Below are 54214 nucleotides of genomic sequence, written 5' to 3' on the forward strand. Positions count from 1 at the left end.
CAGCCCGAGCCGCTCGACCAGAACATCGCGATAGGCGAGCGTTTCGGGGAAATGCTTGCCGGTCTCGAGGAACAGCACCGGGATGCCGGGGTCGATCTGCGACAGCAGATGGAGCAGAACTGCACTTTCGGCACCGAAGCTGGAGACCGTCGCCAGATCGCCGACAAGATCGTCCGCCATCACCGCGCGCAGCATCTCCAGCGTGTCGCTGCCACGGAACATGCGGTTGAGGCGGATCGCGTCGTGCTCCGAAAAGCGGGGACGGGTGTCCAGTCGGTCGATGGCGCGCAGCTCGTTCATGCGTGCCGCTTGGTCCAGATCGGGGTACGTTCGTCCGCGGCGGACTGGTAGACATCGGGCCAGCGCGCCAGCGCCGCCTCGACATCGCCCGCATCGAGCGGCGCGTCGGGATCGAAGGAATCGAAGCCGCAGCGGCGCATATAGGCGAGCTGGTCGACCAGCACATCGCCCACCGCGCGCAATTCGCCCTCGTAACCCGCCTCGCGCAGGATCCGGGCGGAGGAATAGCCGCGTCCGTCGCCGAAAGCGGGGAAATTGACCTCGACCAGCTTCACCCGGTCCAGATGCGGGATCAGCTCGCGCGCCTCGTCGCCGGGTTCGATCCGGACCGCGAGCGCATCGTCCTGCTCGACGAAGGCATCGACGGTGACCGCTGCATGGTCGGCGATTGCGTCGCTGCGGTAGCGCAGCAGGCCGCTGTTGTGGCCCCGGCCATCAATAAGGGGCCCGTCAGTGTTGGTCACCGGATCAGCCATAGAGCGCCTCCTTGAACGGGGTCATGCCGATGCGGCGGTAGGTGTCGAGGAAGCGCTCGCCCTCGGTGCGTTCGCGCAGATAGACATCGGCGGCGGTCTCGACCGCATCGACGATGCCGTCCTCGTCGAAACCCGGCCCGGTGATCTTGGCGAGCGCGGTGTCTTCCGCCTCGCTCCCGCCGAGCGAGAGCTGGTAGTTCTCGACGCCTTTGCGATCGACCCCGAGGATGCCGATATGGCCCGCGTGGTGATGACCGCAGGCGTTGATGCAGCCCGAGATCTTGAGCTTCAGTTCGCCCAAAGCCTCGCCCTTGCCGCTGGCCTCGAAGCGCTCCGAAATCTTCTGCGCCACCGGGATCGAGCGGGCGTTGGCGAGGCTGCAATAGTCGAGCCCCGGACAGGCGATGATATCGCCGATCTGGTCGAGGTTGGGGGTAGAGAGTCCGGCTCCGTCGAGCGCTCGCCAGACTGCGGGCAGATCGGACTTGTGAACATGCGGCAGGACAATGTTCTGCGTGTGCATCACCCGCAATTCATCGAAGCCGTAACGCTCGGCGAGATCGGCCATCAGCCGCATCTGCTCGGCGGTGGCGTCGCCCGGAATCCCGCCCACCGGCTTGAGGCTGATCACCGCGGAGACGTAGCCGGGGGCCTTGTGCGGGTTGGTGTTGCGCTGCACCCAGCGCCGGAACGCCGGATCGGACGCGGTTTCTGCAGGCTCGCCGGAGGCAGAAGCCTCCTCGGCCGCCCGGAAGGCGGGATCGGCGAAGAAGCTGCGGATCCGCTCCAGCTCGGCGAAGGGCGGCTCGACGCCCTGATCGAGCAGATGTGCGTACTCTGCCTCGACCTGGCGGGTGTATTCCTCCGCACCCAGCTCATGGACGAGGATCTTGATCCGTGCCTTGTACTTGTTGTCGCGGCGACCGTGACGGTTGTAGACCCGCAGGCAGGCCTCGGCATAGGTGATCAGCCGGTCGAGCGGAACGAATTCGTTGATGCAGGGCGCGATCATTGGGGTCCGGCCCATGCCGCCGCCGACGTAGAAGGCGGCGCCTAATTCGGCTCTCCCATCTTCGGTGGCGCGCTCGACGATGCGGATGCCGATGTCGTGCAGCTTCATCGCCGCACGGTCGGTCTTCGAGGCGATCACCGCGATCTTGAACTTGCGCGGGAGGTACGCGAACTCGGGGTGGAAGCTCGACCACTGCCGCAGCAGCTCGGCATAGGGACGCGGATCGGTCGCCTCGTCGGCAGCGGCGCCGGCAAAATGATCGGAGCTGATGTTGCGGATGCAATTGCCGCTGGTCTGGATGGCATGCATCTCGACCTTGGCCAGATCGGCGAGGATATCGCCCGCATCCTCCAGCTTGATCCAATTGTACTGGATATTCTGGCGGGTAGTGAAATGGCCGTAACCGCGGTCGTATTTCTCGGCGATGTCGGCGAGCGCGCGCATCTGGTCGCCGCTGAGCGTGCCATAGGGCACCGCGACGCGCAGCATGTAGGCGTGGAGCTGGAGATAGAGCCCGTTCATCAGCCGCAGCGGCTTGAACTGGTCCTCGGTGAGCTTGCCCTCGAGGCGGCGGCGGCACTGGTCGCGGAATTCCTCGACCCGGGCGTCGACCATCGCCTGGTCGTATGTGTCGTAGCGGTACATCAGATCACCCACTTGCCGATATCGGGATCGGCGGGTTTGAGGGTCAGGTCGGGGCGCACGGTGGGGCCGAGCGCGCGCACCCGGTCCTTGATATGCGCGGGGCGGGGGCTGCCCCCTTCGAGTTCGGCATCGATCACGTAGGGGACGTTGACCCGGCGCGCCGATTCCTCGCGGCGGGCGATTTCGTCTTCCTTGCCGGTGACGTCGACCGCATCCTCGACATGGAGCGACCAGTCGCTCCCGGTCCACCAGGTGACCGCTCCGGTCTTGAGATCATTGCCGGTGAGAATTCTCATCGTGCGGTTTCCTGTGCAAGCTGGGCCAGCGTCGCATCCTCGCGCGCGGTCACTTCGCCGATCACGATCAGCGCCGGGCTGACCACGCGCTCGCGCTCGACCAGGTCGGGCAGCGCGGCGAGCGGGCCTCGGAGCACGCGCATGGCCGAACGGGTGGCGTTCTCGATCACGGCGATCGGCATGTCGGGGGCGAGGCCGTCGGCCATCAGCTTCTCGGCGATCTGCGGCGCGGTCTTGACGCCCATGTAGATGACCAGCGTGCGGCCCTTGCCCGCGAGCCCGGCCCAGTCCTGCTCGGCGAGCCCCTTGCACTGGCCGGCGACGAAGCTGACCGCGCTCGAGGCGTCGCGGTGAGTGAGCGCGATCTGCGCGGCAGCGGCGGCGCCATTGGCGGCGCTGATCCCGGGGACGATCTCGACCGCGACACCGGCGGCTCGTGCGGCCTCGGCTTCCTCGCCGCCGCGCCCGAAGACCAGCGGATCGCCTCCCTTCAGGCGCACCACCATCCGCCCGGCGCGCGCCTCGCGCACCAGCAGGGCGTTGATCTCGTCCTGCGCCATGCTGTGGTGCGAACGGCGCTTGGCGACCGAGATGAGCGTCGCATCCCGGTGGGCGAAATCGAGAATGTCGTCGGAGACCAGTCCGTCGTGAACGATCACGTCGGCGGCCGCGATCAGCCGCGCGGCGCGCAGCGTCAGCAGGTCGGGATCGCCGGGTCCGGCGCCCACGAGATGGATGATGCCTGTGTTTCGCATGAGGGGAAAATGCCCCCGCGCTCGCTTCGGCGCCAATCAGAATGCTTGCGCGCCGGCACAGTTCAGCTTTTGAAATGTGGGCTAGCCGCCCGCGAAGCTAGTCTTTGCCGCCGTCCGCGTCCGCAGCCTGGCGCTGAGCCAGCGCCTCGATCAGCCGTTCGAACTGATCGCTGTCGCGCAGATTGATGTCGCGCTGCGGGAACGGGATCTCGATGTCGTGTTCCTTGAACAGCCACCACAACCGCTTGAGTACGGCAGAGCGGACATTGCCGACGCCTTCCTCGGGGTCCTGGATCCAGGTGTGGATGACGAAATTGACCGAGGAATCTCCATATTCGCTCATCCACACCGTGGGTGGCGGCGTCTTGAGCACGCGGGGCGCGTCCTTCGCCGCCTCGAGCATCAGCTCCTCGGCCTTCTTCATATCCGCGCCGTAGCTGACCCCGACCGGGATCTGCATGCGGACGTTCTTGGAGGAATAGGACCAGTTCTCGACCTGATTGATCATCAGGTTCTCGTTCGGGATCAGGTACTCGCGCTGGTCGCGGGTGGTGACCGAAACCGCGCGGACCCCGATCTTGCGAATCTGGCCGAAGGTCTCCTTGCCGGTGGTGTCGGCGACCGCGATGACGTCGCCGGGCTTGATCGACTTGTCCATCAGCAGGATGATCCCCGCGATCAGATTGCCGAAGGTTTTCTGCAGACCGAACCCGATCGCGAGCCCGAAAGCGCCCGAGAACACCGCCAGCGCGGTGAGATCGACCCCCAGCAGGTCGATCCCGATGAAGAACGCCATCCCCCATACGGCTATGGTGAGAATCTTGCGCCCGAGCAGCTGCTGGGCATCGTCGAAGCGGGTGAATCGGCGCAGCAGCCAGTTGAGCGACTTGGTTGTCAGCCAGGCGAGGGTGAGAACGAAGGCGACGATCGCCCCCACCACCACCACATCCCAAACCGACAGGCGGAAATCGCCGACGCTGAGAGCCAGCGCATCCAGCGTATCGAGGAAGTCGCCCGCCACCTCGCTCTGTGCGGATACCCGCTCGCGGATGTCTTCGGATGCCGCGACGCTTTCGAGTGCGGGCGCAGGCTCGGCAAGGCTCCAGGCTTGTTCGACCGGCGCCCCGTCCACGGCAGGCACCGCTCCGGCCTGGGTGGGCGCATCGGTAGGTGGGGAGGGCATCGGGGCGGTCATTGGTGTTCCATGGCGGCCAAGGCCCGTTCTAGATCGGCGATAAGGTCTTGCTGGTCCTCGAGCCCGACAGATAGGCGGATGGCATAGCGGTCGCCATCCTGCCAGCCCGGCCTCGGCCAGTCCATTCGCGCGCGGATCGGCTCCACGTCGAAGGGCAGGGCAAGGCTTTCGAACCCGCCCCAGCTGTAGCCGATCCCGAACAGTTCGAGCGCATCGATCAGCCGGCAGCGCGCCGCATCGTCGCGGCCCGACAGCACGAAGCTGAACAGCCCGCAGCCGCCGGTGAAATCACGCCGCCACAATTCGTGGCCGGTATCGGAGGGGAGCATCGGGCACAGCACATGGGCGACCTCGGGTCGCGCCGACAGCCATCCGGCCAGAGCGAGCGCGGTGCGGGTGCTGCGCTCCAGCCGCAATTGCATGGTGCGCAAGCCGCGCAGCGCCAGCGCCGCATCGTCGGGCGAGACCACATGGCCCAGTTCCTGCGCGGTCCGGCGCAGCGCGCGATGCCAGCGCTCGCCCGCGCTGGCCGCGCCCATCATCAAATCCGAATGCCCGCCGACATGCTTTGTAAGCGCCTGCACCGTAATATCGCAACCGCGATCGAGCGCGGGGAAGCCGAGCGAAGTGGCCCAGGTGTTGTCGATGAGGCTGACCGCGCCGCGCTCGCGCGCCTCGTCGGCGAGCGCCGGGATGTCGCAGACCTCCATCGTCAGGCTGCCGGGGTTCTCCAGCCACACCGCGCGGGTGCGATCGCAGAATGCTGCGCGATAGGCGGCGATGTCGAGCGGATCGAAGAACCGGGCATCGATGCCGAGCCGCGCGAGCAGTCCCTTGGCCATCGCGCGGCTGGGATCGTAGGCATTGTCCGTCACCAGCAGCACGTCGCCGGGCTTGAGCACCGCCAGCAGCGCGCCCGCAATCGCCGCAACGCCGCTGGGGTAGAGCACCGTGCCCTGCGCGCCGGGCTCGAGAGCGGTCAGCGCCTCGGCGAGCGCCCATTGCGTCGGCGAGCCGCGCCGGCCGTAGAAGAAATTGCCATCGGCATTGCTCTTCGTGCCCGCGCGCAGATCGGCGCAATCGGCGTAAAGATGCGTGCTGGCGCGGTACACCGGCGGATTGACGACGTGCGGATCGGGGCTGCGCCCTCCGGTCACCAGTCTCGTCGCGGGTAACAGTTTGTTTTCCCTTGTCCCGGTCATGCTGCGCGCGCCGCTCCCGTTTCCTTGGGGGTGGCGGGATCGGCCCCCCATTCCGCCCAGCTGCCGTCGTAGAGCGCGGCATCATCGACCCCGGCGAGATGCAGCGCGAAGAGCAGCACCGAGGCGGTCATCCCGCTGCCGCAGCTGGCGGCGATCGGCCGATCGAGATCGATCCCGGCGTCATGGAAGGCGCGGCGCAGTTCCTCGGGCGATTTGTAGGTGCCGTCGGAAGCGAACAGGTTGCGGAAGAAAACATTGCGCGCGCCGGGGATATGTCCGCCCGGAAGTTCGTGGATCGTATCGGCGCTGGTGCCGAGGAAGCGCGCGGCATCGCGGGCGTCGACGACCTGCTCGGTGCGGCTGGCGCAATTGGCGAGCATGTCGGCCTTGCTGCGGACGCGCGCAGCCGGCTCGGTGGCCGCGAACTCCGATGGCGACACTTCGACCGTGCCCTTCTCGATCGCGCGCCCTTCCGCTCGCCACTTCGCCCAGCCGCCATCGAGCAGCGCCACATCCGTCAACCCGTAGAGGCGAAAGATGAACCAGGCGCGCGCCGCACTGGCGATCGCGCTGTCGTCATAGAGCACGATCCGGCTGGTCGGAGCGATCCGCAAGGCGGACATCCGGGCCGAGAATTGCGCAGAAGTCGGCAGCGTGTTGCCCACCTGAGCCTCGGCGTCGTGCAGGCTCGGAAGATCGAGGAAGCGCGCACCGGGAATGTGGGCAGCAAGGAAATCCTCGCGCGGGTCGCGTTCGACGTCGGGCAGGTGCTTGGTGGCATCGAGGATGACGAGATCGGGATCGGCGAGATGTTCGGTCAGCCATTGCGTCGAAACGAGAGTGTCCATGCCCTTCGACTAGCGGTCTGCGGGAGCCTAGTCGAGCGGCCCGATGGGACGAGGCTAGTCGAGCGCGCGCTGCGCCAACGGTTCATAGCCGCGCGGGCCCTCGTCGAGCCGGAACGGCTGGAGACGGCCGCTGCCGCCGGTCCCCTGCTGACCGATCGCCAAAGTCTGCGCCTGCGGCGCGATTCCGTCGGCAATCGTGCGCAGCCGGAGCAGCGGCACCAGCAGCGGGGTGTCGCCCTGGCGCAGGATGCCGGCCTGCGACAGCGGCAGTTGCAGCTTGCCCTCGAAGCGCGCCGACTGACCCGGTGCGAGCCGGGGCATGGTGTGGCGCGGTTCGAGCGCGGTATCGGCCATCGCGACCTGCTGCTCGACCGGGCGGTCGCCGCTGGCGGAGCCCAGATCGGCTTCGATGACGACATTGCTCAGCGCCTCGGTCCCGCGATTGAGGACGGTGAGCCGGTAGCTGAGCGTCGCCGCCATGACGCTGCGGCTGAGGCGGATCGCTTCTGGGCGCAGCGTGAGCGCGGCGCGCGACGCGGCGACGGTCGGGCCGCCGTCCTGGCCGCCGCCCTTGCGCACCACCGGCGGTTCGATCTGTGGCGGCACAGTCTTGGCACGCGAGCGGCGCAGCGCCCAGGCGGCGACGATCGCCAGAAGGGCAAGCAGACCCAACCCGGCGAACCACCACCACGCCGACTTGCTTTCTGTCTCGGTGGAGGCGACGCCAGCGGCGGGCGCGGGAGAAGCGAGGGTCGGTGCGGGCAGGTTGCCGACCGGCGGGCTCGCTTCAACGGCGGACGGGTCTTGCTCCATCTCGCCCCCTGAACCGGGCTCCGCAGTGCTAGTCTGCCCCGTCAGGCGGGGCGGAGCCGCCGGAGCCTCGCGGTTCGCCGTCAGCGTGGCGCCCGGCGTGACTGCTGGACGAGGCTGACCGCGCGGCTCGGGAGTCGGAGTGGCGATGGGGCTGCGCGCAGGAACGGGGATCGGGCTCGCGACTGCGGTCGGCCGCGGGGAGGGTGTAGGGGTGGAGGTGGGCGTAGATAGCGGTCGGGGTGCCGTCGGGATCCCGCTCTCGAGATCGACCGGCCCCTGCACCCTGGGACTCGGCGTCGCGGTGGGCGCGGGGTTCGGGGGGAGCTGAAAATCCTGCGCCGATTGTGCCGAGACCGCAACCGGTGCGATCAGGGGCCAGGTCAAGAAAGCCAGAGCGGGCAACGATAGTCGGGATGTGGGGCGGGTCATTGCCATGCTTGCAGATGGAACGGGCCGAGCGTGTCGGGAAGCCGCGCTGAATAGGCTGTGAAGCCTCGCTCTCCAAGCGATCGCTTGCGCATGCGTGTCGGAACCGGCAGGAGCGCGGCATGGGCACCACACCAAACCCCAAATTTCTCGGGCGAGACAGCTCGCTTCCCGCCTCGCCGGAAGCGGCGGAGCTGGACTATGTTCCCAACCCGCGCAGCGGCGAGCTCTACATGGTCCGCTTCGCCGCGCCCGAATTCACCTCGCTGTGCCCGGTCACCGGCCAGCCCGATTTCGCGCATCTGGTGATCGACTATGCACCGGGCGAAACCATCGTCGAATCCAAGAGCCTCAAGCTCTTCCTCGGCAGCTTCCGCAATCATTGCGGTTTCCATGAGGATGTCACGGTCGGGATCGGCAAGCGGTTGTTCGACGAGATGCAGCCCAAGTGGCTGCGGATCGGCGGCTATTGGTATCCGCGTGGCGGTATACCGATCGATGTGTTCTGGCAGAGCGGCGCTCCGCCACAGGCGCTCTGGCTGCCCGATCAGGGTGTCGCATCCTACAGAGGGAGAGGATGATGAAGGATTTCATGGAAAAGCTGCCCAAATACGCGCTGTGGCTGTCGCTGGCGGTGCTGGTGTGGTTCGTCTTCGCGGTGTTCGCGCCCAAGATCGGGCTGATCGGCTGGCAAACGGGCTTCCTCTTCATGACGGTGCAGGCCGGACCGATCCTGATCGCGATCGCCGCCGCCGTGGCGCTTGTCGCGCTGGCGCTGGCATTTTTCCGCACGCCGCGCGGGGTCTGGTGGAAAGCGGCGCTCGCGCTGGCGATCCCGGTCGTGCTGTTCGCCGGGCTGATGTCGGTCCGCGCGCAGGGGAATGCTGCGCCGCCGATCCACGATGTCGCGACCGATGTCTACGATCCGCCGCAGTTCTCCGCGCAAACCCTGGCGATGCGCGAGGAGTGGGGCGCGAATGAACTCAACGATTATTCCACCCCGCTCGGCCGACTGGAGATGTGGCAGGACAGGGTGGATCCGAGCCTTGCGATCAAGACGCACGCCGATGTCATCGCCGAAAACTACGGCGATCTGCAGCCCATCGCCACCGAGCAGGTGAGCCAGGCCGAGGCGCTGGATGCCGCAGTTGCCGCGATGGCGGATATCGGCTTGCAGGACATCCGCCGCGATCCCGCCGCCGGAACCGTGGAAGGCGTGGCCGAAACCTTCGCTTACGGCTTTCGCGACGATGTGATCGTGCGGGTGCGCGACGGCAGGATCGATTTGCGCTCGGCGAGCCGGGTGGGGCTTTCGGATCTTGGCTACAACGCCGAGCGCCTGCGCGATCTGTCCGACGCGATCGAGGACCGGCTGGGGAACTGATGTCCCGTTGGGTCCGTGCGATGCGGAAGAATGGTGCCGGCTAGAGGATTCGAACCCCTGGCCCCCTGATTACAAATCAGGTGCTCTACCAACTGAGCTAAGCCGGCGTCGTCGCCCTCATGCAGCGAAGCGGTAGGGCGACATCATCCTGCGCCTTTCGATCAAACCGCGCCGAAAGTCCAGCCTTCGGTGCGAGCGATCTCCGGCGTCATTCCGGTTGGATTCCAGCGGCGCGGATCGCCGGCGACCGTGCGCAACCAGGCGGCGGCGAGCAGCGCGTCGGTAGCGTGATCGTCGATCGGGCCTGCGCCTTCGACAGTGGGAGAGCCAAGCGCGACCAGCGCCTCGTTCAACGCCTCATAGCTGCGCATCTTGGCGTGGCCGGCGCTGCGGCCCGCCTCGCGCGCGGCGAGCGAGGTGTAGATTTCAACGATCACCGAGCCTGTGTCCTCGGTCGGATCGACCGGCCAGACCGGGAGATGGCCGCGCAGCCGATGCAGCATCCGCATTCCGGTGAGCGAGGATTTGCCGACCTGCGCCGCGCCGACGAGGTTGAAATTCGAATAGGGTTTGCAGCCCATCGCCGCCTGCGCGTGTTCGGTCACCCGAAACCGCCCGCGGCCATGCGCGGCGTCGTCGCAGCCGAAACGCGCGCCGGTCTCGCTCCCGTCGCGGAAGTAAGGGCGGATCGCGGGATGCGCGACCATGCTGTTGGCCGCGAGATGGGGTTCCTCGGCGGCGATCGAGTCGACCAGCGCCCACAGTGCTGGAGCATCGGTGGGCGAGTTCGACCATCCGGGGAAATAGGCGCCGCAGTCCGCGCTCGGCAGCGCGATGCCGAGATCGAGGCCGATCAGCGTATCGGGCGGCAGATCGTCGCGCAGAATGGCGAGCACCTCGGCTCGGCTCCAGCCCTTTTTGCTCTCGACCAGAACCGGCGGCCCGCCGCGCGCATCGGCCAGCGCCAGCGCGATGCCCTTGTGGCGTTCGCCCCTGGCGCCCGACCAGTCGATGGCGAGAAAATGAGCGAACCGGCTCACCCGCGGGTGCGCCGCAGCTTGTCCCAATAGTCCATCCGCTTGGCGATCTCGCGCTCGAAGCCGCGCTCGATCGGCTCGTAATAGCTCTGCGGCTCCATCTCCTCGGGCCAGTAGTCGTCACCCGAGAAGCCTTCCTCCGAATTGTGATCGTAGCTGTAGCCCGCGCCATAGCCGATCTCCTTCATCAGCTTGGTGGGCGCGTTGAGGATGTTGGGCGGCGGCATCAGGCTGCCGGTTTCCTTCGCGCTCTTCCACGCCGCCTTCTGTGCCTTGTAGACGGCGTTCGATTTGGGCGCGGTGGCGAGGTAGAGGCAGGCCTGCGCCAGTGCCAGCTCGCCTTCGGGGCTGCCGAGGAACTCGTATGCATCCTTCGCGGCCATGCATTGCGTCAGCGCCTGGGGATCGGCGAGGCCGATATCCTCCACCGCCATGCGCACCAGGCGCCGCGCGAGGAAGCGCGGTTCCTCGCCCGCAGTGAGCATCCGCGCAAGGTAATAGAGCGCCGCCTGCGGATCGGAGCCGCGCACCGCCTTGTGGAGCGCGGAAATGAGATTGTAATGCCCGTCGCGATCCTTGTCGTAAACCGCGACGCGGCGCTGCAGGAAGCGGCCGAGTTCGGCGGGGCCGAGCGGCTGGTCGAGCTGTGCATGGTAGAGCGTTTCGGCCTGGTTGAGCAGGAACCGCCCGTCGCCATCGGCGCTGGCGATCAGTGCATCGCGCGCCGGATCGGTGACCGGGAGCGGTCCTTCGAGCGTCTCGGCGCGGTCGAGCAGCTGGCCCAGCGCTTCGGCACCAAGGCGGTGGAGGATGAGCACCTGCGCGCGGCTGAGCAGCGCGGCGTTGAGCGCGAAGCTGGGGTTCTCGGTGGTCGCGCCGACCAGCGTCACCGTGCCGCGCTCGACGAAGGGCAGGAAACCGTCCTGTTGCGCGCGATTGAAGCGGTGGATTTCGTCCACGAACAGCAGCGTTCGCTGACCAACCTCGGCGGCGCGGTCGGCAGCGGCGAAGGCCTTCTTGAGATCGGCGACCCCCGAGAATACCGCGCTGACGCTCTCGAAGCGCATCCCGACGCTGGCGGCGAGCAGGCGGGCGATGGTGGTCTTGCCGGTGCCGGGCGGGCCCCACAGGATCATCGAGGACAGCCGCCCCGCCGCGACCATGCGGCCGATCGGTCCTTCGGGGCCGGTCAGATGGTCCTGCCCGATGACCTCGCCGAGCGTGGCGGGGCGCAGGCGGTCGGCGAGCGGGGCGTCTTCGCGGGGAGGGGGTTCTGACACATCTGACACGGTGTCGGGGAAGAGATCGGCCATCGCTCCCATGTAGGGAATGGCGAGGGGAAATCCATCATCGCGGGTGCCGAAGGTGCTTTTGCAAAGCCGCTTTGCACCAGGCGCCGATGGGCGTAAGTTGACGCCTCGAGGCAAGGGGGAGGATGACGATGACGACACTTCCGGCACGAACGCCATGGCATCTGTGGGCGGTGGGCGCGATCTCGCTGCTGTGGAACGCCTTCGGTGCGAACGACTATCTTCAGACGCAGCTCGGCAACCTCGAATACATGGAGGGCATGGTCACCGACATGGGAGTGAGCGCCGAGGCAGCGCTGGCCTATTTCATCGGCTTCCCCGGCTGGGTCCATGCTTTCTGGGCGCTCGGCGTCTGGAGCAGCGTGCTCGGCTCGGTCCTGCTGCTGATGCGGCTGCGCTATGCGGTCTGGGCCTTCGCGCTGGCGTTGCTGGGGCTCGCGGGCACGACCTTCTATCAGGCGATGAGCGAGCAGCCCGAATGGGTGACGAGCGGGCCCAGCGCGGCGATTTCCATCGTGATCTGGTCGATCGCCACATTCCTGCTGATCTACGCGCTCAGCATGAAGAACAAGGGCGTGCTGCGCTGACCGATCTTAGCGCTTGCGCTCCCGCAACCGCAGATAGGTATCGACCACCGCCTGGTTGATCGCATCCCAGGAATAGGCGCGGGCGCGGCGCTCACCCGCATCGCCATGCTCGCGCAGCAGCGCAGGCTCGGTGCAATAGGGCGCCAGCGCGCGGGCGAAGGCGGCGGCATCGCCCGGCGGGACCAGCGCGCCAGTTTCGCCATCGACCACCAGGCTAGCGGCGCCGGTCGCGCCGGCGGCGACCACGGGCAGGCCGCTGGCCATCGCCTCGAGCGTGACATTGCCGAAGGTCTCGGTGACCGAAGGATTGAAGAAGACATCCGCGCTCGCCAGCGCGCGGCCCAGATCGCGCCCGGTCTGGAAGCCGGCGAAGCTCGCGCCGGGCATCGCCCCCTCGAACCAGCCGCGCGCCGGGCCGTCGCCGATCACCAGCACCTTGTGCGCGACCTGCATCCTGCGCAGTTCGGCGATCGCCGCGGCGAAGGTGTCGAGCCCCTTTTCCATCACCAGCCGCCCGAGGAAGGCGATCGCGACCTCGTCGTCCGCGATGCCTTGCGCGCGGCGCCATCCGAGATCGCGCCGCGCGGGATCGAAGATGTCGCGATCGACCCCGCGCGACCAGATCGAGATGTCGTGGTGCATCCTTTGCGCCTTGAGCTCGGCGATCTGGCTCTCGGAGGGCGCGACCAGCGCATCGCAGCGATTGTAGAAGCGGCGCAGCATCGCTTCGACCACAGGCTCGAGAAAGCCCAGCCCGTAATAGCGCGGATAGGTCTCGAAGCGGGTGTGAACCGAGGCCAGCACCGGGATGCCGCGTCGCCGCGCCCATCTGAGCGCCGCATGGCCGCCCGGATCGGGGGAGGCGATGTGCATCAAATTGGGCGCGAATGCGTCCAGATCGCGCTTCACCGCGGCATCGATTCCGGTGGCCATGCGGTATTCGCCGCGCCCTTTCACCGGCATCCGGACATTGGGGAGGCCGATCAGATCGCCGGTCGGCTCGAAATCGGGCTCGGCTACGGTCGGAGCATAGACGCGTACCGCCGCGCCCTGCGCCAGCAGATAGCCCACCAGCCGGTTCAGCGCCTGATTCGCTCCATCGCGGGTGTAATTGTAATTGCCGCTGAAGAGGGCGATGCGAAGATCGGTGACAGCCATCCTGCGCGGGCTCATAGGCGAGGCTCAAAGCTTTGGCGAGACAGGAGATCGCGCCTGCGAGAGGGCGCAAGCCGGAGCGATGCGCTCACCGCGTCTCGCAACCGGGCTGTCGATGAAATCCTGTTTCGCGTTGACTTGCTGCGGCGCAACATTAGGTCCGGCGCCGGGCCACGCGGTCCCAACGCCGCGCGAGCTCTCTGCAAGGAGAGAATACATGACTGCCAATACCGAACCGGCATTGAAGCCGGAGCGTCCGTTTTTTTCATCCGGACCCACCGCCAAGCACAAGGGCTGGGCGCTTTCCAAACTCCAGACCGGATCGCTGGGCCGTTCGCACCGCTCGAATGTGGGCAAGGCGCGGCTCAAGCACGCCATCGACCTGTCCAAGGAACTGCTCGGCATTCCCGAAGACTATCTGGTCGGGATCATGCCCGGGTCCGATACCGGTGCGCTGGAATGCGCGATGTGGACGATGCTCCATCCCGATCGCCCGGCGACGGTCGCGGCCTGGGAAAGCTTCGGCAATGTCTGGATTCAGGACGCGGTCAAGCAGTTGAAACTGCCCCGATTGACCACGCTCGATGCCGATTACGGCGAAATCCCCGATCTCGCCTCGATCCCGCAGGGCGACGATGTCGTCTTCACCTGGAACGGCACCACTTCGGGCGCCAAGATCCCGGACACCGACTGGCTCGAAGCTGACCGCGAAGGCGTCACCATCAACGATGCCACCAGCGCGATCTTCGCGATGGAGATGGATTGGCCCAAGCTCGATGCCACGACCTACAGCTGGCAGAAGGTGATGGGATCGGAAGCGCAGCACGGCATGCTGATCCTCAGCCCCAAGGCGGTCGAGCGGATCGAGAACACCGATCCTGTATGGCCGCTGCCCAAGCTGTTCCGGCTCAAGAAGGGCGACAAGCTCAACCGCGCGATCTTCGAGGGTGCGACGATCAACACCCCTTCGATGCTGGCGACCGAGGACTATATCCTCGCGCTCGAATGGGCGAAGTCGATCGGCGGGCGAAAAGCGATGTTCGAACGCGCCGATGCCAATGCCAAGATCGTCACCGACTGGATCGAGGCGACCCCGTGGCTGCGCAACATGGTCCCCGACCCGGCGCAGCGCACCAACACCGGCGTGTGCTTCGTCTTCCAGGGCGATTACTACGACAGCCTCACCGAAGAAGAGCAGGCCAAGGTGCCTGGGCGCATCGCCAAGATGCTCGAGGATCGCGATGTAGGCTATGATTTCAACGGCTATCGCGACGCCCCGCCGAGTCTGCGCATCTGGTGCGGCGGAACCGTCGAGCAGGAGGATCTGAAACGCCTGCTGCCGTGGATCGAGTGGGCCTACGGTCGCCTGCAGGCCTAGTGCGCGTCCCCGCACAGGCGGGGCCGCAAGCCGCTTCATCGTCATACATTACACGAGGTCCGCGCCTGCGCGGAAACTCGCACGGGAATTCAGACCATGACCAAACCCAAAGTCCTCATCTCGGACAAGATGGACCCCAACGCCGCGCGCATCTTCACGGAGCGCGGCTGCGAGGTCGACGTCAAGACGGGCATGACGCCCGAGGAACTCAAGGCTTGCATCGGCGAATACGACGGCCTTGCCATACGCTCCTCCACAACCGTGACGCCCGAGATCATTGCAGCCGCGACCAAGCTCAAGGTGATCGGCCGCGCCGGTATCGGGGTCGACAATGTCGATATTCCGGCGGCAAGCGCGCATGGCGTGGTGGTGATGAACACGCCGTTCGGCAATTCGATCACAACCGCCGAGCACGCGATCGCCATGATCATGGCGCTGGCCAGGCAGATTCCGGAAGCCAATGCGCGGACGCAGGCGGGCGAATGGCCCAAGAGCGCCTTCATGGGCGTGGAGGTCACCGGCAAGACGCTGGGCCTGATCGGCGCGGGCAATATCGGCTCGATCGTCGCTGCGCGCGCGCAGGGCCTGCGGATGAAGGTGATCGCCTACGATCCCTTTCTGACGCCGGATCATGCAGTCGAGATCGGGGTCGAGAAGGTCGATCTCGAGACGCTGCTCGCGCGCGCCGATTTCATCACGCTGCACACCCCGCTGACCGACGAGACGCGCAACATCCTCTCGGCCGAGAATCTCGCCAAGACGAAGAAGGGCGTGCGGATCGTCAATTGCGCGCGCGGCGGCTTGATCGACGAGGCGGCGCTCGCCCAACTGCTTGCCAGCGGGCATGTGGCGGGGGCGGCGCTCGACGTCTTCGCCACCGAACCGGCCAAGGAAAGCCCGCTGTTCGGCCAGCCCAATTTCATCTGCACCCCGCATCTGGGCGCATCCACCACCGAGGCGCAGGTCAATGTCGCGCTTCAGGTGGCCGAGCAGATGAGCGACTATCTGGTCGATGGCGGGGTGAGCAACGCGCTCAACATGCCCAGCCTCAGCGCCGAGGAAGCGCCCAAGCTGCGTCCCTATATGGCGCTGGCCGAAAAGCTGGGCAGCCTCGTCGGGCAGCTGGCGCATGGCAATCTGACCAAGATCAGCATCGAGCGCGAGGGCGCCGCGGCGGGGCTCAACGGCAAGCCGATCACCGGCGCGGTGCTGGCGGGCTTCATGCGGCGCTATTCGGAAAGCGTGAACATGGTCAACGCGCCCTATCTCGCCAAGGAGCGCGGGCTGGAGGTCAGCGACGTCCGCCACGAACGCGAGGGCATCTACCAGACGCTGCTGCGCGTGACGGTGGCGACCGAACAGGGCGACCGCTCGGTGGCGGGCACGCTGTTCGGCACCGATTCGCCGCGCCTGGTAGAAATTTTCGGCGTGGGTATCGAGGCGGCGCTGGAAGGGCACATGCTCTATATCGTCAACGAGGACGCGCCGGGGTTCATCGGTCGAATCGGTACCTTGTTGGGAGAACACGACATCAACATCGGCACCTTCCATCTCGGCCGCCGCGAGGCGGGTGGGGAGGCCACGCTGCTGCTGAGCGTCGATGCGCCGATACCCGCCGAGGTGATCAAGCAGGCTTGTGCTCTGGAAGGCGTCAAGCTGGCGATCCCGCTGGCGTTCTGAGTCCGCTAGCAGCGAAAGCACTCGTCCCGAGCTTGTCGAAGCACCGTTTTATCTTCTAGCGCGGCTGCGCATCCGAAGAACGGTCCCCGGCAGGCTCGGGGCGAAGCGAGTGAGTTATTATGCCAAGCCCCGACACGACCTCGGCCGACGACCTCCTGCCAGAAGGTCTGGAAGATCGCCTGCCCCGCGAAGCCGCCGCAGCCACGCGGGCGATGCGCGCGATTCTCTCGGCGATGGACGCGCATGGCTACGACCGGGTGCGCCCGCCGCTGGTGGAGTTCGAACGTTCGCTCGCCGGGCGGATGGAGGGGGTCCACACCCGCCGCATGGTGCGCTTCACCGATCCGGTCAGCCTGCGCACGCTCGCGCTGCGTTCGGATATGACTGTCCAGGTCGGACGCATCGCCGCCACCCGGATGGCGGCGGCGCCGCGCCCGCTGCGGCTGTGCTACGGCGGCGAGGTCGCGACGATCCGTTCGGACCATCTCGATCCGGCGCGGCAACGCCTGCAGCTCGGTGCGGAACTGATCGGCAGCGACAGCGTCGACGCGGCGGTGCAGATCGTACTGCTGGCGCTCGAAGCGCTCGAGGCTGCGGGCGTGGCCAACGTCTCGGTCGATTTCACGCTGCCCGACCTGGTGGATACGCTGGCCGCAGCAGCGTTTCCGCTCGCCGATGGCGAAATCGAGGCGGTGCGCCGCGAACTCGACACCAAGGACGCCGGCGGGCTGGCGCAGGTGCCGGGCGGGGAAGCCTATCTGCCGCTGCTCTACGCGGCAGGACCCTTCGCCGAGGCGGTGGAGCGATTGGCGGCGATCGATGCGCAGGGCGCGCTTGCCAGCCGGATCGCCGGCCTGCGCAGCATCGCCGCTGCAGTAGGAGACAGGGCGCGGCTGACGCTCGACCCGAGCGAGCGGCACGGCTTCGAATATCAGAGCTGGTTCGGCTTCACCCTCTACGCAGACGGCGCGCGCGGCGCGCTGGGGAGGGGCGGGACCTATGCGATCAAGGGCAGCGACGAGGTCGCGACCGGCTTCTCGCTCTACGTGGAACCCGTGCTCGAGGCGCTGGGCGGCGGCAGCGAGGAGCTACGCCCCACGGTATTCCTGCCGCTGGCACACGATCGCGACGCCGCCGCCGCGTTGCGCAGCACAGGCTGGCGCACTCTGGCGGCGGTGAGCGAGGCGGACGATGCGGCAGCGCTGGGCTGCACGCACCGGCTGGAGGGCGGGGCGGCGGTTCCGCTCTAGCAGAACTCGCTGGGGTCGGGGCCCATCCGGCCATCGGCATTATCGAGCGCGTCGATCCGCGCCATCTGATCCTCCGAGAGTTCGAACGACAGCGCCTTGAAATTGGCCTCGATATGATCGCGGCTGCTCGCCTTGGGGATGGTCGAGAGCCCGTGCTGGATGTGCCAGCGGATGATCACCGCGCTGGCCGGCTGGCCGGTTTCCTCCGCGATGGCCTTGATCGCGGGGTTCTCCAGCCCATCGCCCTGGCCGAGCGGCGACCAGCTCTGGGTGACGATGCCCAGTTCCTTGTGGAGCTGGCGCAATTCGCGCTGCTGGAAGCTGGGGTGCAGTTCGATCTGATTGACCGCGGGGGTGACACCGGTCTCGTCGATGATCCGGCGCAGATCCTGTTCGCGGAAGTTCGACACGCCGATCGACTTGGCCTTGCCCTCATCGCGCAGTTCGATGAACGCCTTCCAGGTGTCCACGAACTCGCGCTTGTCGGGGCAGGGCCAGTGAATCAGCAGCATGTCGACATGATCGCGGCCCAGCCGTTCGAGGCATTTGTCGGCGGCCTTCTTGGCGCGGTCGAAGCCCTGGCTCTCGTTCCAGACCTTGGTCTGGAGGAAGATGTCGGCCCAGTCGCCCACGCCTTGACCCACACCCTTCTCGTTCTGGTAGATCGCGGCGGTATCGACCAGCCAGTAGCCGACATCGAGCGCAGTGCGGACCGCCTCGGGCGCGTCGGCATCGTCGATCTTGTAGGTGCCGAAGCCCAGCTGCGGGATCTGGCGGTCGTCGTTGAGAGTGAGGGTGGGGTAATCGGTCATGGGTTCTCCTTTGCCCTGACAATGGTGCAGCGAGGCCAAGTATCCCGAAACCCGCTTGCCCTGCCATCACCCAGCGCCTACCGCCCGCCCCGTTTGTTTCCCAGCAGGTGAATGCAGCCAGATGGCCAATGTGACCGTGATCGGCGCCCAATGGGGCGATGAAGGCAAGGGCAAGATCGTCGACTGGCTCGCCAGCCGCGCCGATGCCGTGGTGCGATTCCAGGGTGGGCACAATGCCGGCCACACGCTGGTGATCGACGGAACCACCTACAAGCTCTCGCTGCTGCCATCGGGCATCGTCTCGGGCACGCTGTCGGTGATCGGCAATGGCGTGGTGCTCGACCCCTGGGCGCTCAAGTCCGAGATCGAGAAGCTGGAAAGCCAGGGCGTCACCATCAACGACGACAATCTCGCGGTGGCGGACAATTGCCCGCTGATCCTGCCGCTCCACCGCGATCTCGACGGCCTGCGCGAAACCGCGGCGGGCCAGGGTAAGATCGGGACCACCGGGCGCGGCATCGGCCCGGCTTACGAGGACAAGGTCGGTCGCCGCGCTATCCGGGTCTGCGATCTGGCGCATCTCGACCGCCTCGATCCGCAACTCGACCGGCTGTGCGCGCATCACGATGCGCTGCGCGCCGGTTTCGACCAGCCGCCGGTCGATCGCGAGGAATTGCTCGACCAGCTGCGCGAGATTGCGCCCTTCGTGCTGCAATATGCGCAGCCGGTGTGGAAGCGCTTGAAGAAGGTGCGCAAGGCCGGCGCCAAGATCCTGTTCGAGGGCGCGCAGGGTGTGCTGCTCGATATCGACCACGGCACCTATCCCTTCGTCACCAGCTCGAACACCGTCAGCGGCACCGCCGCGGCGGGAAGCGGGCTCGGCCCCAACAGCACCGGCTATGTGCTCGGCATCGTCAAGGCCTACACCACAAGGGTCGGCTCGGGTCCGTTTCCGACCGAACTCTCCGACTCGATCGGCCAGCGGCTGGGCGAGCGCGGCCATGAATTCGGCACCGTCACCGGGCGCCAGCGCCGGGTCGGCTGGTTCGATGCGGTGCTGGTGCGCCAGACCTGCTCGATCTCGGGCGTCACCGGGATCGCGCTGACCAAGATCGACGTGCTCGACGGGCTCGACCAGGTAAAGATCTGCACCGGCTACCGGCTGCGCGGACAGGTCTACGACTATCTCCCCAGCCATGCCGCCGATCAGGAAGCGGTCGAGCCGATTTACGAGACGATGGAAGGCTGGCACGAATCGACCGCCGGCGCGCGCAGCTATGCCGAGCTGCCCGCCAATGCGATCAAATACATCCAGCGCGTCCAGGAGCTGATCGAAACGCCGGTAGCGCTGGTCAGCACCAGTCCCGAGCGCGACGACACCATCCTGATGCGCGATCCGTTCGAGGATTGATGCGCCCGGCGTTGAGCAGCGGTTAAGTGGGCGGCGTTATGGCTGGAATCATGCGCAGCTTGCTTGTCCTGGTATGGGTTTTCTCGATCGGTTTGGGCGGCGGCCCATCCATCCGCGCCGAGACACTTCCGACTGTCGATTTCGTGCTGGTCGATAAATCGGAACGCAGTCTGTGGGTCTATTCGCAGGGCAAGGTGGTTCACCGCATGACCGGCCTGCAATTCGGCGATGCGCCGCAGGGGCACAAGCGGTTCGAAGGCGACGAGCGCACCCCCGAAGGGCGCTACACGATCGATTATGGCAATCCGCAGTCGCGTTATTTTCTGAGCCTGCGGATTTCCTATCCCAACGCCGTGGACCGGGCCTTCGCCAAGGCGCAGGGGCGCTCGCCTGGCGGCGATATCTTCATCCACGGCCAGCCCAACGGTCTGCCCGACGACCAGCGTGTCGCCGGCGATTGGACCGATGGCTGCATCGCTTTGTCCAATGCGGAGATCGAATTGCTGTGGCAGATAGTCCCCGACGGCACTCCGATCGAGATTCGCCCCTGACAGATCGGGCCAATAGCTCCATTCTTGACTAATTCCCGTTCTGTTCTACTCCTGTTCACGGAAAACAGGAGCGATTCGCATGGCCCAACTTGCCTATCTCCACGAAGGTGTCGAACCGGTGCGAACGGAGGGCGATGCGGTTTTCGCGCTCACGCTGTCGTTGTTCGGCGAAGATCAGCGTCGGATCTCTCACCTCGCCGAGGATGCCCGCGCCGCCGGTCTGGCCGTGGGCAAGCCGCGCCCGCTCGAGTCTCTGCTCGAAGGATCGGGCGGGGTGCTGGGCGATGTGGTGGTTGCCGACTGTCCGCAGATCGACGCCGGCAAGCTGGCGGCGCTGATCCGGCTCGACGAGCGGGTGGCGCGCGCGGGTGCGCGGCTGATCGTGGCAACGTCGGCGGATGCGCTCGATGATGTGTTCGGCTGTCTCGAACGCTCGCGCCCGCAAATCCTGATCGGTGCGCAGCGCGCCGAGGGGCTGGTGGCGATGGGCGCCGCACTGGCCCAATTGCCCGGTCGCCGACTGCGCGAGGACGACGGCGAGGAGCGGATGCTGCTGCTGCGGCTGACCGAGCAGGTGGTGCGGATCGCCGAGAAGCTCGACAGGCTGGCTCCGGGAGCGGACGGGGGTGCGCTGCGCGCGCCGGACCGGCCATTCCGTCCGGCCGAAGAAGATCGCGAGTTTTTGCGCCGTCCGCGCCCGCCGCTGCCCGATCCGCGGCTGATCAAGCAGATCGTGCGCGACCGTCGACTGCGGAGCAAATATTTTGCCGAGGAGCTGTTCGCCGATCCGGCATGGGACATCCTGCTCGATCTAACCATGGCGCGCGCCGAACATCGCCGCGTGTCGGTCTCCTCACTATGCATCGCCGCGGGCGTTCCGCCGACTACCGCGCTGCGCTGGGTGGCGCAGATGGTCGAGAGCGGATTGCTCGAGCGCATGCAGGATCAGGAGGACAAGCGCCGCGCCTTCATCGCGCTGAGCGATCGAAGCGCCGATGCGATGGCGCGCTATTTCGCCGAGATCAAGTCCAGCCGCGCCAGTCCGATCTGAACGCTGCGAATCAGGATTCGGAGCGACGCAGCACGATCGTCAGCCCGTCCTCGGCTGGGTCGCACGGCAAAGCCATTCGCCGCGCATCGGCGCGGGCGCGGATCAGGATCGCTTCGGCGATGCCGGGATCGTGCAGAACGGTGTCGGCCATACCCAGCAGCCGCGCCTGCCGCAGCGTCAGATCGTCGGGATCGTCGCCGGTGAGTTCGATCTCAATGGTCTGCGACCTGAGCGGCTCGGCCCCATCCGCCAGCCAGTCGGCGATCCGCCCGGCGCTGTCGCTTGCCAGCGGATCGAGCGGACCGTGTTCGGACAGCGCGGCATCGATGGCGCGGCGGCGCTCGTCTCCATCGGGCCAGCGTCTGCGGATTCGGTCCCTTGCTTCCGACAAGCCGCTCGCCAGCGCACCGAGACCCGTTGGCAGCAGCCGCTCCAGCCGCAGCCGCAAATGCTTCGCCAAACCTGCCGAAGCCCCGCCGGTGCCCACCGCGATCAGCACCGGCTCGCGATCGAGCACGCTGGGGAGGGTGAAATCGCACAGTTCGGGCCGGTCGGCGACATTGACGAGCAGGCCAAGCCGCTTGAGCCGCAGCGCCGCCGCCTCGGCCGCGCGGCCATCCTCCAGCGCCACGAAACCGAGCCGCGCGTGATGCGCCTCCGCCTCGCTGCACACCTCGCCCCCGGCGCGCTCGACCAGCCGCCGCTTGGCTTCCGCCATCGCACCGCTGCCCACCAGCACCACGCGCGTGCCCGCGATGCGGTGGAAGAGCGGCAGGCTGTTCATGCCAGCCAGTCGGGCATGCGCTCGGCATCCATGATCGCGCTGGGCGCGATCCGGTCGGCGACCACGGCGAAGCGGTCGCCATCGACCAGCACCTCGGCGACGAAGCCGCGCGAATTGTAGGACGACGCCATGGTCGCGCCATAGGCGCCCGCGGTGCGGAACACCGCCAGATGGCCGGCGCCGAGCGCATCGCATTCGCGGTCCATCGCGAAAGTGTCGCCGGTTTCGCAGATCGGGCCGACGATATGCGCGGTCATCCGCTCGCCGCTCGGCTCGACCGCCTCGAAATCGTGCCAGGCGCCGTAGAGAGCGGGGCGCGCGAGGTCGTTCATCGCCGCATCGACCACCAGGAAGGGGTGCGTCAGCCCGCGCTTGACCCGGACCACGCGGGTCAACAGTACGCCGGCATTGCCCGCGATCACCCGTCCGGGTTCGAACATCAGCCGCACGTTCCAGTCCTTGGTCACCCGCGCGACCATGGCGCCGTATTCCGCCGGAGCGGGCAGGGCCTCCCCCGCGCGATAGGGGACACCCAGACCGCCGCCGAGATCGGCATGGGTTACCTTGCAACCCGCGCCGCGCAATTCGCCGATCAGCGCGCCCACCTTGGCGAATGCCGCCTCGAGCGGTTCGAGACTGGCGAGTTGGCTGCCGATATGGACCGCGATGCCGCGCATATCGAGCCCGTCCTCCTGCGCCAGCGCAGTGTAGATCGCGGTCGCGCGATCGAGCGGAACGCCGAACTTGTTCTCGCTCTTGCCGGTCGAGATCTTCTCATGCGTGCGCGCATCGACATCGGGGTTTACCCGCAGCGCGCAGCGCGCGGCCCTGCCCGCGCGGCGCGCGATCGCCGCCAGTTCGTAACCCTCTTCCTCGCTCTCCACGTTGAACTGCCCGATATCCTCGCGCAGTCCCTGCTCGAGCTCGGCATGGGTCTTGCCCACGCCGGAAAAGACGATGTCGGCAGGCTTCATCCCCGCGGCCAGTGCGCGGATCAGCTCGCCGCCCGAGACCACATCCGCGCCATAGCCCTGCCGTGCCAGCACGCGCAGCACCGCGAGATTGGGGTTGGCCTTGACCGCGAAGGCTATGTGCGGATCGTCGAGCGGCGCCAGCGCCTCGCGGAACACCGTGGCGTGGCGCTCGATCGTGGCGCGCGAATACACATAGACGGGGGTGCCGACGGCCTCGGCGATCGCGGGAAGCGGTACGTCTTCGGCGTGCAACACGCCGTCGCGAAGGGTGAAATGATCCATCGCCGCGCCGCATGCCGCGAAGCCGCCGCCAAGTCGAGTTATCTGTGCTTTGCGCCTATCAAGCTAAGTGGTCGCCAAGCTATTCGGGAGGCAGGTCGAAGGGATCGTCCTCGCGCTCCTCGGAGCGGCGGCGCAGCTCGACGCTGCGTTCGGGCGCGGCCTGCGGATCGAGCGCAAGCAGATCGTCGGCATCGGGGCGCGTTTCGGCGCCATATGGAGCCACGGGGAGGGTGGCGCCCGGCGGGGGCTTGAGCTCGGCCTGCTGCCCGCAGGCTGTCAGCGCCAGCAGTGCGCCGATCGCGATCAGTGAGCGTCTCATTCGTCCATTCCCAGTTCGCTGCGGGCTTCGGCCACGCGCTGCCTTACCTGATCGGGCGCAGTGCCGCCATAGGAGGCGCGCGCCGCGACCGAGGCATCGACCGAGAGCGCAGCAAACACCCGTTCGTCGATGCGGCTGTCGATGCCCTTGAACTCGTCCAGCGAGAGCGCATCGAGCGCCACCCCGCGGCTCTCGGCCAGCCGCACCGCGGTGCCGGTGATGTGATGCGCCTCGCGGAAGGGGATGTCGGCTTCGCGCACCAGCCAGTCGGCGAGATCGGTCGCGGTGGCATAGCCGAGCTCCGCCGCCTGCCGCATCCGCGCAACCTCGAAGCGGCTGTCCGCGATCATCCCGGCGGCGGCGGCGAGGCACAGGTCGAGCAGGCCGGCGGCTTCGAACACCGGCGGCTTGTCGTCCTGCATGTCCTTGGAATAGGCTAGCGGGAGGCCCTTCATCGTCACCATCAGCGCGGTCGCGCAGCCGATGATCCGTCCGGCATGGCCGCGCACCAGCTCGGCGGCGTCGGGGTTCTTCTTCTGCGGCATGATCGAGCTGCCGGTCGAGAGCGTATCGGGCATCCGCACGAAGCCGAAGGGCTGGCTCGCCCAGATGATCAGTTCCTCCGCCAGCCGCGAGAGATGGATCGCGCACTGGCTCGCGGCGGCGAGGTAATCCATCGCAAAATCGCGGTCGGACACGGCATCGAGGCTGTTGCGCGTCGGGCGGGCAAAGTCCAGCGCCCTGGCGGTGGCCTCGCGGTCGATCGGGAAACCGGTCCCGGCCAGCGCCGCGCTGCCCAGCGGGCATTCGTCCATCCGCGCGCGGGCATCGGCAAAGCGGCTGCGGTCGCGCCGAGTCATCTCGTAATAGGCGAGCAGATGGTGTCCCAGCGTCACCGGCTGAGCGGTCTGCAGGTGCGTGAAGCCGGGCATGATCGTCTCGGCATGCTCCTGCGCGCGTCCGACCAGCGCCCGCTGCAGCGCCTCGATCCCGGCCTCGGCGCGCAGCATCGCCTCGCGCATCCACAGGCGGAAATCGGTCGCCACCTGGTCGTTGCGGCTGCGCGCGGTATGCAGCCTACCCGCCACCGGGCCAACCAGTTCGGCGAGCCGCGATTCCACCGTCATGTGGATGTCTTCGAGGTCCCAGTCCTCGGGGACGCCGTCGCGCTCGTATTCGGCAGCGATGGTCTGCAGCCCCTCGTCGATCGCCCGCGCGTCCTCGGCACCGACGATATCCTGCGCCGCCAGCATCGCGACATGCGCCCGGCTGCCCGCGATGTCCTGCCGCCACAGTGCCTTGTCGAAGGGGATCGAAGCGTTGATTTCGCGCATGATCGCGCTAGGCCCTTCGGCGAACCTGCCTCCCCACATCGTATTGGAAGCCTGCTTGTCCCGCGTCTCGCTCACTATCGCCACCATCCTGTTCGCCAGTTTCGGCCTGGCCGGCTGCGATAGGGGAGCACCCGAAGGGGCGCAAGAAAGCTCCGGCGCCAGCGTGGTTACTGGCAAGATCGACCGCAGCCAGGCGGGCGAGCTGATGCCGGCGGTCAATCTGGTCGATCCTGCCGGGCGGGTGCTCAACCTCGGCGCGCTGCAGGGCGATCCGGTGCTGCTCAACCTGTGGGCGACCTGGTGCGCGCCTTGCGTCAAGGAAATGCCGCTGCTCGACGAGCTGGCAGGCGATTACGACGGGAGACTGACCGTGATCGCCGCCAGTCAGGATTTGCAGGGCACCGCTAAGGTGGAGCCTTTCTTCGCCGAGGCGGGGCTCGACAATCTCCATCCCTGGATGGATCCCGAAGCGCTGCTATCGATGGCGCTGGCGGATGCGCTGCCGACGACGGTGCTCTACGACGGCGCCGGCCGCGAAATCTGGCGGGTGACCGGCGAGCTCGACTGGTCGGCCCCCGAAGTGCGCGCGGCGATCGACGAGGCGCTGCCGGCGCAATGAAGGCGCGGGCTAAGGGATTTCCAGACTATGGTGGTGGGCGCTGACGGGCTCGAACCGCCGACCCTCTCGGTGTAAACGAGATGCTCTACCAACTGAGCTAAGCGCCCCACGCGGGGTCCACATAGCGTGCCATGGTGCAAAATCAATTGCCGTTGCGCCACCCGTGCGGCTAGGCGCGGCGGCGATGACTGCCAAGCTCACCGTCCTCGCCACCGGCGGCACCATCGCCGGCATCGCCGGCTCGGCAATCGCCAGCGATTACGATGCCGGCCAGATCGCGATCGAGGATTATCTCCAGGATGTCGCGGGGCTGGGGCTGGCGGCCGAATTGTCAGCGCAGCAGATCGCCAATATCGACTCGGCGGATATCGGCCAGCCGGTCTGGAACGCGCTCCACCGTGCCACCCTCGCGGCGCTGAACGATCCCGAATGCCAGGGGATCATCATCACCCATGGCACCGACACGCTGGAGGAGACCGCCTTCCTGCTCGACTTGACGCTGCCCGCGAGCAAGCCGGTGGTGATGGTCGGGGCGATGCGCCCCGCCGATGCCGTGGGCTATGACGGGTTGCGCAATTTCGCCAATGCAGTGCGGGTCGCGGGCGACGGCGACGCCGCAGGGCGCGGGGTGCTGGTGGTGATGGGCGACCGGATCTTCGGCGCGCGCGACGTGCGCAAGGTCCGGACCCGCGGAACCGAGGCCTTCCGCGGCTTTCCGCGCGAATCGGTCGGGCTGGTCACGCCGTCGTCGCTCGAATGGTTCGGCGCCCCTTGGCGGCTTGGGGCAGGGCCGCAGTTCGACTGGGCCGAAAACCTGCCCGAAGTCGCCATCGTCGCCGCTTATTCGGGCTTGGGCGCGGAGGCGATGGCGCGCTGCATCGGACCCCATACGCGCGGCATCGTCGTGGCCGGCGTCGGCGAAGGGAATATGCCCGAAGCCGTCCGGCGCGAACTGGCCCGCCGCTGCGGACAGGGCCTGCAGGTGGTCCGCGCCAGCCGCGCGGACGAGGGAATGGTCGACGCCGAGCCCGACGACGCGGCCAATGGTTTCGTCGCCTCGCGCGCGCTCACCCCAGCAAAAGCGCGGATCTTGCTGCAATTGCTGATCGCCAGCGGGCAGAGCGACCGCGCCGCGATCCAGCGCGTGTTCAACGGGCACTGAAATCCGGGTCCCGCCGCTGCGAAGACCCGGTTTCGACTGTCTTAGCCGTTGGGCACGACGAGGTATTTCTCGCCGGTCTTCATCGCGCGGTAATCGAGCACCGCATTCTTGGTCAGCATCTCTTCCAGATTGACCTTGCGCTTGTAGCTGCTGGCAAAGGTGGTGGTGAGGTTGGCGAGGACGCGCTGGCGCATCCGCATCACGGTCTCCATGCCCGCCTGGTGGAGGAAGGGCGTCAGCAGCCAGCCCGACAAAGTCCAGCCGAAGCCATAGGAGGGGGTCAGCACCGTGGGGCCCAGATCGAGCCGACCGTAGATGTACATCTTCTTGGGCTGGTTCGACCCGTAGCGGCTGAACTCGGTCATCTTGGACGCGGCGACCTGTTCCATTGCCTTGAAGCAATGATCCACGGTCTTGCCGCCGCCGATCGGATCGAAGCCGAGGTAGGCATCGGTCGCATCGATCGCGCTGCGCAGTTGCGCCATGAAATCCTCGTCGGAGGAGTTGACGACATGCTCGGCCCCTTGCGACTTGAGGAGCTCGACCTGCTCGCGCTTGCGGACGATATTGATCAGCGCCATGCCGTCTTCCTGGCAGATGCGGTTGAGCATCTGACCCAGATTGGAGGCGGCGGCGGAATGGATGATCGCCTTGTGCCCCTCGGCCTTGGCGGTCTCGACGAAGCCCAGGGCCGTCATCGGATTGACGAAGGCACTGGCGCCGTCCTCGGAGGAGACATCGCCGAGCGGCAGGCACATCGCCGCCTCGGCGATTGCATATTCGGAAAAGGCGGTGCCGGGGACGCAGGCGACCCGCTGCCCCATGAGCGCCTTGGCCATCTCGCCATCGCCGGTGGCGACCACGGTGCCGGCGCCTTCATTGCCCACCGGGAGCCGCTGGTCGTGGCGGCCCTTGGCACCCGAAGCGAACGGCTCGGGCATCCGCGCGACCAGTCTGCCCGGCGAATATTCGGCGTTCTCGAGATCCGCAGGCCCGGTCAGCAGCGCGAGATCGGACGGGTTGATCGGCGCGGCTTCCATCCTGACCAGCACCTGATTGCCGGTGGGATCGGGGAAGGTGCTCTCGGCCAGTTCGACGGTCAGCGTACCGTCGCTCGCGAGCGTGGTGAAGATCTGCTTGCCGGTCGTGGTCATCGGTCTCTCTCCTGTGGGGTCTTGTTTGCCTGATCGTGGGTTTGTTCGTCAGTTCGTTCGGGGCCGTGCTCGGAATAGATGGCTTCCATAAAGTAGAGGCCGTGGGGCGGTGCGTTCAACCCCAGTTGCTGACGGTCGCGCGCTTCCAATGCGCTGGCAAGCCTTTCCTCGCTCCACCGGCCCATCCCGACCAGCGCCAGACAGCCGACCATCGAGCGCACCTGATGATGGAGGAAACTGCGCGCCGCGGCATGGATGTGTATCTCTTCGCCGAAGCGTTCGACGTCGAGCCGGTCGAGCGTCTTGACCGGGCTCATGGACTGGCAGTGCGCCGAGCGGAAGGTGGTGAAATCATGTTGCCCGACCAGCCGCTGCGCCGCGCGGTGCATGGCCTCGGCATCCGCCGCCGCGACGACCTGCCAGGCGCGGTCGCGATCCAGGGTCAGCGGCGCCCGGCGGTTGACGATGCGATAAAGATAGCGCCGCCCGGTGCAGGAGAAGCGCGCGTGCCAGTGGGCGGGGACCACTTCGCACTGCGTCACCGCGATCGGATCGGGACGCAGGTGCGCGTTGATCGCCCCCATCAGCCGAAAGGGCGCGAGCCGCGTGTCGATATCGCAATGACAGCGCATCGCCACAGCGTGGACCCCGGCATCAGTCCGACCCGCGCTGTGCAGCGCGACCCGCTCGCCGTTCACCCCATGGATTGCGGTCTCAACCGAGCGCTGGATGCTGGGACCGTCCTTCTGGCGCTGGAAGCCGAAGAAGGGGCCGCCGTCGAATTCGAGAGTGAGCGCGAAACGGGGCATGGGATCAGCCGAGCCTGGTCCCGGGGGCTACCGCGCGGCCGCGCAGGAATTCGCCGCGATCCATCGCTGGCTTGCCGGCCCGCTGGAGCCGCAGCGGCCGGATCGCGCCGCTGCTGCAGGCGATGGCGAGATCGCTATCGAGCACCTCGCCGGCTGAGGCTCCCCCAGCGGCATCCGCAACTTCGGCCTTGAGCAGCTTGATCCGCTCGCCCTCCAGTTCGAACCAAGCACCCGGGAACGGCGCCAGCGCGCGAATTTTCCGCTCGATCGTCGCGGCGTCCTCGCTCCAGTCGATCCGCGCCTCGGACTTGTCGATCTTGGGCGCATAGGTCGCCTCGGCGTCGTTCTGTCGCACCGCGCGGTGGTTCGCCAGTTCGCGCAGCGTGCCGACCATCAGCTGTGCGCCGAGTTCGGAAAGTTCTGCGGTCAGCTCGCCCGTGGTCTGGCGCTCGATCGGCTTGCGCAGCGTGGCCAGCATCGGCCCGGTGTCGAGCCCGGCCTCCATCTGCATGATCGTGATGCCGGTGGTCGGATCGCCCGCCATGATCGCGCGATGGATCGGCGCCGCGCCGCGCCAGCGCGGCAGGATCGAGGCGTGGACGTTGAGGCAGCCATGCGCGGGCGCATCCAGGATGGCCTGCGGCAGGATCAGCCCATAGGCAGCGACCACCGCGATATCCGCCTCCAGCGCGGCGAAGCGCGCCTGCTCCTCAGGCGATTTGAGCGAGCTGGGACAGCGCACCTCGAGGCCCAGCACCTCGGCCTCCTTCTGCACCGGCGAGGGCTGGAGCTGCTTGCCGCGCCCGGCGGGGCGGGGCGGCTGGGTATAGACCGCAACCACCTCATGCGCCGCCTGGTGGAGCGCGCGCAGCGCCGGCACGGCGAATTCGGGCGTTCCCATGAAGATGATGCGCATGCTGGTCTTTCCGCCGGGTCCGCTCCTCGCATGATGCCGAAGGGCGGAGTTTCGGTTTTCATTTTTTGTGGCTGCGCCCTATCTGTCGCCCCATGGTATCGCAAGAGATCGAAACCCTCGCTTCGGCGCTCGCGCGGTTGCCGGGACTGGGCCCGCGCAGCGCGCGCCGCGTCGTGCTGTGGCTGGTCAAGCGCCGCGAGACCGCGCTGCCCGCGCTGATCGAGGCGCTGGCGCAGGTCGGCGAGACGCTGGTCGAATGCGACATCTGCGGCAATGTCGATACCAGCAACCCCTGCGGCATCTGCGCCGATCCGCGCCGCGATACCAAGGCGATCTGCGTGGTCGAGGATGTCGCGGATCTCTGGGCGCTCGATCGCGCCAAGCTGTTCACCGGGACCTATCACGTGCTGGGCGGGCGATTGTCGGCGCTCGATGGCGTGCGCCCCGAGGATCTCGATGTCGCCGGGCTGCTGGCTCGGGTCGAGCGGGGCGGGGTGGACGAGGTGGTGCTGGCGATGAACGCCACGCTCGAGGGGCAGACCACCGCGCATTATCTCGCCGAGCGGCTGGAAGCCTTTTCCATCCGCATCACCCAATTGGCGCACGGGCTGCCGGTGGGCGGCGAGCTCGATTACCTCGACGAGGGCACGCTGGCGCAGGCGCTGCGCGCGCGGCGACCGGTCGGATAGTCGGTTTCACACGAAGGCACGAAGATGTCGTGCTCGCGGCGAAGCAGCATTTGTCCTTTTGAGCAATGCGCATTGAGCGATAGGCCTGCGGCCCGGCGCTCCATCTTCGTGTCTTCGTGTGAGACACAGCGACAGTTGAAGCAAACGCACCCCCGCACTATGTGAAGCCCATGGCTATCCGTGAAATTCTCGAAGTGCCGGATCCCCGGCTCAAACTCGTGTCCGAACCCGTGACCGAATTCGACGAGGGGCTCAAGGAGCTCGTCGCCGACCTGTTCGAAACCATGTACGACGCGCCCGGCATCGGCCTGGCCGCGATCCAGGTCGGCGTGCCCAAGCGGCTGCTGGTTATCGATCTCCAGCCCGACGACGAGACCGCCGAGCCGGAGGTGTGCAACCACGGCGGCCACCAGCACACCCATCAACCGACGCGGCGCGAACCGCGGGTCTTCGTCAATCCGGAGATCCTCGATCCGGCTGAGGAGCTGATGAGCTATCAGGAAGGCTGCCTGTCGGTTCCCGAGATCTACGCCGACGTCGATCGCCCGGCGACCTGCCGCGTGCGCTATCAGGACCTCGAGGGCCAGTGGCACGAGGAAGATCTCGACGGGCTGATGGCGACCTGCCTCCAGCACGAGATGGACCATCTCGAGGGCATTCTGTTCATCGATCATCTCAGCCGGCTCAAGCGCAACATGGCGCTCAAGAAGCTGCGCAAGCTGCGCGAGGCCGCCTAGCAACCCCGCGCAACTCGGGAGCCTGCTGTCCGGCTCAGGCGGCTTCGACCATTCCGTCGAGCGCCTTCACGCAATCTTCCACGCACTCGCGGCACATGCGCTCGCAGCGGCGGCAATGCGCATTGTCGTGCTTTGCGCATTCCTCGGCGCAGACCTTGCAGGCGATGATGCAGGTTTCCAGCAGCGCCTTGATGACCACCGTGTTGCCGTGGGTCCGGCGGGCGGCGACGGTGCTGACTGCCTGGCACACATTCGAGCAATCCAGACATTTGCGGATGCATTCCGACATGTCCATCGGCTCGGCATTGCAGGCATCGGCGCAGCTGTTGCAGATCGCCGCGCAATACATCGTGTGCTTGATCGCCTCCCCAAGCTGCTCGTTGTAGTCGCTGCCCACCTGCGGGTGGTCCTTGATCATTTCCTTGATCGACATAGGGTATTCTCCTTTCGGAGAGGGAGCGGGCGGGGCTGGGGATAGTTCCGAAGCGCGCTTGGCCTGCGTCGCCGTTCCATCTATGTTCCCAGGATGGAAACGCTCGCAACATTCGTCGCGCTCGGGGCGCTGGTCATCGGCACCGCACTCGGATGGTATTTCGGCTCGCGCCCGGTTGCCGAATGGCGAACAAGGCACGGCGAGCGCGACCGGGAGGCGCGGGACCTCGACGAGAAATTCCGCAAGGCGATCGTCGAGCTGGAGAACGCCACCGTCCGTGCGGCTCGCGCGGACGAGTTGACCGAGGAGCTGCGCGAAACGCGGTCCGTCCACGAAACCGCGATGGACGAGGTTCGCCGGAGCAATTCCACCCTGGCGGCCGAACTGGCGACTCTCAAGGAGAAGACCGCCAATTTCGACGAGCAGAAGCGTCTGCTGGTCGAGGCGCGCGAGGAATTGCTCAAGGAATTCCAGAACACCGGTTCGGCGGTGCTGTCCAAGGCGCAGGAGTCCTTTCTGGAACGAGCAACCGAACGTTTCGGGCATTCGGAAAGGACGTCCGAAGCCAAGATCCGCGAGTTGCTCCAGCCGGTGGGCGATCGCCTCAAGAAGTACGAGGACCAGGTCGCTGCTCTGGAAGAAAAGCGGAGCAATGCGTTTTCATCCCTTGCGATGCAGATCGAGCAGATGCGGCTGGGACAGGAAGAGGTCCGGCGCGAGGCGCAGCGGCTGGGCAATTCGCTTACCAACGCTCCCAAGGCTCGCGGGCGCTGGGGCGAGCGGGCGTTGCAGAACGTGCTCGAGCAATGCGGGCTCTCCGAACACACCGATTTCACGCTCGAGCATTCGGTCGAGACCGAGGATGGCCGGCTGCGCCCCGATGCGATCGTCCATGTGCCCGGACAGAAGAAGCTGGTGATCGACGCCAAGGTCTCGCTCAATGCCTATCAGGCGGCGTTCGAGGCCGACAACGACGAGGAGCGGCTGCGCCATCTCGATCTGCACGCCAAGTCGATGCGTAGCCATGTGCAGACGCTGGGCACCAAAGGCTATCAGAGCCAATTCGACGAGGCTCCCGACTATGTGGTCATGTTCGTTCCCGGCGAGCACTTCGTCGCCGCTGCGCTCGAACACGATCCCGAACTGTGGGATTTCGCCTTCCGCAACAAGGTGCTGCTGGCGACCCCGACCAACCTTGTCGCGATCGCGCGCACCGTGGCGCAGGTTTGGCGCCAGGACACGATCGCGCGCGAGGCGGTGGAGATCGGCAAGGCGGGCGCCGAGCTGTACGACCGCCTCGCCGTCGCGGCCGAGCATATGAAGCGCGTCGGCGGGGGATTGGAAACGGCGGTCAACAATTACAACAAGTTCGTCGGCAGTTTCGAGCGCAATGTCCTGTCCGCGGGGCGCCGACTGTCGGAAAAGGGTATCGAGATCGGCAAGCGCGAGATCGAGGAGGTGCCCAAGGTCGAGGCCACCCCGCGCTACAACAACGAGGATGCCGCGCTGATCGAGGACAAGCAGGCGGAGAAGGGCTGATCCGAACCGGAGTTCGTCAGGTTTTGCGCGAGCCGATCTGGCGCAGTTTCTGGGTGGCGATGTCGAGCACCTGGAGCTTGGCGAAATACTTCGCGACCACATCGGCATCTTCGCTCAGGGCATCGCCCAATCCGTCGAGCAGATCGGCGATGCTGAGCAGTTCGTAGGATTCCGAATTGCGCGCCGGCGCCGGAGTGGGTTCGGGGCTGTCCCCCTGCTTGAGCGCCTTGACCACGCTGTCGACCTTTTGCTGGCTGCTCTGACCTGCCGGAAGCCATAGCTGGACATCGGTCGGACGATCGAACCGCATACCCATCGCCTTGCCGTCGCGCCACCCGACCACTCCGGAAGCCGACAGCGTGCCGCGCCGCAAGCGAACGCGCGCGCCGACGTCGGGCAGTTCGGCCGCCTCGACCTTGGCTCCGGACGGGGAGATGTTGCGCAGTCGCACCGGCCCCGACATGGCGTCGGTGGCGATCGTCGCCGCCACGAACAAATTCGTCCGCGGCTCCGCACGCTCTTCGGTGTGATCATTGTCCATCGTTCGACCCGAAACCTAAAGGAAGATGCCAGGCTTTGCCAAGCAAGCTGCACCCGAGTGCGAAGCTTTTCCCCGGCGGGTGTGCAACATATGCCACGCCTTTACTTGTCGAGATGCGCCAATATTTCATAGCCCAGCACCGCTGCGGCGACGGCGGCGTTGAGACTGTCGGCGCGGCCGCGCATCGGCATGGTCACTCGCAGATCGCAGGCCAACTCGTACTCTTCGGGGAGGCCGCGCGATTCATTGCCGACCATAAGGAAGCAGGGTGCGGCATAGGGGGCGCCGCGATAGGGTTGCGCATCGCGCAGGCTGGCGGCGACCAATTGGCCTTTCCCGGCTCGCAGCCAAGGGAGGAATTCATCCCAGCGCGCCTGCGCGATACTTTGCGTGAACACCGCGCCCATGCTGGCGCGAACCGCTTCGACGCTGAAGGGGTCGGCGCAGTCGTCGATCAGGATCAGCCCGCCCGCGCCGATCGCGTCGCCGGTGCGCAGGATGGTGCCCAGATTGCCCGGATCGCGGAGCGCCTGCGCAACCAGCCAGATCGGCGCGCGGCTGCGGTCGATCGCCCTCAGCGCGGTGTCGAATTCGGCGAACACTCCGGCAATCGCCTGTGGATTGTCCTTGCCGGTGATCTTCGCCAGAATGTCGGGCGTCGTCTCGACGATTTCGCCCCCGGCTGCGCCGACCTCCGCCTCCAGGGCGGCGAGCAGTGGGTGCGGATCGCGGGCTTCGGAAAGCACCAGCATTTCGGGCAGATGACCGGCATCACGCGCATCGGTCAGCAGCCGCAGCCCTTCTGTCAGAAAGCGGCGCTCGCGCTTGCGGTGCTTCTTGTCGCGCAGCGCGCGCAGCGCCTTGACGGTGGGGTTGGAAAATCCGGTGATCCGGCGGCGTTCGGTCATGGCAGCAGCGCGGCGCTCAGGTTTCGCCGAACCCGTCCTCGATCATCGCGGACAGCTGTTCCATGACCTCGTCCGCGTTCTCGCCCGAAACGGTCAGCACGATCGTATCGCCCTTGGCTGCACCTAGCATCATCAGGCCGAGGATCGATCCGCCGGCTGCGGCGGTTCCGTCCTTCGCCACGGTGACCTTGGTGTCTAACGGCAATTCGGTGACGGCGCCAACGAATTTCGCGCTGGCCCGCGCGTGCAGACCGCGCTGGTTGACCACCGTCAGTTCGCGCCGCAGCTCGCTCAAGAAGCCTGCTTTCGCGATGCGGCCTCGTCGTGGCCGAGAAACTTGCTGGCGACGGTGATGTAATTGCGCCCGGCTTCCTGCGCCGCCTCGACCGCCTGGGTCACATCCATCGCCTTGCGGGCGCCGGCCAGCCTGATCAGCATCGGGAGGTTGATCCCGGCGATGACTTCGACCCGGCCGGCGTCGAGCAGCGAGATGGCGAGGTTGGAGGGGGTGCCGCCGAACAGATCGGTCAGGATGATCGCGCCCTTGCCGGTATCGACAGCCGTGATAGCGTCGGCGATCTGCTGGCGGCGGCGCTCCATATCGTCATTGGGGCCGATGCTGATCGCCGCGATGCAGTCCTGCTTGCCCACGACATGTTCCATCGCATCGATGAAATGCTCGGCGAGCTTGCCGTGGGTGACGAGGATCAAGCCGATCATGCGTGGGGGGTCCCTGTCGTCCTGTGTCATATGACGAAAGCTGTGCGCCCTTGATCCTGTCTCAAGGCTGAGTCAACCGGCCAGCGCGGCTTGTCCCTCGGTTGCATCGGTGGCGCGAGCGGTGAGGTTGCGATGCAGCACCGTGGGTGCGCGCCCGGCCTCCTGCAGGGCCTTGGTCAGCTTTTCCGCCGTATACACCGAGCGGTGCCGCCCTCCGGTACAGCCGAAGGCGATCGTTAGATAAGCGCGGCCCTGCGCTTCGTAATGCGGCAGCAGTTCGAGCACCAGGTCGCGGATGCGCGCAAAGCCGGGTGCGAAGGCCGGATCCTTCTCGATATAGGCCCCCACCGCCGGATCGAGTCCGGTCTGCGCGCGCAGACCGTCGACCCAGTGCGGATTGTCGAGAAAGCGCATGTCGAACACCAGATCGGCCAGCGGTGGCATGCCGCGCGCGAAGCCGAAACTGTTGACGGTGATCGTCAATTCCTGAGGCGCATCGTCGGCGAAGCGATCGCGGATCGACTGCTGCAGATCGTTGCTGGTGAAATTGGTGGTATCGATCACGGTTTCAGCCCAGCGGCGCACCGGATCGAGCAGCTCTCGTTCCGCTCGGATGCCTTCGCCGATCGGCCGACCGCGCGCCATCGGGTGACGCCGACGAGTTTCGTTGTAGCGCCGCTCGACCTCGCCGCTGGCGCAATCGAGATAGAGCGTTTGAACCTCGATGTCGTCGCGCTCGCGCTCGAGTTCCTTGATCCGCTGGACCAGTTCGGCGGGGATGAAATCGCGGGTGCGCGAATCCACCCCGATCGCCAGCGGCATGACCTGACATTCGTCCTTGGACAGCAGGTCCGGCAGCAGCCGGATCGGGAAATTGTCGATCGCCTCCCAACCCAGGTCCTCCAGCACCTGCAGGGCGGTGGATTTGCCCGCGCCGGAGATACCGGTGACGATGAGGATCTTCTGCGCCTGCACAGTGTGCGATTCGGTATGCGGTTCGCTTGTCATCGCACCAGTCTGTCAGTCCTTCAGCGAATGTAAATGGACGCTCTCAGCGTCCGACACAGTTCAGGGGATCCCGAAGCGTGCCAGCGCGTATTCGGCACGGATGGCAGCGGCTGGTGCACGCGCCCGGAAGTCCAGCCGAGGGATCGCTCGCCCGAACCATTCACCGCTGCCGGGCTCGGGCAGGCGCGGCGCGGCCTCGGCGAGTAGCAAAGAAAGCGCCACGGGCGCTTCGCTGCAGGGCAGATCGACGATGCCCACGCCGCGGATCTCGAGCTTGCCCGCGATATTGGGAGGCGGGGCGGCCCACAGCGTCTCACCGCGAAGATCGAGAGCGACACCATCGTCGCCGACGAGGACCGCACCGCGATCGATCAGTTGCAGCGCGAGGGTCGACTTGCCGCTGCCCGGGGCTCCTTCGATCAGCACGCCGCGGCCCCCGATCGCTACGCAGGTGATGTTGGCGATCGCCTGCGCCACGGCGTCAACGCTTGATCGCGGGCAGGCTCAGCACGAAGCGTGCGCCATGCTCGCCATCGCTTCGTGCGGCGGCGGTGAGCCTGCCGTCATGCGCCTCGGCGACCGCGCGGGCGATCGCCAGCCCCAGGCCGGAATGATTGCCGAAATCCTCCGCATCGGGACGCAGCGAGTGGAAGCGCTCGAAAATCTGCTCGCGTCGCTCTTCCGGTATACCGGGACCCTCGTCGCTCACCGAGAGCAGGATTCTCCCGTCGCGGGCTTCGAGATCGATCGCGATCGCGCCCTCGGGCGGCGAGAAGGACACCGCATTGTCGAGCAGGTTTTCGATCACCCGCTCGAGCCGCGCGGGTTCGCCCATTACGCCATAGCTGCCCTCGGCCGCTTCGAAGCGGATCGTGCGTCCCTCGTTCTCGTGGCGGTCCTCGCGCGAGCCGATGATATTGCGCACCAGCCGCGCCAGATCGAGCTCCTGGAACGTGGTCCGCGAAAGCTCCGCATCGATCCGGCTGGCGTCGGAAATATCGGACACCAGCCGATCGATCCGGCGCACGTCGTGGCTCGCGATATCGTTGAGCTGGCGGCGCAGGTCGGGGTCCTCGACTGTGGCGAGCGATTCGACCGCGCTGCGCAGGCTGGCGAGCGGGTTCTTGATTTCATGCGCGACATCGGCGGCAAAGCTTTCGACCGCGTCGATCCGCTGGCGCAGAGCGTCGGTCATATCCGACACCGCACGCGCCAGCATGCCGATCTCGTCGCGCCGCTGCGGCAGTCGCGGAACCTCGACCTGCCGGTCGCGGCCCTGCCGCACCCGCGCCGCCGCCTGCACCAGTTCCCGCAACGGCCGCACGATCGTCTGCGCGAGAAACAGCGACAGCAGCGTCGAGACCAGCAGTGCGACCAATACCACCAGCGCCACCGTCGAGCGCGCCTCGCGCACCCGCTGATTGATATCGACCGGATTGCGCGTGATCAGCAGAGAATCGCCATCGAGTCCCACCGGGGCCGCCGCGGTGATGACATGGCTGCCATCGGGCGCGTCGCGCAGCACGATCTGGGTCAGGTTCTCGCTCCGCGCGCGGGCGAGCTCGGGCCAGGCATCGGCGAAATCGGAAGCAGGCTCGATGTAGTCGGGCAGGATCGGAGCGCCGACGATCCGGTCGAACCAGCGGTCGAGCGTGAGCGCGAATTCCTCGCGTCCGTCGGTGGGCTTCTCGGCCAGCGTGAAGGACGGCGGGCCAAGCGCGAAACTGTCCGATTCGAGCATCCCTTCCGGACCGTAGACGCGGATGCGCAAGCGCTGCTCCTTGCCGATCTGGATCAGCAGCGCCTCCTGCCGCGCCGGGCTGGCGCCCGCGAGCGCCTCGGCGGTGATCTGCGCCTCGACCAGCGCCAGCTTGAAGCGTTCGTCGAGCAATTGCTCGCGATAGGAATCGAGATAGATGAAGCCGCCGCCAAGCAGCACCAGCGGCAGCACATTGACGAACAGGATCCGGCTGGTGAGCGAGAGGCGTCCCGTCAGACCCCTCTCCTTCCTCGGTGTACCGTTCCCCGGTACGCGGCTTCGCTCGGGCACGCCGTCAGCTTTCGGCGAAACTGTAACCGGCGCCGTAGAGCGTATCGATAGCCGCGAACCCGTCGTCGACCGCCCGGAACTTGCGCCGCATCCGCTTGATATGGCTGTCCACCGTGCGATCGTCGACGAAGACATCGTCGGGATAGGCGGCATCCATCAGCTGATTGCGGCTCTTGATCACGCCGGGTCGCTGCGCCAGCGCCTCGAGGATCAGGAATTCGGTCACGGTCAGCGACACCGCGCGACCGGCCCAGGTCACCTGATGGCGTGAAGGGTCCATCACCAGCCGACCGCGTTCGATTGTCTCGGTGGGGCGCTCGCTCTCGGGTTGCGGGGCGGCACCCTCGGGCAGCACCGCGTCGCTGCGGCGCAGGATCGCGCGGATGCGCGCCAGCAGCAGGCGCAGGCTGAACGGCTTGGCGATGTAATCGTCCGCGCCCAGCTCGAGCCCGGCTTCTTCGTCCTGCTCGTGATCCTTGCTGGTCAGGAAGATCACCGGCAGCGCAGAATGCTCGCGCAGCCGGCGCAGCAATTCCATCCCGTCCATTTTGGGCATCTTGATGTCGAACACCGCCAGATGCGGCGGGTTGTCGAGCAGCGCCTTGAGCGCCGCCTCGCCATCGGAATAGACCCTGGTGGCATAGCCTTCCGACTGGAGCGCTATCGAAACCGAGGTCAGAATGTTGCGATCGTCGTCCACCAACGCGATCACGGTGCGCCCGTCGAGCGGGGGCGCGGCTTCCGGCGTTGGGGAATGCTCCCCGCTCTCCGGATCCGGTTGTAGCGTTTCATTGTCCATACAGGGTTTTACCTATCCGCTTTGCCGCGCCAAGACAACGCGCGCGAGCCCCGATTGGCCTGCGGCTTCATGGTCGGTACATCCTTCAAATTGACGCGGCGGCACGGCGTGCCTAATAGTTGCTCGAGGCTCGCTGCATCAGCATGTGCCCGCGCCGCCCCATACAGCCCGTTCCGTTCGGAGACTTCAGTGCCTTCTTCGCTTTCCCATTCGCTCGCCGATCAAGGCATCGCCACCGATGCGACGATCCACGCCAACCTGTCCGCGGAAGAGCTGACGAAAGCCGCGCTGGCGAACAGGGAAGGGCGCCGCGCCAAGCACGGGCCTCTGGTGGTCGAGACCGGCGCGCACACCGGGCGCAGCGCCAAGGACAAGTTCATCGTCCGCGACGGCGAGACCGAAGAGACGGTGTGGTGGGACAACAACGCCTCGATGACGCCGGCTCAGTTTGCGGCGTTGAAGGAGGATTTCCTCGCCGAGGTGAAGGGCAAGGACACGCTCTACGTGGCCGATTTGTTCGGCGGCTCGCAGCCCGAGTACCGCGTCAAGGTCCGCGTCATCAACGAACTGGCGTGGCACAACCAGTTCATCCGCACACTGCTGGTGCGCCCCACGGTGGAGGAGCTCGAAGGTTTCGTCCCGGAATACACCATCATCGACCTCCCCGGCTTTCGCGCCGATCCCGAACGCCACGGATGCCGTAGCGAGACGGTGATCGCGGTCAGCCTGTCCGAGAAGCTGATCCTGATCGGCGGGACCAAATATGCCGGCGAGATGAAGAAGAGCGTGTTCGGCATCCTCAACTACCTTCTGCCGCCGCAAGGCGTGATGCCGATGCATTGTTCGGCCAATATCGGGCCCGACGGCAAGACCGCGGTGTTCTTCGGCCTTTCGGGCACCGGCAAGACCACGCTCAGCGCCGACGCCAGCCGCACGCTGATCGGCGACGACGAGCATGGCTGGTCGGATACGGCGGTCTTCAATTTCGAAGGCGGCTGCTACGCCAAGATGATCCGCCTCGACCCCGAGGCCGAGCCCGAGATCTTCGCCACCACCCGCATGGAAGGCACCGTGCTCGAGAACGTGGTGATGGACGAGGAGGGCGAGATCGATCTCGACGACAACAGCCTCGCCGAGAACACGCGCGGCGCCTATCCGCTGTCGTCGATCCCCAACACCAGCGCCGAGAATCTCGGCCCGCCGCCGTCCAATGTGATCATGCTGACCGCCGATGCCTTCGGCGTGCTGCCTCCGATCGCGCGGCTGACCCCCGATCAGGCGATGTACCACTTCCTCTCTGGCTACACCGCCAAGGTCGCCGGGACCGAGATCGGCGTCACCGAGCCACAGGCGACCTTCTCGACCTGTTTCGGCGCTCCCTTCATGCCGCGCCACCCCAGCGTCTATGGCAATCTGCTCAAGAAGCGGATCGCCGAGGGCGGGGCGCAGTGCTGGCTGGTCAACACCGGCTGGACCGGCGGCAAATACGGCACCGGCAAGCGGATGCCGATCAAGGCCACCCGCGCGCTGCTCAACGCCGCGCTCGACGGTTCGCTCAACGATGCGGAATTCCGCAAGGACCCGAACTTCGGGTTCGAGGTGCCGGTCTCGGTGCCGGCGCTGGACGAGGCCAGGCTCGACAGCGCGATCCTCGATCCGCGTACCACTTGGGACGACAAGGACGAATACGACCGGACCGCGCAGAAGCTGGTGCGGTTGTTCGTCGACAATTTCGAACCCTTCGCGGAACACGTCGATCAGGGCGTGCGCGACGCCGCTCCGGCCGCCGCCTAGTATCCGGAGCCGAGACCGAGCCGTATTGGCGGTGTAAAAGGAAACCCCCGCCCGGATACCGGAGCGGGGGTTTCTTAGTCAGTGAGACAGATCCGGTTGGAGAGTAGGGGCCTATTCGGCGCCCTCCTTGCCGCCGTCGTCGCCATCTGTGCTGATGCTCGCGGTGACGTCGCCGGCGTTGAAGGGAACGCCTTCCTCGGCGGTCGCTAACAGGGCCATCAACATTCGCGCCGAATTGGTCATCTGGCCTCCATGCGGGTTGGCGGCGACGGGAGCCAGCTTTTGGCTGGCCTGTTCGATCTCGCCGAACCGCGCATGCATGACGGCGGTGTTCAGCGCCAGATGATGATCGAAGGGAGCGAGTTCGGACGCCCACTCGAGTGCTTGGCGCGCAGTCTGGTTGGGAGGCTCGTTCTGCTCGGCGAAGCTGCGGTAGTAGTAGATCAGCGGCAAGGGATGGTCGTTTTCGATCGCGTTGAGCGCCGAGAAGGGCGCCATCGCCCGGGCGTAAGCGGCCTTGGAGTCAGGCGCGCTTCCGGCCATCCGGAACAGGGCGAAACCCTTCTGGACATATGCGTTGGCCCGATTGGGATCGACCGCGATCGCCCGGTCCGCGGCGGCGATCGCCTCGGCATCGTTGCCCGCGTCGAATTCGGCTTCCGCCAGCGCGGTCTGGACCCCGGGATCGTCGGGGTATCGACGCGCGATCTTGCGCGCATCCTCGAGCACTTCGCGCGCCGTTTCCCGATCGACCCCGCGCTGCGAGCGGATCCGGACGTCCATCATCTTTGCCTCGCCTTCGGGCAGTTCGCGCAGGCGGACCTCGCCGATCGCGATCTTTTCGGCGGGTAGCTTCAAATTGTAGAGCGAACGTCGCTTCAGATAGCGATCGAGGTCCTTTTCGAGCTCGTCGAGATCGCCGAAGGCGGCATCCGCCGCCTCGAGCGCTGCATCGCCCGCGATGATCCGGTTCCCGTATCCGGTCAACTGGCCGCGGCGCGATTCTTCGAAGGTCATGAAGTGGTAGAGCAGCCAGCTGCGGCCGTAAAAGGCATCGTAGCCCTTGCGCTCGCTGCTGTCGTAGAGCGCTGCGTCGAGCAACTCCCTGATCGGGACCTCGTCGGCGAATGCGAGTTCGCCAGCGCGATGTTGCGCAGGCCGGCCCACCTGCACACTGCCGTCGTCGTTGAAGGTCGCAGCGGCGAAGAATTCCGCTGCGCCCTCGCTCAGCCAGCGGGGCATGGCGTAGGACGAACTGGCGATCAGAAAGTGGTGCGCATATTCGTGCAGCAGCACGGTGGTCGAGAAGCTGGGATAGCCGCTTTTCATCTGGATGTTCTGGACGAAAGCGCGCGAGGCGCCAGCGCGGGGCACGTAGAAGCCTGCGATCGAGCGGCTGTTCGTTCCCGCAAGCCGACGAATGTCGCTCTGATTGCCGACCACGAAGATCACCAGCCGGTTGGACGGGCTGGGTTTGGCAATCTCGCGACCGGTCACATATTCGAGCGCCGAGTGATAGCGTTCCAGGTTCTGCGAGAACTCGCGGACGTCCCGCTCGCTGTCGTCGGCATAGATGACGAAGTGATCGCTCGACGCCTCGTACCAGGCGGCGCTGGCCGGCGCTCCGAAGCCGAACAGCGCCATAAGCGACAGAAAAGCGACCACGAATCTCATGCCAAATCCCCCATCCGACGAGGGCAGGCTAAGGCAATTCACCCGTGATGCAAGGCGGATGCGGGGGCCTTGCGCCTCCGCGTGCTATCAAGCAGCCCGGGTCGATGTCGTCTCGATATAGCGCCCGACATTCTTCGCCAGCACGTCGAGCGGCGCGTTGCCACCGAGCACCACCGCATCGTTGAAGGCCTTGAAATCATAGGCCTCGCCCAATTCCGCTTCGGCCCGCGCGCGCTGACGGACGATCTCGCTGTGGCCGACCTTGTAGCCGCAGGCCTGGCCCGGCCAGCTGCAATAGCGATCGACCTCGGAAGCCACTTCCTCGTATTTGCTCCCGTTGCGCTCGACGAAGAAATTGCGCGCCTGTTCGCGGGTCCAGCGCTTGTGATGCAGCCCGGTATCGACCACCATCCGGCAGGCGCGGAAGGCCAGCGCCTGGAGATAGCCCAGCCGTCCGACCTCGAACTCGTCATAGGCGCCCAACTCGTCGGCGAGCTGTTCGCCATAGAGCGCCCAGCCTTCGGAGAAGGCGTTGAAGGCGAGGATTGAGCGGATCAGCGGCAGGCGATTGGAATATTCGCCCTCCCAGACATGACCCGGGATGGTCTCGTGATAGGTCAGGTCGGCGAGATCGTATTTGCGATGCAGATCGGTGGTGCGCAGATTGATCCACATCCGACCTGGAATCGTGCCATCCTTACTACCCGCACCGCCATAGGCGGCGGGTGCGCCCGGTTCTTCCGACAGCGGCAGGCGGCGGACCTCGAGCTTGGGATCGACCAGCGTATTGAAGGCGCGCGGCATCTGCGCGGTGATCCAGTCGATCCGTTCGTGGATGAAGTCCATGATCTGCTCGCGCCCCGGATCGCCTTGCGCGAACTGATAGCGCGGATCGCGGCTCAGCGCCTGCATCCGCTCGCCCACGCTACCGCTGGTATAGCCGATTTCGCGCAGGATCGGGTCCATGCGCGCGTGCAGCATCGCGAGTTCCTCAAGGCCGCGCTCGTGCACCTCGTCGGGGCTGAGACTGGTGGTGGTGCTGGCGCGCAGCGCCCAATCGTACCATTCGTCGCCGCGCGGCTGGCTCCACATTCCCGGGTCGCCATCGGCCATGCCTCGCTGGAGCCCGAGTTCGGCCAATTGGCGGGTGAGCGCATCGGCTATCGGTCCGGTGACCAGCGGTTCGGCGCGCGCGGCGAATGCGGGCGGCATTCCCTTGGCGGCGAGGTTCTGGCGCAATTGCGCGACGAACAATTCGCCCGATTGCGCGCTGGCGATCGTGCTCTGCATCTGGTCGATCGCCTTGTCGATCAGGAAGCTGGGCGGGATCACGCCCATCCCGCGCGCTGCCTGCATCCGTTCCAGCTCGCCATCGAGCACCCGGGGTAGCGCCTCCAGCCGCGCCATATAGGCATCGGCGTCGCTGCCATCCTCGAGCGGATGGGCGCTGTCCATGAATCGCGGCATGTCGAGATAGGTGCCCACGTTCTGGATCACGACATAGGGAGCGTTGCGCCAGCTGCCGACCGCGACATCGCCATAGGGCAACGCAAAGCCATCGAGCGCGGTCGAATAGGCGCTTTCGACGACATCGAGGCTGGTCACCAGATCGGGATCGAGCCCCTCACGCGGCACCAGGCGCACCCGCTCCAGATCCTGCCGCAGCGTGGCGGCGTAACGATCCTGCCCCGCCTGCGACTGATCTTCCAGCCGCGCGCGCAGATCCGCATGGCGACCGGTGTCGACGCCGAGAGAGGTGGCGCGCTCGGGTTCGTGTTCGAGGAGATTGTAGGCGACCACTTCGAGCAACCGCTCGGCCCCGATCGACTGCGCCTGTGCAATGGCGGCGGGGCGACCGAGGGTGGTGCATCCGCCCAGGGTAAGGGCGGTGGTTGCGCCAAGCCCGGCGAGGGCTTGACGGCGGGTGATGGCAAAGCTGGTCTGGGTCATGCCGGGCGGTGTGCGCGACCGGCATTATGCTGTCAAATCAATCGGTATATTGGGGCGGCACCTTGCCGCCGCTGGCGGCCAGTTCGCGCATGGTGCGGCGGTGCAGCCAGAGATTGTCTTCGGCGCTGCCGTCGTAATCGGCGCGGCCAAGCTCATTGGCGAGCGCCTTCCGGCTCTCGTAGTCGGAATCGACGTTGATCAGCTTGAGCAGGTCGACGATCGAGGTGCGCCAGTTGAGGCGGTCGGAACCGGGCATCGAGTCGAGGCTGTTCTCGACGTCGATCCTGTCGTCGGAGGCGCGTTCGGGCTTGGGCTGCGCCGCGCTCGCCTCGGCGTTGGTCGATCGCGCTCCAGCTTGTGCCGGCGCAGCGACCGTGCGGGTCGCTTGCGCTCTCGCAAGTTCGGGTTCCGTGCCGAAGATCGCATCCTTGATCGAACTGAAGATACCCATGAAAATTGCGCTCCGATTGGCGCATCGCGTTGATGCGCTTGCCAAGCCTCAACGGAACGACACCCGGGGTGTTCCGCGCGAAACGGGCTTTCGCCGCGCGGGCAGGCCTGCCAAGAAGCCAGCCATGCTCGACATTGTCCTCTCGATCACAGTGCTCGCCGCCATCGCCCTGTGCGGTGGCGCCTGGCTCGCGTGGAAGCGCGGCCATCGCAAGCAGGCGCTTCTGATGCTGGTGCTGGTAGCCGTCGCGCTGCTCAATGTGGCGATCTGGACCGTCCCCGACGAGGGCGGAACGGCCCCGCTCGATCGGGTCGAGCGGGGCGCAGTCGAGTAGTCGCGGCCGGGCTCAGTCGGGCAATTCCCACCTGACCGCATTGGCAAAGCTGCCTGCCACCGCATCGCCCTTGGCATTGCGCGCTGGCTCGAAGCGTGCGCGCTGTTCGAGCAAACGGCAGGTCGCGGTATCGAGTATCGAGTGGCCGGTCGAACCGGTGATCGTGCAATCGGTGACACGGCCATCCGCGGCGATCTCGAGGCGGAACCGCGCAGTCCCGGTGAGTTCTCGGGCGATCCAGCTCGAACGATAGTCGTTGCTGGTGATCCAGCGCCCGGGATCGTTGCGCGGCCGTGCGGCCAGTGGCGCGACCCCGCTCGGGGTCGAGACGGCGCTAGGCTGGGGTGCCGGAATGGCGGTCGGATCGGAACCGGGCCGTTCGACGATGGGCCGCGTCGGAAGAACGATTTTGGTCGTCTCGAACCCCGGCGTGGGCGGCTCGAACGTGATCGGAGGTGTGGGCGCGACGATCGTCTCCACCGGGGCGCGAGCCTCTGGACGCGGCTCGCGCTGCGGTTCGGGCGAGGGTTCGGGAGGGGGTGGCTTGGGCAATTCGATCTGCGCACCGGTCAGTGGCTTTGGCGGCGGCTTCAGCACGCCCGTAAACGACAGGCCGGTGATCAGCGCGGTGCCGATGGCGGCGTGGACCGCGACGACGGCGATCATGCCGGTGGGGGACGGGCGGCGGATCTGGTCGGCATAGGCCATGGGTCAGTCCTCTCTCTGCTTGCGACCGCCCGTGCGACAGGAGAAGCCAGGCGGCCTGCTTGGAGAGCATGTTACAACATCACAGAGCCTGCAAGACATTTCGCGTTGCCCGGTGCAACGGCTCCGCCCCCGCGCTGGCCAGCGACAGGGCGGTGCTATGCGTTACTGGAAGCGAGAGCCAGCGGCTGTCCGCCGCCGGCTCACTTGATCGGGCAGGAGGGATCGAGCCGGAAATCGAGGTAATTGTCGACCGAGGCCATCAGCTCGTCCTGCTCGTTCTCGAAGAAGTGGTTGGCGCGCGGGATCTCTTCGTGATGTACGGTGATGTGCTTCTGGGTGCGCAGCTTCTCGACCAGCTTGGTCACCGCATTGGGCTGTACCACCGTGTCCTGCGCGCCGTGTATGAAAATCCCGCTGGCCGGGCAGGGGGCGAGGAAGGAGAAGTCGTACATGCTCGCCGGGGCGCCGATCGAAATCCAGCCGCGGACTTCGGGACGGCGCATCAGCAGCTGCATCCCAATCAACGAGCCGAAGCTGACGCCCGCGACCCAGGTCGTCTGCGCTTCGGGATGGATCGACTGAACCCAGTCGAGCGCCGAGGCAGCATCGGACAATTCGCCTACGCCATTGTCGAAGCTGCCCTGGCTGCGACCGACACCGCGGAAGTTGAACCGCAGGGTAGCAAAGCCGCGATCGACGAAATTCTTGTAGAGCTTCTGCGTGATCTGCTCGTTCATCGTCCCGCCGCCCTGGGGGTGCGGGTGGAGGATCATCGCGACCGGCGCGCGCGGGCGCGGCGCAGGCGAAAAACGGCCTTCGAGACGGCCCTCGGGGCCGGGGAAGATGACGGTCGGCATGGTTGGGGTACCTAGCGAGATGGTTGGCCCGTGCTGCCGGTGGTGGCGCGCGAGAGGTCGCGGGCTATATAGTGTTTCCGTCGCAATTCGCAATTGTTTAGAGCCTGTCCCATCGCCGAACGCATCTATCTCGATCACGCTGCCACCACGCCGATAAGGCCCGAAGCGCTTGCCGCGATGGAAGCAGGCTGGCGGCTGTGGGCCAATCCCTCCAGCCCGCATGCCGAGGGGCGCAAGGCCAAGGCCGCGCTGGAAGCTGCGCGCGCGCGCATTGCTGCGGCGCTGGAGTGGGACGGCGAGGTGATTTTCACAAGCGGCGCGAGCGAGGCGGCGCAGCTGGCGCTGGGGAGCGCGCAGGCGGGTGCGCGGCTGGTCGCGGCCAGCGAGCACGATGCGATCCTCGGCGCGGCGCCCGACGCCGAGCGGTTGCCGGTCCAGCCCGACGGCGCGCTCGATCTGGAAGTGCTGCAGGAGGCGGTCCAGCGCGAGCGTCCGCTGGTGGCGGTGCAGCAGATCAATTCGGAGACCGGTCAGCGGCAGGATCTCGCCACCATCGCCCCCACCGTCCGTCAGGCGGGCGGCGTGCTGCTCGCCGATTGCGCGCAAGGCACGGGCAAGTTCGCGATGCCCGATTGCGACATGGCGATCCTCTCGGCGCACAAATTCGGCGGGCCGGTGGGCGTGGGCGCGCTGCTGGTGAGGGATTACAAGCTGCTCAAGCCCAGCGGCGGGCATGAGCGCGGCTATCGCCGGGGGACAGAGAATCTGCCGGGAGTGCTCGCCATGGCGGCCGCGCTGGAGGCCTGTGACAGACCATATTGCGATCCGGATGTCCTTGAGCCGCTCGCGGCGCTGGCCGAAGATTGCCACGCCATGGGGGGCACCTGGCTGGCCGACCGGCTTGCCGCACCCACGCCCTATATCCGCGCCATCGCCATGCCCGGCATGAGCGGCAGCGCGCAGTTGATGCGCTTCGACATGGCGGGGATCGCGGTTTCGCAGGGCAGCGCCTGTTCGAGCGGAAGCCTCAAGCGGAGCCATGTGCTCGAGGCGATGCAGCTCGAACCCGACATTGCCGACCGCACCATCCGGGTCAGCCTCGGCTGGACCACCACCCGAGCCGAAGTCGAACGCTTCTGCGACGTCTGGCGCGAGTTGGCGCAGCGGGACTGACTCGCCCCCGACCAAACACCGCTTCGACAAGCCCGCCCCGAGCGGTTAGGATCGCATCCGACATGATCTATCTCGACTATCAGGCGACAACCCCGCTCGCTCCCGATGCGCGCGACGAAATGATGCGTTGGCTCGACGGGCCCGCCGGCAGCGGCTTCGGCAATCCGCATTCGCCGCACCGCATGGGGCGCGAGGCCGCCGCCGCGATCGCGCTGGCGCGCGACCGCGTCGCGGCGCTGTTCCCGCCCGGGGGAAAGGTGATCTTTACTTCCGGAGCCACCGAGGCGATCAATCTCGCCATCCGCGGGACTGCCAGCCGCGACGAGCGTCGCACGGTATCGGTCTCCGCGATCGAACACGCCGCGGTGCTCGACACTGCGCGCAGCATGGGCGCCTGCCACGAGTTGAACGTCGCCAAGAACGGCCAGTGCAACACGAAGCAGGATCTGCCCGCCGACACGCGGCTGGTCTGCGTGATGCAGGTCAACAACGAGATCGGCACTATCCAACCGACGATCGACTGGCACCGGAAGGCCAAGGGCGCCAACGCGCTCTACCTCTGCGATGCGGTGCAGGCTTACGGGAAGATCGAGCTGACCGCGGCGGACATGATCGCGGTCAGCGCGCACAAGCTGCACGGGCCCAAAGGCGTCGGAGCGCTGTGGGTCCGCGACGGGCTCGAGCTGGCGGAGGTGCAGACCGGCGGCGGGCAGGAATTCGGCATCCGCTCGGGTACGCTCAGCCCGGCGCTGATCGCGGGCTTCGGCGCTGCGGCCTTGCTGGCGAAGGAGCAGATGGCGGCTGATGCCGAGCATGTCGAAAAACTTTGGCGCTGCGCGCGCGAGCTGTTTGCGGACTGGAAGCTCAACGGCAGCGAGGAGGCGCGCTGGCACGGCAATATGAACATCCGGCCGCCCAAGAAATATGGGGGCCTGGATGTGAACCGGCTGATGAGCGAGGTGCGCGACGTGATGTTCTCTGCCGGCTCCGCCTGCGCCAGCGGGTCGGGGCGCACCAGCCATGTGCTCGAGGCGATCGGGCTGTCGGCCAAGCGAGCCAAGAGCTCGATCCGGCTGGGCTGGGGCCGCTACACCACGCTCGACGAGATCGAACAGGCGGCGGAGAAGATCAACGCGGCCGCGAAGGCGCAGGGGCTATGAGCGTGCGCGTGACCTTCACGACCGCACGCGACGAGCGGGTCGAAGCCGTGGGCGAACCCGGCGACAGCCTGCTGACGCTGGCGCAGGCCGCTGGCCTGCCCCTGGAGGGCACCTGCGAAGGGCAGATGGCCTGCTCGACCTGCCATGTGGTGGTCGATCCCGAATGGTTCGCGAAACTGCCGCCGGCGAGCGAAGACGAGGAAGACATGCTCGACCTCGCCGCCGGCGTGCGTCGCACCAGCAGGTTATCCTGCCAGATACTGCTCGACGAAAGCCTCGATGGGCTGGAAGTTGCGATCCCTGGCGACAGCCACGACGCACGGCGATTTTGAACTTCTGTCGAGTTGATTTCGAGAGTCCAGGCGAGTTCGTCCTCGCAGGTGGCATTTGATCGCTGGCTGCCCTTTGGCGGTTCGGTTGGGTCGGCGGCGTTTTTCCGTGGCAGCCTTGAGATTCGAACGGTACTTCGGTTCGAAATGAGCATCTCCGCAGCCCAGTCCGCCTACATCCTGACCCTTTCCTGCCAGGATCGCGTCGGGATCGTTGCCGCGGTCAGCGGCCATCTGGCGCGGCTCGGGGGATTCATCCTCGATAGCCAGCAATACGCCGATCTGGAGGCGGGACGCTTCTTCCTGCGCATCGAGTTCAAACCGGACGGTGGGGCGTTCTCCGAAACGCTCGACGAGCTTCGCGCCGGGTTCGCTCCGATCGTTCGCCAATTCGATCTGGACTGGGAACTCCTGCCCTCCAACCACCAGCCAAAGCTTCTAATCGCCGTGTCGCAAGGCAGCCATTGCCTCAACGATCTTCTGTACCGCTCACAGACTCGCAACCTGCCCGTGGAGGTGGTCGGGGTCGTGTCGAACCATCCCCAGCTTCGCGAGCTGACGGAGTGGCACGGGGTCGCCTACACCCATCTTCCGGTTACCCCGGACACGCGAGAGGAGCAGGAGGAGAAGCTCTTCTCGCTGTTCTTGGAACAAGAGGCCGACTATCTTGTGCTGGCGCGCTATATGCAGGTGCTGTCGCCGGAACTCGTCGAACGGCTTGCCGGGCGGTGCATCAACATTCATCACAGCTTTCTGCCCAGCTTCAAAGGCGCGCGCCCGTATCGCAGCGCGCATCAAAGGGGGGTGAAACTGATCGGGGCGACGGCTCATTTCGTGACGAGCGACCTGGATGAAGGCCCGATCATCGAGCAGGATGTCGAACGGGTGGATCATCGTGCCACCGAGGAGGACCTGATCCGGATCGGTCGGGATATCGAGGCCCGGGTGCTTGCAAGAGCGGTGCGCTGGACTGCAGAACGCCGAGTCTTCCCGAACGGCATGCGGACGGTGGTTTTCCGTTAGGCTACGCCGGCCTGATCGTCAGGCTGTCGAACGAAAAAGCCCCGCCATATCGCTACGGCGGGGCTCTCTATCTCGTTAGGCACCGTCCTGGAATTAGGCGGCTTCGAGCTCGCCTTCCTTCACCGTCTCGCCGACTGCTTCGATCAGCGCCTTCGAGAAGGCGGGAATGTCGTCGGGGTTGCGGCTGGTGATGATGTTGCCATCGATCGCCACTTCCTTGTCGACCACATTGGCGCCTGCGTTCTTGAGGTCCGTTCGGATCGAGTTGTAGCTGGTCGCGGTCTTGCCTTCGATGGCTCCAGCCTCGATCAGCAGCCACGGCGCGTGGCAGATCGCGGCGATCGGCTTGCCCGCCGCGTTGAATTCGCGGACGATCGCGACGGCACGCTCGTTGGCGCGCAGCAGGTCGGGGTTGATCTGGCCGCCTGGGATCATCAGCGCGTCGTAGCCTTCGCAATTGGAAACCTCGTCGACCGTCTTGTCGACATCGACGCTCTGGCCCCAATCGTCCTGGTCCCAGCCCTTGATCGAGCCGCTCTGGAGGCTGACGACGGTGGTCTTGATGCCGGCCTTTTCGAGATTGGCCTTGGGCTTCATCAGTTCGCTCTGTTCGAAGCCGTTGGTGGCGAGGATCATCACGTGCTTGGTCATGGGTAACTCCTTGAATTGCTGTTACCTCCTCAACGTATGGGGAAAGCCCGCCGTTCCCCGTTGGTAGCCAGAGCGTGGCGGTGATAGGGCGGGGCGACTGGAATCATTTCCGCCCATCGCTCGAGGAGCCGTGACGCCGCCGAACCGGGGTCGTCGCGAAGCTCGATATGGCCCCGCAGCCGGCGGCTTCGGGCATCGAGCGGATGAGCGGCTAGGAATGCGAAATGCCCAAGAGCGACATCACCGAGCCCGATCCCCTGGATGCGATCGTCGATACCCCCTTCGACTCCGCGCTGTCCGAGCGCTATCTGGTCTATGCGCTGTCGACCATCACCGCGCGCTCGCTGCCCGATCTGCGTGATGGGCTGAAGCCGGTCCACCGCCGCCTGTTGTGGGCGATGCGTCAGCTCAGGCTCAACCCCACCGACGCCTTCAAGAAGAGCGCGCGCGTGGTCGGCGACGTGATCGGCAAATACCACCCCCACGGCGATGCCAGCGTTTACGACGCGATGGTCCGGCTCGCGCAGGATTTCGCGCTGCGCTACCCGCTGGTCGAAGGCCAGGGCAATTTCGGCAATATCGACGGCGATAACGCCGCCGCCTATCGCTACACCGAAGCGCGGATGACCCGCACCGCGGTGCGGTTGATGGAAGGCCTCGACGAGGGCACGGTCGATTTCGTCCCCACCTACAACGGCGAGGAGCAGGAGCCCGAGATATTTCCCGGCCTGTTTCCCAATCTGCTCGCCAATGGCTCGAGCGGGATCGCGGTGGGCATGGCGACCAACATCCCCAGCCACAATGTCGCCGAAGTGGTCGATGCCACGCTCGAACTGATCGACAACCCGCATGTCGAGCACGCGCGGCTGATGGAACTGTTCCACGGCCCCGACTTCGCCACCGGCGGGCTGGTGGTCGACGGGCCCGATGTGATCGCGCAAGCTTACGAGACAGGGCGCGGCAGCTTCCGCGTACGCGGACGGTTTCACGCCGCCGAGGCCGAGAAGCCTGCGGATCGCGAGGCCGGTATCGAGCGGCTGGGCAGCGGGCAGTGGCAGCTGGTGGTCAGCGAGATCCCCTACCAGGTCCAGAAAGGCAAGCTGATCGAGCAGATCGCACAGGCGATCGCCGATCGCAAGCTGCCGATCCTCGAGGATGTCCGCGACGAGAGCGACGAGCAGATCCGGCTGGTGCTGGTCCCGCGCAGCCGCAACGTCGATCCCGAGCTGCTCAAGGAATCGCTCTACAAGCTCACCGATCTGGAAACCCGCTTCGGACTCAATCTCAACGTCCTCGACGCCACGCGCACCCCGATGGTGATGGGGTTGAAGGAGCTGCTGGGCAATTGGGTCGCCAGCCAGATCGACATCCTCCAGCGCCGCAGCCGCCACCGGCTCGACCAGATCGCCGCGCGGCTCGAACTGGTCGAAGGCTATATCATCGCCTTCCTCAATCTCGACCGGGTGATCGAGATCATCCGAACCGAGGACGAGCCCAAGGTGCTGATGATGGCCGAGTTCGGCCTGACCGACCGCCAGGCCGAGGCGATCCTCAACATGCGGCTGCGATCTTTGCGCAAGCTGGAGGAAATGCAGCTGCGCCAGGAAAAGGACGCGTTGCTCAAGGAGAAGGACGAGCTCGACAAGCTGCTAGGCTCGCCTGCGCGCCAGAGAACCCGATTGAAGCGCGATCTTGCCGACCTGCGCAAGGAATATGGGCCCGACACGCCGCTGGGGCGCCGCCGCACCAGCATCGAGGAAGCCGCGCCCACGGTCGAATTCAGCATGGATGCGATGATCGAGAAGGAACCGATCACGGTTATCCTGTCGCAGCGCGGCTGGGTGCGCGGCGCGCGCGGGCATGTGCCGCTCGATCAGGAGTTCAAGTTCAAGGAAGGCGACGGTCCGGCCTTCGCGGTTCATGCTCAGACCACCGACAAGCTGCTGCTCGCGGCGGACGATGGCCGGTTCTTCACGCTGGGCGCGGACAAATTGCCGGGCGCGCGCGGCTTTGGCGAACCCTTGCGCAACACGCTCGATATTGACGCCGAAGCGCAGATCGTGGCGATGGTGGTGCATGCGCCGCATCAGCGGCTGCTGCTCGCTGCGAGTACGGGCAAGGGCTTTGCCGCCACGACCGGCGATCTGCTGGCCGAGACGCGCAAGGGGCGCCAGGTGGTCAACCTCAAGGGCGACGCGAAGCTGGCGGTGGTGCGCCCGATCGCTGCCGGCGACGATCATGTCGCGGTGGTGGGCGACAATCGCAAGCTGGTGGTCTTCAACCTCGAGGAACTGCCCGACATGACGCGCGGGCAGGGCGTCCAGCTGCAGCGCTATCGCGATGGCGGGATGGCCGACGCGCGCACCTTCAGGCTCGAGGAGGGGCTCAGCTGGGCGATGGGCGGCGACAGCGGACGCACCCGGACCGAGCAGGAGATGTGGCAATGGAAGGTCGCGCGCGGGGGGGCGGGACGGATGCCGCCGCAGGGATTCCCGCGCGACAACAGCTTCGGCTGACGGGACACGCCAGCGCCGATCGTCTGCCACAGGAAAAGGGCCGGAAGCGTCGCAGCGCTTCCGGCCCTTTTCTCTTGAAGTTCTCGCCCTCGCGAAAGGGCGCAGGAATTACCCGGCGGTGCCTGAGACAGCGGCGAGGGCTTCGTCGATCTGCGCGGTGGTGAGGCGCGCGGTCAGGCCCGCCTCGCCGGCGTCGAAATGCTCTCGCTGCAGCGTGACGAGATCGGTGTCGTCGCCGCCGCG

The 54214-nt window shown here is 66.4% G+C and carries 57 protein-coding genes and 2 tRNA genes (2 of these 59 only partly in view); 21 read left to right on the forward strand and 38 right to left on the reverse strand.

All coding sequences use genetic code 11. The annotated features are described in order from the left end of the window. From Q9K01_RS04680 to Q9K01_RS04720, 9 genes are all read right to left on the reverse strand, one after another. Positions 1 to 300, reverse strand: the beginning of a protein-coding gene (locus Q9K01_RS04680) for a phosphoadenylyl-sulfate reductase (RefSeq protein ID WP_305929027.1). It extends 459 nt beyond the left edge of the window; the window shows 300 of its 759 coding nt (coding positions 1–300); it begins with the start codon at positions 298 to 300; the stop codon falls past the left edge of the window. Further along, positions 297 to 776, reverse strand: coding sequence for a DUF934 domain-containing protein (locus Q9K01_RS04685; protein ID WP_305929028.1), 480 nt, complete (start codon positions 774 to 776; stop codon positions 297 to 299). The genes Q9K01_RS04680 and Q9K01_RS04685 overlap by 4 nt, the downstream gene beginning before the upstream one ends. After that, entirely contained in the window at positions 769 to 2433 is a 1665-nt protein-coding gene (locus tag Q9K01_RS04690) for a nitrite/sulfite reductase (protein ID WP_305929183.1), read from the reverse strand. Before Q9K01_RS04690 ends, Q9K01_RS04685 begins: the two co-directional genes overlap by 8 nt. Next, a complete protein-coding gene (locus Q9K01_RS04695; RefSeq protein WP_305929029.1) occupies positions 2433 to 2729 on the reverse strand; it encodes a DUF2849 domain-containing protein in 297 nt (98 codons plus the stop codon). Before Q9K01_RS04695 ends, Q9K01_RS04690 begins: the two co-directional genes overlap by 1 nt. Then, complete coding sequence (gene cobA, locus Q9K01_RS04700) at positions 2726 to 3484, reverse strand: uroporphyrinogen-III C-methyltransferase (RefSeq protein WP_305929030.1); 759 nt, start codon at positions 3482 to 3484, stop codon at positions 2726 to 2728. Before cobA ends, Q9K01_RS04695 begins: the two co-directional genes overlap by 4 nt. Before the next feature lie 97 nt (positions 3485 to 3581). Beyond that, positions 3582 to 4679, reverse strand: a complete 1098-nt coding sequence (locus tag Q9K01_RS04705; RefSeq protein WP_305929031.1) for a mechanosensitive ion channel family protein — start codon at positions 4677 to 4679, stop codon at positions 3582 to 3584. Beyond that, positions 4676 to 5881, reverse strand: coding sequence for a cystathionine beta-lyase (gene metC, locus Q9K01_RS04710; RefSeq protein WP_305929032.1), 1206 nt, complete (start codon positions 5879 to 5881; stop codon positions 4676 to 4678). The genes Q9K01_RS04705 and metC overlap by 4 nt, the downstream gene beginning before the upstream one ends. Next, positions 5878 to 6729, reverse strand: a complete 852-nt coding sequence (locus Q9K01_RS04715; RefSeq protein ID WP_305929033.1) for a sulfurtransferase — start codon at positions 6727 to 6729, stop codon at positions 5878 to 5880. The genes metC and Q9K01_RS04715 overlap by 4 nt, the downstream gene beginning before the upstream one ends. 54 nt (positions 6730 to 6783) lie before the next feature. Then, the gene (locus Q9K01_RS04720; RefSeq protein ID WP_305929034.1) at positions 6784 to 7542 is read right to left on the reverse strand and encodes a hypothetical protein; all 759 of its coding nucleotides are present in this window, start codon (positions 7540 to 7542) and stop codon (positions 6784 to 6786) included. A 548-nt stretch (positions 7543 to 8090) separates the two neighbouring features. On the opposite strand from Q9K01_RS04720, the gene queF reads away from it, so the two are divergent. Beyond that, positions 8091 to 8549 (forward strand): preQ(1) synthase, encoded by a 459-nt coding sequence (queF, locus tag Q9K01_RS04725; RefSeq protein WP_305929035.1) that lies wholly within the window; start codon positions 8091 to 8093, stop codon positions 8547 to 8549. Next, entirely contained in the window at positions 8546 to 9352 is an 807-nt protein-coding gene (locus Q9K01_RS04730; protein WP_305929036.1) for a DUF1499 domain-containing protein, read from the forward strand. The genes queF and Q9K01_RS04730 overlap by 4 nt, the downstream gene beginning before the upstream one ends. Before the next feature lie 31 nt (positions 9353 to 9383). On the opposite strand, the gene Q9K01_RS04735 is transcribed toward Q9K01_RS04730, so the two are convergent. From Q9K01_RS04735 to Q9K01_RS04745, 3 genes are all read right to left on the reverse strand, one after another. Further along, positions 9384 to 9459: transfer RNA gene (locus tag Q9K01_RS04735), tRNA-Thr, on the reverse strand. Between the two features lie 54 nt (positions 9460 to 9513). After that, entirely contained in the window at positions 9514 to 10392 is an 879-nt protein-coding gene (locus tag Q9K01_RS04740; RefSeq protein WP_305929037.1) for a hypothetical protein, read from the reverse strand. Beyond that, positions 10389 to 11702 (reverse strand): replication-associated recombination protein A, encoded by a 1314-nt coding sequence (locus tag Q9K01_RS04745; protein ID WP_305929038.1) that lies wholly within the window; start codon positions 11700 to 11702, stop codon positions 10389 to 10391. Before Q9K01_RS04745 ends, Q9K01_RS04740 begins: the two co-directional genes overlap by 4 nt. A 128-nt stretch (positions 11703 to 11830) precedes the next feature. Here Q9K01_RS04745 and Q9K01_RS04750 point away from each other — a divergent pair, with 128 nt between their 5' ends. After that, positions 11831 to 12286: a hypothetical protein gene (locus Q9K01_RS04750; protein ID WP_305929039.1), complete on the forward strand. Its 456-nt coding sequence runs from the start codon at positions 11831 to 11833 to the stop codon at positions 12284 to 12286. A gap of 6 nt (positions 12287 to 12292) precedes the next feature. On the opposite strand, the gene Q9K01_RS04755 is transcribed toward Q9K01_RS04750, so the two are convergent. Then, positions 12293 to 13444: a glycosyltransferase family 4 protein gene (locus Q9K01_RS04755; RefSeq protein WP_305929184.1), complete on the reverse strand. Its 1152-nt coding sequence runs from the start codon at positions 13442 to 13444 to the stop codon at positions 12293 to 12295. 214 nt (positions 13445 to 13658) lie between these two features. Between Q9K01_RS04755 and Q9K01_RS04760 the strand changes: the two genes are divergently transcribed. The 3 genes from Q9K01_RS04760 (at position 13659) to Q9K01_RS04770 (ending at position 17749) form a co-directional block, all read left to right on the forward strand. Next, positions 13659 to 14819, forward strand: a complete 1161-nt coding sequence (locus tag Q9K01_RS04760) for a phosphoserine transaminase (RefSeq protein WP_305929040.1) — start codon at positions 13659 to 13661, stop codon at positions 14817 to 14819. A gap of 96 nt (positions 14820 to 14915) precedes the next feature. Beyond that, complete coding sequence (gene serA / locus Q9K01_RS04765; protein WP_305929041.1) at positions 14916 to 16499, forward strand: phosphoglycerate dehydrogenase; 1584 nt, start codon at positions 14916 to 14918, stop codon at positions 16497 to 16499. Between the two features lie 119 nt (positions 16500 to 16618). Beyond that, positions 16619 to 17749 (forward strand): ATP phosphoribosyltransferase regulatory subunit, encoded by a 1131-nt coding sequence (locus Q9K01_RS04770; protein WP_305929042.1) that lies wholly within the window; start codon positions 16619 to 16621, stop codon positions 17747 to 17749. Here Q9K01_RS04770 and Q9K01_RS04775 read toward each other — a convergent pair. Continuing rightward, entirely contained in the window at positions 17746 to 18561 is an 816-nt protein-coding gene (locus tag Q9K01_RS04775; RefSeq protein ID WP_305929043.1) for an aldo/keto reductase, read from the reverse strand. The genes Q9K01_RS04770 and Q9K01_RS04775 overlap by 4 nt on opposite strands. 121 nt (positions 18562 to 18682) lie before the next feature. Between Q9K01_RS04775 and Q9K01_RS04780 the strand changes: the two genes are divergently transcribed. The 3 genes from Q9K01_RS04780 (at position 18683) to Q9K01_RS04790 (ending at position 21574) form a co-directional block, all read left to right on the forward strand. Then, on the forward strand, positions 18683 to 19972 hold the full coding sequence (locus Q9K01_RS04780) for an adenylosuccinate synthase (protein WP_305929044.1): 1290 nt from the start codon (positions 18683 to 18685) through the stop codon (positions 19970 to 19972). 50 nt (positions 19973 to 20022) lie between these two features. Then, entirely contained in the window at positions 20023 to 20523 is a 501-nt protein-coding gene (locus Q9K01_RS04785) for a L,D-transpeptidase family protein (RefSeq protein WP_305929045.1), read from the forward strand. 79 nt (positions 20524 to 20602) lie between these two features. Beyond that, entirely contained in the window at positions 20603 to 21574 is a 972-nt protein-coding gene (locus tag Q9K01_RS04790; RefSeq protein WP_305929046.1) for a winged helix DNA-binding protein, read from the forward strand. A gap of 10 nt (positions 21575 to 21584) precedes the next feature. On the opposite strand, the gene Q9K01_RS04795 is transcribed toward Q9K01_RS04790, so the two are convergent. The 4 genes from Q9K01_RS04795 to argH form a co-directional block, all read right to left on the reverse strand. Then, positions 21585 to 22358, reverse strand: a complete 774-nt coding sequence (locus Q9K01_RS04795) for a precorrin-2 dehydrogenase/sirohydrochlorin ferrochelatase family protein (RefSeq protein ID WP_305929047.1) — start codon at positions 22356 to 22358, stop codon at positions 21585 to 21587. Then, on the reverse strand, positions 22355 to 23614 hold the full coding sequence (gene lysA, locus Q9K01_RS04800; RefSeq protein ID WP_305929048.1) for a diaminopimelate decarboxylase: 1260 nt from the start codon (positions 23612 to 23614) through the stop codon (positions 22355 to 22357). Before lysA ends, Q9K01_RS04795 begins: the two co-directional genes overlap by 4 nt. Positions 23615 to 23693: 79 nt before the next feature. Next, entirely contained in the window at positions 23694 to 23933 is a 240-nt protein-coding gene (locus Q9K01_RS04805; protein ID WP_305929049.1) for a lipoprotein, read from the reverse strand. Next, positions 23930 to 25306, reverse strand: coding sequence for an argininosuccinate lyase (gene argH / locus Q9K01_RS04810; protein ID WP_305929185.1), 1377 nt, complete (start codon positions 25304 to 25306; stop codon positions 23930 to 23932). Before argH ends, Q9K01_RS04805 begins: the two co-directional genes overlap by 4 nt. Before the next feature lie 16 nt (positions 25307 to 25322). Between argH and Q9K01_RS04815 the strand changes: the two genes are divergently transcribed. After that, a complete protein-coding gene (locus Q9K01_RS04815; RefSeq protein WP_305929050.1) occupies positions 25323 to 25886 on the forward strand; it encodes a TlpA family protein disulfide reductase in 564 nt (187 codons plus the stop codon). A 31-nt stretch (positions 25887 to 25917) separates the two neighbouring features. On the opposite strand, the gene Q9K01_RS04820 is transcribed toward Q9K01_RS04815, so the two are convergent. Continuing rightward, positions 25918 to 25993, reverse strand: a tRNA-Val gene (locus Q9K01_RS04820). A 77-nt stretch (positions 25994 to 26070) separates the two neighbouring features. On the opposite strand from Q9K01_RS04820, the gene Q9K01_RS04825 reads away from it, so the two are divergent. Next, complete coding sequence (locus Q9K01_RS04825) at positions 26071 to 27048, forward strand: asparaginase (RefSeq protein WP_305929051.1); 978 nt, start codon at positions 26071 to 26073, stop codon at positions 27046 to 27048. Positions 27049 to 27089: 41 nt separating this feature from the next. Here the strand turns inward: Q9K01_RS04825 and Q9K01_RS04830 are convergent, their stop codons facing one another. Genes Q9K01_RS04830 through fmt form a run of 3 tightly spaced genes read right to left on the reverse strand, consistent with a single transcriptional unit; the run spans position 27090 to position 29927 of the window. Then, a complete protein-coding gene (locus tag Q9K01_RS04830) occupies positions 27090 to 28202 on the reverse strand; it encodes a zinc-binding dehydrogenase (protein WP_305929052.1) in 1113 nt (370 codons plus the stop codon). Further along, positions 28199 to 29011, reverse strand: coding sequence for a tRNA pseudouridine(38-40) synthase TruA (gene truA, locus Q9K01_RS04835; RefSeq protein ID WP_305929053.1), 813 nt, complete (start codon positions 29009 to 29011; stop codon positions 28199 to 28201). Before truA ends, Q9K01_RS04830 begins: the two co-directional genes overlap by 4 nt. A gap of 4 nt (positions 29012 to 29015) precedes the next feature. After that, positions 29016 to 29927, reverse strand: a complete 912-nt coding sequence (gene fmt / locus Q9K01_RS04840; protein ID WP_305929054.1) for a methionyl-tRNA formyltransferase — start codon at positions 29925 to 29927, stop codon at positions 29016 to 29018. Positions 29928 to 30019: 92 nt separating this feature from the next. Between fmt and recR the strand changes: the two genes are divergently transcribed. Both recR and def read left to right on the forward strand, forming a co-directional pair. After that, complete coding sequence (recR, locus tag Q9K01_RS04845) at positions 30020 to 30616, forward strand: recombination mediator RecR (protein ID WP_305929055.1); 597 nt, start codon at positions 30020 to 30022, stop codon at positions 30614 to 30616. A 170-nt stretch (positions 30617 to 30786) separates the two neighbouring features. After that, on the forward strand, positions 30787 to 31353 hold the full coding sequence (def, locus tag Q9K01_RS04850) for a peptide deformylase (protein ID WP_305929056.1): 567 nt from the start codon (positions 30787 to 30789) through the stop codon (positions 31351 to 31353). A gap of 34 nt (positions 31354 to 31387) precedes the next feature. Here def and Q9K01_RS04855 read toward each other — a convergent pair whose 3' ends face one another. After that, entirely contained in the window at positions 31388 to 31786 is a 399-nt protein-coding gene (locus tag Q9K01_RS04855; protein ID WP_305929057.1) for a four-helix bundle copper-binding protein, read from the reverse strand. A 93-nt stretch (positions 31787 to 31879) separates the two neighbouring features. On the opposite strand from Q9K01_RS04855, the gene Q9K01_RS04860 reads away from it, so the two are divergent. Then, entirely contained in the window at positions 31880 to 33325 is a 1446-nt protein-coding gene (locus tag Q9K01_RS04860; RefSeq protein ID WP_305929058.1) for a DNA recombination protein RmuC, read from the forward strand. 16 nt (positions 33326 to 33341) lie between these two features. On the opposite strand, the gene Q9K01_RS04865 is transcribed toward Q9K01_RS04860, so the two are convergent. The 8 genes from Q9K01_RS04865 to Q9K01_RS04900 form a co-directional block, all read right to left on the reverse strand. Continuing rightward, positions 33342 to 33866: a PilZ domain-containing protein gene (locus tag Q9K01_RS04865; RefSeq protein WP_305929059.1), complete on the reverse strand. Its 525-nt coding sequence runs from the start codon at positions 33864 to 33866 to the stop codon at positions 33342 to 33344. 101 nt (positions 33867 to 33967) lie between these two features. After that, the gene (locus Q9K01_RS04870; RefSeq protein WP_305929060.1) at positions 33968 to 34774 is read right to left on the reverse strand and encodes a TrmH family RNA methyltransferase; all 807 of its coding nucleotides are present in this window, start codon (positions 34772 to 34774) and stop codon (positions 33968 to 33970) included. A 16-nt stretch (positions 34775 to 34790) separates the two neighbouring features. Beyond that, positions 34791 to 35069, reverse strand: a complete 279-nt coding sequence (locus tag Q9K01_RS04875) for an HPr family phosphocarrier protein (RefSeq protein WP_305929061.1) — start codon at positions 35067 to 35069, stop codon at positions 34791 to 34793. Next, complete coding sequence (locus Q9K01_RS04880) at positions 35066 to 35494, reverse strand: PTS sugar transporter subunit IIA (RefSeq protein ID WP_305929186.1); 429 nt, start codon at positions 35492 to 35494, stop codon at positions 35066 to 35068. The genes Q9K01_RS04875 and Q9K01_RS04880 overlap by 4 nt, the downstream gene beginning before the upstream one ends. 72 nt (positions 35495 to 35566) lie before the next feature. Then, on the reverse strand, positions 35567 to 36502 hold the full coding sequence (gene rapZ / locus Q9K01_RS04885; RefSeq protein ID WP_305929062.1) for an RNase adapter RapZ: 936 nt from the start codon (positions 36500 to 36502) through the stop codon (positions 35567 to 35569). Between the two features lie 60 nt (positions 36503 to 36562). After that, positions 36563 to 36979, reverse strand: coding sequence for an HPr kinase/phosphorylase (locus Q9K01_RS04890; protein WP_305929063.1), 417 nt, complete (start codon positions 36977 to 36979; stop codon positions 36563 to 36565). A gap of 4 nt (positions 36980 to 36983) precedes the next feature. Next, positions 36984 to 38552, reverse strand: a complete 1569-nt coding sequence (locus Q9K01_RS04895) for a sensor histidine kinase (RefSeq protein ID WP_305929064.1) — start codon at positions 38550 to 38552, stop codon at positions 36984 to 36986. 4 nt (positions 38553 to 38556) lie between these two features. Beyond that, positions 38557 to 39351 (reverse strand): response regulator transcription factor, encoded by a 795-nt coding sequence (locus Q9K01_RS04900; protein WP_305929065.1) that lies wholly within the window; start codon positions 39349 to 39351, stop codon positions 38557 to 38559. Between the two features lie 189 nt (positions 39352 to 39540). Here Q9K01_RS04900 and Q9K01_RS04905 point away from each other — a divergent pair, with 189 nt between their 5' ends. Next, a complete protein-coding gene (locus tag Q9K01_RS04905) occupies positions 39541 to 41145 on the forward strand; it encodes a phosphoenolpyruvate carboxykinase (RefSeq protein WP_305929066.1) in 1605 nt (534 codons plus the stop codon). 111 nt (positions 41146 to 41256) lie between these two features. On the opposite strand, the gene Q9K01_RS04910 is transcribed toward Q9K01_RS04905, so the two are convergent. The 3 genes from Q9K01_RS04910 to Q9K01_RS04920 form a co-directional block, all read right to left on the reverse strand. Then, a complete protein-coding gene (locus Q9K01_RS04910; protein WP_305929067.1) occupies positions 41257 to 42819 on the reverse strand; it encodes a tetratricopeptide repeat protein in 1563 nt (520 codons plus the stop codon). Positions 42820 to 42906: 87 nt separating this feature from the next. Further along, positions 42907 to 44769: a DUF885 domain-containing protein gene (locus Q9K01_RS04915; RefSeq protein ID WP_305929068.1), complete on the reverse strand. Its 1863-nt coding sequence runs from the start codon at positions 44767 to 44769 to the stop codon at positions 42907 to 42909. Between the two features lie 37 nt (positions 44770 to 44806). Further along, entirely contained in the window at positions 44807 to 45220 is a 414-nt protein-coding gene (locus tag Q9K01_RS04920; protein WP_305929069.1) for a DUF3597 domain-containing protein, read from the reverse strand. Between the two features lie 124 nt (positions 45221 to 45344). Between Q9K01_RS04920 and Q9K01_RS04925 the strand changes: the two genes are divergently transcribed. Beyond that, positions 45345 to 45554 (forward strand): hypothetical protein, encoded by a 210-nt coding sequence (locus tag Q9K01_RS04925; protein WP_305929070.1) that lies wholly within the window; start codon positions 45345 to 45347, stop codon positions 45552 to 45554. Positions 45555 to 45566: 12 nt separating this feature from the next. Here the strand turns inward: Q9K01_RS04925 and Q9K01_RS04930 are convergent, their stop codons facing one another. Next, positions 45567 to 46262 (reverse strand): energy transducer TonB, encoded by a 696-nt coding sequence (locus Q9K01_RS04930; RefSeq protein WP_305929071.1) that lies wholly within the window; start codon positions 46260 to 46262, stop codon positions 45567 to 45569. A 200-nt stretch (positions 46263 to 46462) separates the two neighbouring features. Beyond that, positions 46463 to 47119 carry an alpha/beta hydrolase gene (locus Q9K01_RS04935; RefSeq protein ID WP_305929072.1) on the reverse strand — a complete coding sequence of 219 codons (657 nt, stop codon included), beginning with the start codon at positions 47117 to 47119 and terminating at the stop codon, positions 46463 to 46465. A gap of 93 nt (positions 47120 to 47212) precedes the next feature. Here Q9K01_RS04935 and Q9K01_RS04940 point away from each other — a divergent pair, with 93 nt between their 5' ends. The 4 genes from Q9K01_RS04940 to purU all read left to right on the forward strand — a co-directional run bounded on the left by Q9K01_RS04940 (position 47213) and on the right by purU (position 50804). Further along, positions 47213 to 48292, forward strand: a complete 1080-nt coding sequence (locus Q9K01_RS04940; protein WP_305929073.1) for a cysteine desulfurase family protein — start codon at positions 47213 to 47215, stop codon at positions 48290 to 48292. Between the two features lie 62 nt (positions 48293 to 48354). After that, positions 48355 to 49452, forward strand: a complete 1098-nt coding sequence (locus tag Q9K01_RS04945; protein ID WP_305929074.1) for a cysteine desulfurase family protein — start codon at positions 48355 to 48357, stop codon at positions 49450 to 49452. Next, positions 49449 to 49784: a 2Fe-2S iron-sulfur cluster-binding protein gene (locus tag Q9K01_RS04950; protein ID WP_422785286.1), complete on the forward strand. Its 336-nt coding sequence runs from the start codon at positions 49449 to 49451 to the stop codon at positions 49782 to 49784. The genes Q9K01_RS04945 and Q9K01_RS04950 overlap by 4 nt, the downstream gene beginning before the upstream one ends. 144 nt (positions 49785 to 49928) lie before the next feature. Further along, complete coding sequence (purU, locus tag Q9K01_RS04955) at positions 49929 to 50804, forward strand: formyltetrahydrofolate deformylase (protein WP_305929188.1); 876 nt, start codon at positions 49929 to 49931, stop codon at positions 50802 to 50804. A gap of 93 nt (positions 50805 to 50897) precedes the next feature. Here purU and Q9K01_RS04960 read toward each other — a convergent pair whose 3' ends face one another. Then, the gene (locus tag Q9K01_RS04960; RefSeq protein ID WP_305929075.1) at positions 50898 to 51455 is read right to left on the reverse strand and encodes a type 1 glutamine amidotransferase domain-containing protein; all 558 of its coding nucleotides are present in this window, start codon (positions 51453 to 51455) and stop codon (positions 50898 to 50900) included. A 224-nt stretch (positions 51456 to 51679) separates the two neighbouring features. Here Q9K01_RS04960 and parC point away from each other — a divergent pair, with 224 nt between their 5' ends. Continuing rightward, complete coding sequence (parC, locus tag Q9K01_RS04965; protein ID WP_305929076.1) at positions 51680 to 53971, forward strand: DNA topoisomerase IV subunit A; 2292 nt, start codon at positions 51680 to 51682, stop codon at positions 53969 to 53971. 108 nt (positions 53972 to 54079) lie between these two features. On the opposite strand, the gene Q9K01_RS04970 is transcribed toward parC, so the two are convergent. Further along, positions 54080 to 54214: the 3' end of a hypothetical protein gene (locus tag Q9K01_RS04970; RefSeq protein ID WP_305929077.1), read on the reverse strand. The gene runs 399 nt beyond the window's last position; the window shows 135 of its 534 coding nt (coding positions 400–534); its start codon lies beyond the right edge, outside the window; the stop codon is at positions 54080 to 54082.

It is taken from the genome of Qipengyuania benthica (genome assembly GCF_030717865.1).
Lineage (GTDB): Bacteria > Pseudomonadota > Alphaproteobacteria > Sphingomonadales > Sphingomonadaceae > Qipengyuania > Qipengyuania benthica.

What these genes read in the sequence shown, in the direction of transcription:
- Q9K01_RS04685 (WP_305929028.1), bottom strand. Translation starts at nt 776, where the DNA reads ATGGCTGATCCGGTGACCAACACTGACGGGCCCCTTATTGATGGCCGG.
- Q9K01_RS04690 (WP_305929183.1), bottom strand. Translation starts at nt 2,433, where the DNA reads ATGTACCGCTACGACACATACGACCAGGCGATGGTCGACGCCCGGGTC.
- Q9K01_RS04695 (WP_305929029.1), bottom strand. Translation starts at nt 2,729, where the DNA reads ATGAGAATTCTCACCGGCAATGATCTCAAGACCGGAGCGGTCACCTGG.
- cobA (WP_305929030.1), bottom strand. Translation starts at nt 3,484, where the DNA reads ATGCGAAACACAGGCATCATCCATCTCGTGGGCGCCGGACCCGGCGAT.
- Q9K01_RS04705 (WP_305929031.1), bottom strand. Translation starts at nt 4,679, where the DNA reads ATGACCGCCCCGATGCCCTCCCCACCTACCGATGCGCCCACCCAGGCC.
- metC (WP_305929032.1), bottom strand. Translation starts at nt 5,881, where the DNA reads ATGACCGGGACAAGGGAAAACAAACTGTTACCCGCGACGAGACTGGTG.
- Q9K01_RS04715 (WP_305929033.1), bottom strand. Translation starts at nt 6,729, where the DNA reads ATGGACACTCTCGTTTCGACGCAATGGCTGACCGAACATCTCGCCGAT.
- Q9K01_RS04720 (WP_305929034.1), bottom strand. Translation starts at nt 7,542, where the DNA reads ATGGAGCAAGACCCGTCCGCCGTTGAAGCGAGCCCGCCGGTCGGCAAC.
- queF (WP_305929035.1), top strand. Translation starts at nt 8,091, where the DNA reads ATGGGCACCACACCAAACCCCAAATTTCTCGGGCGAGACAGCTCGCTT.
- Q9K01_RS04730 (WP_305929036.1), top strand. Translation starts at nt 8,546, where the DNA reads ATGATGAAGGATTTCATGGAAAAGCTGCCCAAATACGCGCTGTGGCTG.
- Q9K01_RS04745 (WP_305929038.1), bottom strand. Translation starts at nt 11,702, where the DNA reads ATGGCCGATCTCTTCCCCGACACCGTGTCAGATGTGTCAGAACCCCCT.
- Q9K01_RS04750 (WP_305929039.1), top strand. Translation starts at nt 11,831, where the DNA reads ATGACGACACTTCCGGCACGAACGCCATGGCATCTGTGGGCGGTGGGC.
- Q9K01_RS04755 (WP_305929184.1), bottom strand. Translation starts at nt 13,444, where the DNA reads ATGGCTGTCACCGATCTTCGCATCGCCCTCTTCAGCGGCAATTACAAT.
- Q9K01_RS04760 (WP_305929040.1), top strand. Translation starts at nt 13,659, where the DNA reads ATGACTGCCAATACCGAACCGGCATTGAAGCCGGAGCGTCCGTTTTTT.
- serA (WP_305929041.1), top strand. Translation starts at nt 14,916, where the DNA reads ATGACCAAACCCAAAGTCCTCATCTCGGACAAGATGGACCCCAACGCC.
- Q9K01_RS04770 (WP_305929042.1), top strand. Translation starts at nt 16,619, where the DNA reads ATGCCAAGCCCCGACACGACCTCGGCCGACGACCTCCTGCCAGAAGGT.
- Q9K01_RS04775 (WP_305929043.1), bottom strand. Translation starts at nt 18,561, where the DNA reads ATGACCGATTACCCCACCCTCACTCTCAACGACGACCGCCAGATCCCG.
- Q9K01_RS04780 (WP_305929044.1), top strand. Translation starts at nt 18,683, where the DNA reads ATGGCCAATGTGACCGTGATCGGCGCCCAATGGGGCGATGAAGGCAAG.
- Q9K01_RS04785 (WP_305929045.1), top strand. Translation starts at nt 20,023, where the DNA reads ATGCGCAGCTTGCTTGTCCTGGTATGGGTTTTCTCGATCGGTTTGGGC.
- Q9K01_RS04790 (WP_305929046.1), top strand. Translation starts at nt 20,603, where the DNA reads ATGGCCCAACTTGCCTATCTCCACGAAGGTGTCGAACCGGTGCGAACG.
- Q9K01_RS04795 (WP_305929047.1), bottom strand. Translation starts at nt 22,358, where the DNA reads ATGAACAGCCTGCCGCTCTTCCACCGCATCGCGGGCACGCGCGTGGTG.
- lysA (WP_305929048.1), bottom strand. Translation starts at nt 23,614, where the DNA reads ATGGATCATTTCACCCTTCGCGACGGCGTGTTGCACGCCGAAGACGTA.
- Q9K01_RS04805 (WP_305929049.1), bottom strand. Translation starts at nt 23,933, where the DNA reads ATGAGACGCTCACTGATCGCGATCGGCGCACTGCTGGCGCTGACAGCC.
- argH (WP_305929185.1), bottom strand. Translation starts at nt 25,306, where the DNA reads ATGTGGGGAGGCAGGTTCGCCGAAGGGCCTAGCGCGATCATGCGCGAA.
- Q9K01_RS04825 (WP_305929051.1), top strand. Translation starts at nt 26,071, where the DNA reads ATGACTGCCAAGCTCACCGTCCTCGCCACCGGCGGCACCATCGCCGGC.
- Q9K01_RS04830 (WP_305929052.1), bottom strand. Translation starts at nt 28,202, where the DNA reads ATGACCACGACCGGCAAGCAGATCTTCACCACGCTCGCGAGCGACGGT.
- truA (WP_305929053.1), bottom strand. Translation starts at nt 29,011, where the DNA reads ATGCCCCGTTTCGCGCTCACTCTCGAATTCGACGGCGGCCCCTTCTTC.
- fmt (WP_305929054.1), bottom strand. Translation starts at nt 29,927, where the DNA reads ATGCGCATCATCTTCATGGGAACGCCCGAATTCGCCGTGCCGGCGCTG.
- recR (WP_305929055.1), top strand. Translation starts at nt 30,020, where the DNA reads ATGGTATCGCAAGAGATCGAAACCCTCGCTTCGGCGCTCGCGCGGTTG.
- def (WP_305929056.1), top strand. Translation starts at nt 30,787, where the DNA reads ATGGCTATCCGTGAAATTCTCGAAGTGCCGGATCCCCGGCTCAAACTC.
- Q9K01_RS04855 (WP_305929057.1), bottom strand. Translation starts at nt 31,786, where the DNA reads ATGTCGATCAAGGAAATGATCAAGGACCACCCGCAGGTGGGCAGCGAC.
- Q9K01_RS04860 (WP_305929058.1), top strand. Translation starts at nt 31,880, where the DNA reads ATGGAAACGCTCGCAACATTCGTCGCGCTCGGGGCGCTGGTCATCGGC.
- Q9K01_RS04865 (WP_305929059.1), bottom strand. Translation starts at nt 33,866, where the DNA reads ATGGACAATGATCACACCGAAGAGCGTGCGGAGCCGCGGACGAATTTG.
- Q9K01_RS04870 (WP_305929060.1), bottom strand. Translation starts at nt 34,774, where the DNA reads ATGACCGAACGCCGCCGGATCACCGGATTTTCCAACCCCACCGTCAAG.
- Q9K01_RS04880 (WP_305929186.1), bottom strand. Translation starts at nt 35,494, where the DNA reads ATGATCGGCTTGATCCTCGTCACCCACGGCAAGCTCGCCGAGCATTTC.
- rapZ (WP_305929062.1), bottom strand. Translation starts at nt 36,502, where the DNA reads ATGACAAGCGAACCGCATACCGAATCGCACACTGTGCAGGCGCAGAAG.
- Q9K01_RS04900 (WP_305929065.1), bottom strand. Translation starts at nt 39,351, where the DNA reads ATGGACAATGAAACGCTACAACCGGATCCGGAGAGCGGGGAGCATTCC.
- Q9K01_RS04910 (WP_305929067.1), bottom strand. Translation starts at nt 42,819, where the DNA reads ATGAGATTCGTGGTCGCTTTTCTGTCGCTTATGGCGCTGTTCGGCTTC.
- Q9K01_RS04915 (WP_305929068.1), bottom strand. Translation starts at nt 44,769, where the DNA reads ATGACCCAGACCAGCTTTGCCATCACCCGCCGTCAAGCCCTCGCCGGG.
- Q9K01_RS04920 (WP_305929069.1), bottom strand. Translation starts at nt 45,220, where the DNA reads ATGGGTATCTTCAGTTCGATCAAGGATGCGATCTTCGGCACGGAACCC.
- Q9K01_RS04925 (WP_305929070.1), top strand. Translation starts at nt 45,345, where the DNA reads ATGCTCGACATTGTCCTCTCGATCACAGTGCTCGCCGCCATCGCCCTG.
- Q9K01_RS04930 (WP_305929071.1), bottom strand. Translation starts at nt 46,262, where the DNA reads ATGGCCTATGCCGACCAGATCCGCCGCCCGTCCCCCACCGGCATGATC.
- Q9K01_RS04935 (WP_305929072.1), bottom strand. Translation starts at nt 47,119, where the DNA reads ATGCCGACCGTCATCTTCCCCGGCCCCGAGGGCCGTCTCGAAGGCCGT.
- Q9K01_RS04945 (WP_305929074.1), top strand. Translation starts at nt 48,355, where the DNA reads ATGATCTATCTCGACTATCAGGCGACAACCCCGCTCGCTCCCGATGCG.
- Q9K01_RS04950 (WP_422785286.1), top strand. Translation starts at nt 49,449, where the DNA reads ATGAGCGTGCGCGTGACCTTCACGACCGCACGCGACGAGCGGGTCGAA.
- purU (WP_305929188.1), top strand. Translation starts at nt 49,929, where the DNA reads ATGAGCATCTCCGCAGCCCAGTCCGCCTACATCCTGACCCTTTCCTGC.
- Q9K01_RS04960 (WP_305929075.1), bottom strand. Translation starts at nt 51,455, where the DNA reads ATGACCAAGCACGTGATGATCCTCGCCACCAACGGCTTCGAACAGAGC.
- parC (WP_305929076.1), top strand. Translation starts at nt 51,680, where the DNA reads ATGCCCAAGAGCGACATCACCGAGCCCGATCCCCTGGATGCGATCGTC.